This window comes from Xanthocytophaga agilis, from assembly GCF_030068605.1.
Classification (GTDB): Bacteria; Bacteroidota; Bacteroidia; order Cytophagales; family 172606-1; genus Xanthocytophaga; species Xanthocytophaga agilis.
Genome location: NZ_JASJOU010000003.1, coordinates 1 through 57,671, shown reverse-complemented (window position 1 = coordinate 57,671; position 57,671 = coordinate 1). Strand labels below are relative to the sequence as shown.

54 protein-coding genes and 1 riboswitch (1 of these 55 running past the window's edge) are annotated in these 57,671 nt (G+C 39.8%); of the genes, 32 read left to right on the top strand and 22 right to left on the bottom strand.

Going from position 1 to position 57,671, the window contains the following annotated elements; translation table 11 throughout:
- Positions 1-212, top strand: partial view of an outer membrane beta-barrel protein gene (locus tag QNI22_RS10705; protein WP_314510629.1) — the 3' portion only. Its footprint begins 382 nt before the window's first position; 212 of the gene's 594 nt are visible here — the last part of the coding sequence; its start codon lies beyond the left edge, outside the window; it ends in the stop codon at positions 210-212.
- A gap of 109 nt (positions 213-321) precedes the next feature.
- The gene (locus tag QNI22_RS10700; RefSeq protein ID WP_314510628.1) at positions 322-879 is read left to right on the top strand and encodes an outer membrane beta-barrel protein; all 558 of its coding nucleotides are present in this window, start codon (positions 322-324) and stop codon (positions 877-879) included.
- Between the two features lie 58 nt (positions 880-937).
- On the opposite strand, the gene xerD is transcribed toward QNI22_RS10700, so the two are convergent.
- The gene (xerD, locus tag QNI22_RS10695; protein WP_314510627.1) at positions 938-1,834 is read right to left on the bottom strand and encodes a site-specific tyrosine recombinase XerD; all 897 of its coding nucleotides are present in this window, start codon (positions 1,832-1,834) and stop codon (positions 938-940) included.
- 169 nt (positions 1,835-2,003) lie between these two features.
- On the opposite strand from xerD, the gene aroQ reads away from it, so the two are divergent.
- From aroQ to QNI22_RS10660, 7 genes are all read left to right on the top strand, one after another.
- A complete protein-coding gene (aroQ, locus tag QNI22_RS10690; protein WP_313989410.1) occupies positions 2,004-2,435 on the top strand; it encodes a type II 3-dehydroquinate dehydratase in 432 nt (143 codons plus the stop codon).
- Between the two features lie 140 nt (positions 2,436-2,575).
- The gene (locus QNI22_RS10685) at positions 2,576-3,631 is read left to right on the top strand and encodes an aminotransferase class V-fold PLP-dependent enzyme (protein ID WP_314510626.1); all 1,056 of its coding nucleotides are present in this window, start codon (positions 2,576-2,578) and stop codon (positions 3,629-3,631) included.
- Between the two features lie 44 nt (positions 3,632-3,675).
- The gene (locus QNI22_RS10680; protein WP_313989406.1) at positions 3,676-4,242 is read left to right on the top strand and encodes a MarC family protein; all 567 of its coding nucleotides are present in this window, start codon (positions 3,676-3,678) and stop codon (positions 4,240-4,242) included.
- Positions 4,243-4,277: 35 nt separating this feature from the next.
- Positions 4,278-4,850, top strand: a complete 573-nt coding sequence (locus QNI22_RS10675; RefSeq protein ID WP_314510625.1) for a cysteine hydrolase family protein — start codon at positions 4,278-4,280, stop codon at positions 4,848-4,850.
- Between the two features lie 74 nt (positions 4,851-4,924).
- Positions 4,925-6,274, top strand: coding sequence for a M28 family metallopeptidase (locus QNI22_RS10670; protein WP_314510624.1), 1,350 nt, complete (start codon positions 4,925-4,927; stop codon positions 6,272-6,274).
- 155 nt (positions 6,275-6,429) lie between these two features.
- On the top strand, positions 6,430-8,985 hold the full coding sequence (locus QNI22_RS10665; RefSeq protein WP_314510623.1) for a phosphocholine-specific phospholipase C: 2,556 nt from the start codon (positions 6,430-6,432) through the stop codon (positions 8,983-8,985).
- Positions 8,986-9,306: 321 nt separating this feature from the next.
- The gene (locus tag QNI22_RS10660) at positions 9,307-10,206 is read left to right on the top strand and encodes an alpha/beta fold hydrolase (RefSeq protein ID WP_314510622.1); all 900 of its coding nucleotides are present in this window, start codon (positions 9,307-9,309) and stop codon (positions 10,204-10,206) included.
- 130 nt (positions 10,207-10,336) lie between these two features.
- On the opposite strand, the gene QNI22_RS10655 is transcribed toward QNI22_RS10660, so the two are convergent.
- The 3 genes from QNI22_RS10655 to QNI22_RS10645 all read right to left on the bottom strand — a co-directional run bounded on the left by QNI22_RS10655 (position 10,337) and on the right by QNI22_RS10645 (position 11,891).
- The gene (locus tag QNI22_RS10655) at positions 10,337-10,801 is read right to left on the bottom strand and encodes a gamma-glutamylcyclotransferase family protein (RefSeq protein WP_314510621.1); all 465 of its coding nucleotides are present in this window, start codon (positions 10,799-10,801) and stop codon (positions 10,337-10,339) included.
- A gap of 85 nt (positions 10,802-10,886) precedes the next feature.
- Positions 10,887-11,459, bottom strand: a complete 573-nt coding sequence (locus QNI22_RS10650; protein ID WP_314510620.1) for a Crp/Fnr family transcriptional regulator — start codon at positions 11,457-11,459, stop codon at positions 10,887-10,889.
- A 207-nt stretch (positions 11,460-11,666) separates the two neighbouring features.
- Positions 11,667-11,891 carry a DUF2798 domain-containing protein gene (locus tag QNI22_RS10645; protein ID WP_313989637.1) on the bottom strand — a complete coding sequence of 75 codons (225 nt, stop codon included), beginning with the start codon at positions 11,889-11,891 and terminating at the stop codon, positions 11,667-11,669.
- Positions 11,892-12,191: 300 nt separating this feature from the next.
- Between QNI22_RS10645 and QNI22_RS10640 the strand changes: the two genes are divergently transcribed.
- Together QNI22_RS10640 and QNI22_RS10635 are read left to right on the top strand one after the other, a co-directional pair.
- Positions 12,192-13,034: a hypothetical protein gene (locus QNI22_RS10640; RefSeq protein ID WP_314510619.1), complete on the top strand. Its 843-nt coding sequence runs from the start codon at positions 12,192-12,194 to the stop codon at positions 13,032-13,034.
- A 225-nt stretch (positions 13,035-13,259) separates the two neighbouring features.
- Positions 13,260-13,955: a hypothetical protein gene (locus tag QNI22_RS10635; RefSeq protein WP_314510618.1), complete on the top strand. Its 696-nt coding sequence runs from the start codon at positions 13,260-13,262 to the stop codon at positions 13,953-13,955.
- Positions 13,956-14,138: 183 nt separating this feature from the next.
- Here QNI22_RS10635 and QNI22_RS10630 read toward each other — a convergent pair whose 3' ends face one another.
- The 8 genes from QNI22_RS10630 to thiS all read right to left on the bottom strand — a co-directional run bounded on the left by QNI22_RS10630 (position 14,139) and on the right by thiS (position 21,329).
- Positions 14,139-14,549 carry a hypothetical protein gene (locus QNI22_RS10630; RefSeq protein WP_314510617.1) on the bottom strand — a complete coding sequence of 137 codons (411 nt, stop codon included), beginning with the start codon at positions 14,547-14,549 and terminating at the stop codon, positions 14,139-14,141.
- 149 nt (positions 14,550-14,698) lie between these two features.
- Positions 14,699-15,418 carry a HesA/MoeB/ThiF family protein gene (locus QNI22_RS10625; RefSeq protein WP_314510616.1) on the bottom strand — a complete coding sequence of 240 codons (720 nt, stop codon included), beginning with the start codon at positions 15,416-15,418 and terminating at the stop codon, positions 14,699-14,701.
- 21 nt (positions 15,419-15,439) lie between these two features.
- Positions 15,440-16,555 carry a 2-iminoacetate synthase ThiH gene (thiH, locus tag QNI22_RS10620; RefSeq protein WP_314510615.1) on the bottom strand — a complete coding sequence of 372 codons (1,116 nt, stop codon included), beginning with the start codon at positions 16,553-16,555 and terminating at the stop codon, positions 15,440-15,442.
- Complete coding sequence (locus tag QNI22_RS10615) at positions 16,548-17,321, bottom strand: thiazole synthase (RefSeq protein WP_314510614.1); 774 nt, start codon at positions 17,319-17,321, stop codon at positions 16,548-16,550. Before QNI22_RS10615 ends, thiH begins: the two co-directional genes overlap by 8 nt.
- 633 nt (positions 17,322-17,954) lie before the next feature.
- Positions 17,955-18,671 carry a thiamine phosphate synthase gene (locus QNI22_RS10610; RefSeq protein ID WP_314510613.1) on the bottom strand — a complete coding sequence of 239 codons (717 nt, stop codon included), beginning with the start codon at positions 18,669-18,671 and terminating at the stop codon, positions 17,955-17,957.
- Positions 18,605-19,213: a thiamine phosphate synthase gene (locus QNI22_RS10605; protein ID WP_314510612.1), complete on the bottom strand. Its 609-nt coding sequence runs from the start codon at positions 19,211-19,213 to the stop codon at positions 18,605-18,607. The genes QNI22_RS10610 and QNI22_RS10605 overlap by 67 nt, the downstream gene beginning before the upstream one ends.
- A gap of 66 nt (positions 19,214-19,279) precedes the next feature.
- Positions 19,280-21,121: a phosphomethylpyrimidine synthase ThiC gene (gene thiC / locus QNI22_RS10600; protein WP_314510611.1), complete on the bottom strand. Its 1,842-nt coding sequence runs from the start codon at positions 21,119-21,121 to the stop codon at positions 19,280-19,282.
- 4 nt (positions 21,122-21,125) lie between these two features.
- Entirely contained in the window at positions 21,126-21,329 is a 204-nt protein-coding gene (gene thiS / locus QNI22_RS10595) for a sulfur carrier protein ThiS (RefSeq protein WP_313989617.1), read from the bottom strand.
- Positions 21,330-21,400: 71 nt separating this feature from the next.
- A riboswitch (TPP riboswitch) is annotated at positions 21,401-21,492 on the bottom strand.
- A gap of 89 nt (positions 21,493-21,581) precedes the next feature.
- Here thiS and QNI22_RS10590 point away from each other — a divergent pair.
- Positions 21,582-22,121: a hypothetical protein gene (locus QNI22_RS10590; protein ID WP_314510610.1), complete on the top strand. Its 540-nt coding sequence runs from the start codon at positions 21,582-21,584 to the stop codon at positions 22,119-22,121.
- Between the two features lie 191 nt (positions 22,122-22,312).
- Positions 22,313-23,266: a ClpXP adapter SpxH family protein gene (locus QNI22_RS10585; RefSeq protein ID WP_314510609.1), complete on the top strand. Its 954-nt coding sequence runs from the start codon at positions 22,313-22,315 to the stop codon at positions 23,264-23,266.
- Between the two features lie 90 nt (positions 23,267-23,356).
- Here QNI22_RS10585 and QNI22_RS10580 read toward each other — a convergent pair whose 3' ends face one another.
- Positions 23,357-24,964 (bottom strand): DUF4139 domain-containing protein, encoded by a 1,608-nt coding sequence (locus QNI22_RS10580; protein WP_314510608.1) that lies wholly within the window; start codon positions 24,962-24,964, stop codon positions 23,357-23,359.
- Between the two features lie 183 nt (positions 24,965-25,147).
- On the opposite strand from QNI22_RS10580, the gene QNI22_RS10575 reads away from it, so the two are divergent.
- Positions 25,148-25,714: a gamma carbonic anhydrase family protein gene (locus QNI22_RS10575; RefSeq protein ID WP_314510607.1), complete on the top strand. Its 567-nt coding sequence runs from the start codon at positions 25,148-25,150 to the stop codon at positions 25,712-25,714.
- A gap of 513 nt (positions 25,715-26,227) precedes the next feature.
- On the opposite strand, the gene QNI22_RS10570 is transcribed toward QNI22_RS10575, so the two are convergent.
- Positions 26,228-27,310, bottom strand: a complete 1,083-nt coding sequence (locus QNI22_RS10570; RefSeq protein ID WP_314003465.1) for a Gfo/Idh/MocA family protein — start codon at positions 27,308-27,310, stop codon at positions 26,228-26,230.
- A 431-nt stretch (positions 27,311-27,741) separates the two neighbouring features.
- Between QNI22_RS10570 and QNI22_RS10565 the strand changes: the two genes are divergently transcribed.
- The 5 genes from QNI22_RS10565 to QNI22_RS10545 all read left to right on the top strand — a co-directional run bounded on the left by QNI22_RS10565 (position 27,742) and on the right by QNI22_RS10545 (position 35,044).
- A complete protein-coding gene (locus QNI22_RS10565) occupies positions 27,742-28,260 on the top strand; it encodes a gluconate 2-dehydrogenase subunit 3 family protein (protein ID WP_314510606.1) in 519 nt (172 codons plus the stop codon).
- Between the two features lie 31 nt (positions 28,261-28,291).
- Entirely contained in the window at positions 28,292-30,010 is a 1,719-nt protein-coding gene (locus tag QNI22_RS10560; RefSeq protein WP_314510605.1) for a GMC oxidoreductase, read from the top strand.
- 38 nt (positions 30,011-30,048) lie between these two features.
- Positions 30,049-30,666, top strand: a complete 618-nt coding sequence (locus QNI22_RS10555; protein ID WP_314510604.1) for a 3-keto-disaccharide hydrolase — start codon at positions 30,049-30,051, stop codon at positions 30,664-30,666.
- Between the two features lie 374 nt (positions 30,667-31,040).
- A complete protein-coding gene (locus tag QNI22_RS10550) occupies positions 31,041-34,244 on the top strand; it encodes a TonB-dependent receptor (RefSeq protein ID WP_314510603.1) in 3,204 nt (1,067 codons plus the stop codon).
- Positions 34,245-34,393: 149 nt separating this feature from the next.
- Complete coding sequence (locus tag QNI22_RS10545; RefSeq protein ID WP_314510602.1) at positions 34,394-35,044, top strand: hypothetical protein; 651 nt, start codon at positions 34,394-34,396, stop codon at positions 35,042-35,044.
- A gap of 70 nt (positions 35,045-35,114) precedes the next feature.
- On the opposite strand, the gene QNI22_RS10540 is transcribed toward QNI22_RS10545, so the two are convergent.
- From QNI22_RS10540 to QNI22_RS10530, 3 genes are all read right to left on the bottom strand, one after another.
- Entirely contained in the window at positions 35,115-36,086 is a 972-nt protein-coding gene (locus tag QNI22_RS10540; RefSeq protein WP_314510601.1) for a deoxyhypusine synthase family protein, read from the bottom strand.
- 279 nt (positions 36,087-36,365) lie between these two features.
- Positions 36,366-36,821, bottom strand: a complete 456-nt coding sequence (locus QNI22_RS10535) for a hypothetical protein (protein ID WP_313989594.1) — start codon at positions 36,819-36,821, stop codon at positions 36,366-36,368.
- A 197-nt stretch (positions 36,822-37,018) separates the two neighbouring features.
- Entirely contained in the window at positions 37,019-39,388 is a 2,370-nt protein-coding gene (locus QNI22_RS10530; RefSeq protein WP_314510600.1) for a hybrid sensor histidine kinase/response regulator, read from the bottom strand.
- 430 nt (positions 39,389-39,818) lie between these two features.
- On the opposite strand from QNI22_RS10530, the gene ligA reads away from it, so the two are divergent.
- The 3 genes from ligA to dapA all read left to right on the top strand — a co-directional run bounded on the left by ligA (position 39,819) and on the right by dapA (position 43,365).
- Entirely contained in the window at positions 39,819-41,879 is a 2,061-nt protein-coding gene (gene ligA, locus QNI22_RS10525; RefSeq protein WP_314510599.1) for an NAD-dependent DNA ligase LigA, read from the top strand.
- A 63-nt stretch (positions 41,880-41,942) separates the two neighbouring features.
- Positions 41,943-42,482, top strand: a complete 540-nt coding sequence (locus QNI22_RS10520) for a DUF6913 domain-containing protein (protein WP_314510598.1) — start codon at positions 41,943-41,945, stop codon at positions 42,480-42,482.
- The gene (dapA, locus tag QNI22_RS10515; protein WP_314510597.1) at positions 42,472-43,365 is read left to right on the top strand and encodes a 4-hydroxy-tetrahydrodipicolinate synthase; all 894 of its coding nucleotides are present in this window, start codon (positions 42,472-42,474) and stop codon (positions 43,363-43,365) included. The genes QNI22_RS10520 and dapA overlap by 11 nt, the downstream gene beginning before the upstream one ends.
- A 137-nt stretch (positions 43,366-43,502) precedes the next feature.
- Here dapA and QNI22_RS10510 read toward each other — a convergent pair whose 3' ends face one another.
- Positions 43,503-43,682 (bottom strand): histone H1, encoded by a 180-nt coding sequence (locus tag QNI22_RS10510; protein ID WP_313989584.1) that lies wholly within the window; start codon positions 43,680-43,682, stop codon positions 43,503-43,505.
- 216 nt (positions 43,683-43,898) lie between these two features.
- Positions 43,899-45,155: an aminotransferase class I/II-fold pyridoxal phosphate-dependent enzyme gene (locus tag QNI22_RS10505; RefSeq protein WP_314510596.1), complete on the bottom strand. Its 1,257-nt coding sequence runs from the start codon at positions 45,153-45,155 to the stop codon at positions 43,899-43,901.
- Between the two features lie 820 nt (positions 45,156-45,975).
- Between QNI22_RS10505 and QNI22_RS10500 the strand changes: the two genes are divergently transcribed.
- Positions 45,976-46,380: a hypothetical protein gene (locus QNI22_RS10500; RefSeq protein WP_314510595.1), complete on the top strand. Its 405-nt coding sequence runs from the start codon at positions 45,976-45,978 to the stop codon at positions 46,378-46,380.
- A 62-nt stretch (positions 46,381-46,442) separates the two neighbouring features.
- On the top strand, positions 46,443-48,410 hold the full coding sequence (gene thrS / locus QNI22_RS10495) for a threonine--tRNA ligase (protein ID WP_314510594.1): 1,968 nt from the start codon (positions 46,443-46,445) through the stop codon (positions 48,408-48,410).
- 67 nt (positions 48,411-48,477) lie between these two features.
- Here the strand turns inward: thrS and QNI22_RS10490 are convergent, their stop codons facing one another.
- The gene (locus QNI22_RS10490; RefSeq protein WP_314510593.1) at positions 48,478-49,851 is read right to left on the bottom strand and encodes a pyridoxal phosphate-dependent decarboxylase family protein; all 1,374 of its coding nucleotides are present in this window, start codon (positions 49,849-49,851) and stop codon (positions 48,478-48,480) included.
- Between the two features lie 120 nt (positions 49,852-49,971).
- Positions 49,972-50,361: a rhodanese-like domain-containing protein gene (locus tag QNI22_RS10485; RefSeq protein WP_314510592.1), complete on the bottom strand. Its 390-nt coding sequence runs from the start codon at positions 50,359-50,361 to the stop codon at positions 49,972-49,974.
- Between the two features lie 172 nt (positions 50,362-50,533).
- Here QNI22_RS10485 and QNI22_RS10480 point away from each other — a divergent pair, with 172 nt between their 5' ends.
- The 7 genes from QNI22_RS10480 (at position 50,534) to QNI22_RS10450 (ending at position 55,576) form a co-directional block, all read left to right on the top strand.
- Complete coding sequence (locus QNI22_RS10480; protein WP_314510591.1) at positions 50,534-51,424, top strand: LysR family transcriptional regulator; 891 nt, start codon at positions 50,534-50,536, stop codon at positions 51,422-51,424.
- Positions 51,421-51,870, top strand: a complete 450-nt coding sequence (locus tag QNI22_RS10475) for a GNAT family N-acetyltransferase (protein ID WP_314510590.1) — start codon at positions 51,421-51,423, stop codon at positions 51,868-51,870. Before QNI22_RS10480 ends, QNI22_RS10475 begins: the two co-directional genes overlap by 4 nt.
- A 207-nt stretch (positions 51,871-52,077) precedes the next feature.
- Entirely contained in the window at positions 52,078-52,821 is a 744-nt protein-coding gene (locus tag QNI22_RS10470) for a DUF2071 domain-containing protein (protein ID WP_314510589.1), read from the top strand.
- Positions 52,822-52,852: 31 nt separating this feature from the next.
- The gene (locus tag QNI22_RS10465; RefSeq protein ID WP_314510588.1) at positions 52,853-53,614 is read left to right on the top strand and encodes a class I SAM-dependent methyltransferase; all 762 of its coding nucleotides are present in this window, start codon (positions 52,853-52,855) and stop codon (positions 53,612-53,614) included.
- A 14-nt stretch (positions 53,615-53,628) separates the two neighbouring features.
- Positions 53,629-54,048, top strand: a complete 420-nt coding sequence (locus QNI22_RS10460; RefSeq protein WP_314510587.1) for a hypothetical protein — start codon at positions 53,629-53,631, stop codon at positions 54,046-54,048.
- Complete coding sequence (locus QNI22_RS10455) at positions 54,045-54,422, top strand: DoxX-like family protein (protein ID WP_314510586.1); 378 nt, start codon at positions 54,045-54,047, stop codon at positions 54,420-54,422. The genes QNI22_RS10460 and QNI22_RS10455 overlap by 4 nt, the downstream gene beginning before the upstream one ends.
- 11 nt (positions 54,423-54,433) lie before the next feature.
- Positions 54,434-55,576: a DUF3419 family protein gene (locus QNI22_RS10450; protein ID WP_314510585.1), complete on the top strand. Its 1,143-nt coding sequence runs from the start codon at positions 54,434-54,436 to the stop codon at positions 55,574-55,576.
- Between the two features lie 55 nt (positions 55,577-55,631).
- On the opposite strand, the gene QNI22_RS10445 is transcribed toward QNI22_RS10450, so the two are convergent.
- Complete coding sequence (locus tag QNI22_RS10445; protein ID WP_314510584.1) at positions 55,632-56,924, bottom strand: hemolysin family protein; 1,293 nt, start codon at positions 56,922-56,924, stop codon at positions 55,632-55,634.
- A 552-nt stretch (positions 56,925-57,476) separates the two neighbouring features.
- On the opposite strand from QNI22_RS10445, the gene QNI22_RS10440 reads away from it, so the two are divergent.
- Positions 57,477-57,671 (top strand): hypothetical protein (locus tag QNI22_RS10440; RefSeq protein WP_314510583.1); only part of this gene is annotated, 195 nt, incomplete at its 3' end.

Below are 57,671 nucleotides of genomic sequence, written 5' to 3'. Positions count from 1 at the left end.
CCAATGACCCGGTTTTAGAGAAAGATCACATAATAAAACAAAGCTATAAGTTTATCCAGGCTGGAGGAGGTGTTGCTTACTTTCTGAGTAAATCTATTGCTGTGGAAGGGATTGTGAATTATGGACATTATATGGATTATAATATATTAGGTAGTGATAAAAGTAATGAAGTGAATATAAGCTTGGGGTTCCAGATTTTTCTGGGAAAGTAGATTATGAACTGATTGCAGTTTAGGAAAAATAATTGTACCTGTTTTTCTTTCTGGTACTAATCAGTTTTAACTGGCATAAGCATTTTTTTATACTTCACTCATCTTAAAAATGAAAAAAATCTTTATTTTAAGCATCGCTGTTTTTAGCTTTTTCGTATTTATAACAGAAAAATCTGTTGCACAAACTGATAAAGGTAATTTTATGGTAGGAAGTTCTATTGCAAATTTGAACTTCGATGAAGATTATAGCAGTATTGCACTAAGTCCTACAGTCGGTTATTTTGTAATTGATAATTTAGTAGTAGGTTTAACACCATCCATTGGCTACACATCTAGTAAAGCTGTTATTCCTGGAGATACATATAAGACAACTACATTGGGCATTGGACCTTTTGCCAGATATTATTTTGGTAGTGGATCGGTGAAACCACTTGTACATGCTGACTATTCTTATTTACATATGAAAAACAGAAATAATATATCTGGTAATGAGTGGCAATCAACAAGTAGCTACAGTAATGTTAAGTTAGGCGCTGGTGTTGCTTATTTTATCAATAATTACGTATCTGTAGATGGGATTGTAAGCTATAACCGTATATTTCTTGGAAGTGGTAATGATGTTGGAAGTGTAAAAATTAGTTTTGGATTTCAGATCTTTCTTGACTAAAAATACCAGTCTTTGGTGTATATAAAAAATCCTCTGCAATACTGCAGAGGATTTTTTGTTAACTACGAGGATGAAAATCGTGCATGATTTGCTTGAGATAATCCCGGTCCAGGTGGGTGTATATTTCTGTAGTGGTAATAGATTCATGTCCCAGCATTTCCTGTACGGCCCGTAAGTCTGCACCTCCTTCTATCAGATGGGTGGCAAACGAATGGCGGAATGTATGTGGACTGATATTTTTTTGAAGGTTAATGATCTGAGCCAGTTCCTTGATAACCAGAAACACCCACACTCGTGACAATCCTTTGCCTCGAGCATTCAGAAATACATAGTTTTCGTGATCTTTCTGAGGTGTAACATGGCATCGTACCTGCTCAAGATAGATATTCAGGTATTTAGTAGCCTCGCTGCCCATCGGAACCAGTCTTTCTTTATTTCCTTTGCCTACAATCCGTAAAAAACCCAGTTCTGTATACACATTGGACAAAGTCAGTTCGATTAGTTCGCTTACACGTAATCCTGATCCATACAGTATTTCGAGCATAGCCCGATTGCGGGTTCCTTCCGGAGTAGAATGATCGATGGCGGCCAGCAACTGGTCAATCTCCTGTACAGAAAGTGTATCGGGAAGTTTGCGGGACAGTCGGGGTGCTTCGACTAGCTGGGTAGGATCGTCTTTGATCAAATCTTCGGCAAACATGTATTTGAAAAAGCCCTTGAGCCCTGACAAAAAACGGGATTGAGAAGAAGGCGTCATACCTAACTCTCCCAGATATTGCAGAAATTCTCGGATGTGTCGGTCGGTAACCTCGGTAGGGCCAACCTTCATTTCTTTAATCTCCAGAAACTGGTGTAGTTTCTCTATATCATGTATATATGCCTCAATTGAGTTTTCAGAGAGACCTCGTTCCAGATGGAGATAGTTTTTATATTCTTTTATTGCCGATGACCACATAGGATTGTAGGGGAATTGTGCTTGCAAATGGAATGTTAAACAGCTTCTGTATTCAAAACACGAAAGTACAATCTTTTTCTGAGGCAAAATCTCCCTGTTTTCAAAATCTCTTTTATATTGCCAGCCTGATTAGTAAAGTTATTTTTTCAATTCTATTTATGTATTAATTATGGAAATTCTGATTCTGAATGGGCCCAATATGAATCTTCTGGGGCGTCGTGAACGTAGCATTTATGGAAACATGTCTTTTGAGACTTTCTATGAAATTTTGCAAAGCCAATATCCGGATATAAAGCTTACTTACTTTCAATCTAATACGGAAGGTGCACTGATTGATAAATTACATGAGGTTGGATTCTCTATAGATGGTATTTTATTTAACCCGGGTGGATATGCGCATACTTCTATTGCACTTTCTGATGCTGTAGCTGCTATTACTACTCCTGTTATAGAAGTGCATATCTCCAATGTGTTTGCGAGGGAAGAGTTTCGTCATCATAGTTATATCAGCCGTAATTGTGCGGGCGTTATCTGTGGATTCGGCCTGGAAGGGTATCGATTGGGACTGGAAAACTTTCTGCGAAGAAGAGATTCTAAGTAATACTTGGTTAGACAGTAATTTTTTAAGAATACAGGATTGTGAAAAAACGCAAATCTTGTATTCTTTGTTTTTTTTATGGATTTTGAAGTAGATTGAGACAAGAGAATATATACAGTTTATTTATTTTAAAATTTGACGATTTGATTACTTTTTACCCCGGCCCTTCCAAAGTGTATCCACAAGTACGACAGTACATGCTGGATGCCTACGATTCTGGTATTCTGAGTGCCAATCACCGTAGCTCTGCTTTTATGCAGATCTGTGAGAAGACACTTGGCTTGTTACAGGCAAAACTCAACATTCCAGAAACCTATTCTGTGGTGTTTGTCTCTTCGGCTACGGAATCCTGGGAGATAATCTCCCAGTCCTTTACGCAAAATTCCAGCCACCATTACTATAATGGTGCATTTGGACAAAAATGGTATGAATATGCTCATAAGATTGTTTCGCAGGCTACTTCTCAGGCATTTGACAGCAATCAGAATCCTGTACTAACAGAGGTTCCGGAAGAATGTGATGTAATCTGCCTTACACAAAATGAGACTTCCAATGGCACACAGCTTCCTGCTGCATTTATTGAATCTGTAAAAACAAACTATCCTGATAAATTACTAGCGGTAGATGCTACATCTTCTCTGGGAGGAGTGGCACTCAGAATCGAACAGGCAGACATATGGTTTGCTTCTGTTCAGAAATGCCTGGGGCTGCCTGCTGGAATGGGTTTACTGATTGTGTCACCCAAAGCATTGGAACATGCCAGAAAGATCAGCGATAAACGGTTCTATAATAGCTTCTTGTTTATGTATGATAACATACAGAAGTACCAGACCCATTATACTCCCAATGTATTGAATATTTACTTGTTGATGCGGGTGTTGGAGTCAGTAGAACCGCTGGATAGCATTGCCGACAAAATCCGGCAACAGGCAGCAAACTGGTATACCTTCTTTGATAATCATCCAAGTCTAAAACCTTTGATACATAATCAGGAAGTTCGTTCGGATACCGTGATTACGATTGGGGCTACAGAGGATAAAATTGCCTTCATAAAACAAGCTGCACAGAAGGAAGGTATTGTACTGGGTAATGGATATGGTGACTGGAAATCCAGTACCTTTCGTATTGCTAACTTTCCGGCTATTACAGAGCAGGAAATTCGTCAGTTGCAAGCTTTGCTAAAAAATATTGACAAGTAAGTATCTGCATTGTTGTTCCAACTTTTTCAACAAACTATCTCTTTATGTTCAATCTAAAAGAAATTTTTTCAGTTACACTCATTCTTTTCTCTGTAATTGATATTGTAGGTTCCATTCCTATTGTCATAGATCTGCGAAAGAAGAACGGCAAAATCGAATCTGAGAAAGCTACCCTGGTAGCGGGTTTGCTGATGGTAGTTTTTCTGTATCTGGGTGAGTCTATTCTCAGACTTTTTGGTGTAGATGTACAATCTTTTGCTGTTGCCGGAGCTATTATTGTCTTTCTGATTGGGATGGAAATGATTCTTGGACGGCATATTTTTCGTCCGGATACAGACAATAATACCTCTTCTATTGTTCCTCTGGCATTTCCATTGATTGCCGGAGCCGGAACTATGACTACGATCATCTCTTTGAAATCAGAATACCAGACTCCCAATATTTTAACCGGAATACTGCTTAACCTGATCATAGTCTATCTGGTCTTGCGTAGCTCAGAGTGGATCGGCCGTAAACTCGGAACTGCCGGAACAGAAATGTTACGGAAGGTTTTCGGAATTATCCTGATTGCCATTGCCATCAAGCTTTTCAGAGGAAATTTGGGAATCTGACAGATTACAAAGTTACTTACCCTACAAACCATACCATGAATCAACCTGTTTTACTGATTATTGATGCGCAGAAAGGAATAGATGAGGCAGCCCATTGGGGAGGAAACCGGAATAACCCCGAAGCAGAAAGCCGGATTTTGCAACTATTAGAGCATTGGCGGAAACAAAACTGGCCTGTTTGTCATGTATACCATGACTCAGTACATCCTCAATCACCATTTTATCCTGGTAAAGTAGGCAATGAGCATAAGCCCGGATTTGAACCTTTGCCACACGAAGTTGTATTACGAAAGTCTACTACCAATGCGTTTATAGATACTAACCTTGAATTATACCTATCCCGCAATCGGTTTTCTACCTTGGTGGTGACTGGTTTTGTTACCAATAATTCCGTAGAAGCTACTGTACGTATGGCAGGTGATTCCGGATACGCCGTTTGGGTAATTTCTGATGGAGTGGCTACTTTTAATAAAAAAGGGCTGGATGGTCAGGTGTATGATTCTGAGTTGGTGCACACCATCAGTCTGGCCAATATGCAGGGAGAATATGCGACAATTGTAAGTACAGAAGAATTATTATCAAAACTACCTGAACTCTACCAATCGTGAGATTAGATACTATATACCTCTAAAGCCCTGATACAAGTAATCATTACCTCATTACCTGAAACCTAACCATACTGATGAAAAAAAACGCATTACAGATTGTATTGCTTCTGAGCTTTTATTCCTCTTTTTCCCAGCAAATCATTACCCGAGATCCTGAAATTGCTGCATTGGTCAGCCAGGTATCCAGGGATTCCCTTCAGGCCTATGTAAACAAGCTGGTTAGCTTTGGCACACGGCATACGATGAGTGTCACAAACGATAAAAAGAAAGGCATTGGTGCTTCCAGACAATGGGTGCTTAGCAAGTTTCAGCAATTTGCCAGCCAGTCAGAAGGGCGGATGACGGCTATGATTGATACTTGGACACTCAAAGCCGATGGCAAACGGGTAGACAAAGACCAGGAGATTGGTAATGTGATGGCAACTCTTAAGGGAACAGACCCATCCGATAACCGGATCTTTATTGTGAGCGGGCATATTGACAGTCGGGTTACTGATGTAATGAACCGTACAGCTGATGCTCCTGGAGCCAACGATGATGGCAGTGGTACTGCAACTGTGATTGAGTTGGCCCGTATAATGGCTAAGTCTAAATTTTCAACTACAATTATTTTTGTGGCAGTGAGTGGGGAAGAACAGGGATTATTGGGTGCAGAGCATCTGGCAGAAAAAGCTGTGACTGAAAAATGGAATATAGAAGCAGTATTGAACAATGATATTATGGGTTCCAATAACAGCAATGAGACAAATATTATTGATAACACCCGTTTACGTGTATTTAGTGAAGGGCTACCTGCCTTTGAGATAGACAAAAAAGCCGCAAACATTCGCCAGTATGGATTGGAAAATGATGGCAAAGCCCGTCAGTTAGCCCGGTATGTAAAGGAAGTAGGAGAGCGGTATGTAGAAAATCTGGAGGTAGTGATGGTCTATCGTAACGACCGGTTTCTGCGTGGAGGTGACCATACCCCTTTTGTAACAAAAGGCTTTGCTGCAGTTCGATTCTCTGAGATGAACGAAAACTTTCTGCATCAGCACCAGGATTTGCGTACAGAAAAGGGGGTCGAATATGGGGACTTTAGCAAGTTTATGGATTTTGAATACCTGCGAAAGAATACCTGTATCAATCTGGCTAATCTTGCCAATCTGGCCAAGTCACCCGGAATGCCACGGGAGGTACTAATTGAGGTAAGTGGTTTGTCTAATTCTACTACGTTAACATGGCAAGCTCCGGAAGCGGGTAAACCCAAAGGCTATTACATATTGATGCGGGAAACATATCAGCCATTCTGGCAAAAAAAATTTTTTACTACTGAACTGAAGCTAACATTGCCCTATTCAAAAGACAATTACTTCTTTGCTGTACAGGCCGTCAGTGAAAGTGGAAATGAAAGTTTGCCGGTAATTCCTTTACCCAAACGTTAATAAAACCGATGTCTCTGCTGTGAGAAACTCTCAGAAGTATTAACTTTCTGTTAAATTCCGATATAGTAATGTATGAGAGCCGGATGTTGCTCTATCTTTGAGTAAGACTTTACATACCATCATCTATACAGACAACCTATTTTAGAATCAAGAAAATGGATACCCGCCGAGAGTTTCTCAAGAAAGCCGCTTTGTTGTCCGGAGGTGCCGGACTTTGGAGTGCCTTACCTGCCTCGATTCAGAAAGCTTTTGCGATTGACCCCAAAGCAGGAAGCACTTACCTGGATGCCGAACATATTGTCATTCTGATGCAGGAAAACCGTTCGTTTGATCATGCCTATGGAACTCTGCAGGGAGTACGGGGCTTTAACGATCCCAGAGCTATCCGGTTGCCCAACAAAAATCTGGTATGGTTGCAAACCAATGTTGCCGGACAAACTTTTGCTCCGTTCCGCCTGAATATAAAAGATACCAAAGCTACCTGGATGAGTTCATTGCCACATTCATGGACAGATCAGGTAGATGCCCGCAATGGAGGTAAATATGACAAATGGCTTACTGCTAAGCCATCGGGAAATAAAGAATATGCTCAGATGCCTCTTACTATGGGGCACTATACCCGTGAAGATATTCCTTTCTATTATTCGCTGGCAGATGCCTTTACGGTTTGTGATCAGAATTTTTGTTCTTCGCTGACAGGAACAACTCCCAATCGTTTGTATTTATGGACAGGGACAATCCGCGAAAAGCCGGACATGGCTGTGAAAGCGAATGTACGCAATGAAGATGTAGATTATGGGGTGCCTGCCAACTGGACTACCTTTCCGGAACGTTTGGAAAACAATGGCATTTCCTGGAAGATCTATCAGAATGAGATCAGCCTGCCAACAGGTTTTACGGGTGAAGAAGATGCCTGGCTGGCTAATTTTACAGATAACCCAATTGAATGGTTTACCCAATACCATGTAAAGTACTCTCCGGAATTTTACCGTTACCTGCAACAACAGGAGAAAGCCCTACCGGAAGAAATCAAGGCATTGGAAGCAAAACTTCAGTCACTTCCTGCTACGGGTAAGGAAACCGAAGAAGTACAAAAGAAGCTGGAGGAAAAAAAGCATTGGTTGCCCATTGTAAAAGAAGAGCTGAAACAATGGACACCGGAAGGATATGCCAAATTAAGTCAGCGGGAAAAGAATCTGCATGAAAAGGCTTTTATCACTAATCGCAAAGATCCTCATTACCGTGAATTGACCACACTGAAATACAAAGATGGAGATGTGGATCGGGAAGTGCATATGCCGAAAGGGGATACATTGTATCAGTTTCGGGAAGACGTAAAGAACAAACAGTTACCAACCGTTTCGTGGATTGTAGCACCTGAAAATTTTTCGGATCATCCTGGCGCGCCGTGGTATGGAGCCTGGTATGTATCAGAGGTGATGGACATTCTGACCAACGATCCTGATGTGTGGAAGAAAACCATTTTCATTCTGGCATACGATGAAAATGATGGATATTTCGACCACGTGCCTCCTTTTGTACCACCACATCCTGAGAAGCAACAAACAGGATTGGTTTCCAATGGCATTGATACACGGGTAGAGCATGTAACTATGGAGCAGGAGTTACAACGTAAAAGCAAAAACGCCAAACGGGATGGCCGTGACGGACCTATTGGCTTAGGTTTTAGAGTACCACTGGTTATTGCTTCTCCCTGGAGTCGGGGAGGGTGGGTAAACTCTCAGGTATTTGATCATACGTCTGTGTTACAATTTCTTGAGAAGTTCCTGAGCCATAAGACAGGAAAGAAAATTGAAGAAACCAATATCAGTGCCTGGAGACGCACTGTGTGTGGAGATCTGACCTCCGTATTCCGGCCATACAACGGAGAAAAAATGACAATGCCTGCTTTCCTGGAAAAAGATGCTGTCATTGAAGGAATACACAAAGCCCGATTCAAAAAGCTACCTTCTGATTTTAAACAACTCACACCAGAAGAGATCCAACAGATTAATCAAAATCCTGCTGGTTCGGATTGGATGATTAAGCAGGAGAAAGGTATCCGTCCATCTTGTGCCTTACCGTATCAGATATATAGTGATAGCCAGTTAGTAGCCGAAAAGAAATCTGTACAGATAACGTTTGACGCCCGGAAGGAGATTTTTGGGACTGCATCCGCAGGTGTTCCTTTTTATGTGTATGCCTCTGGTCTTACTAACCCAGATGCTTTGCCCAGAAATTATGCTGTTAAAGCAGGAGATAAGCTTACGGATACCTGGTCATTGACAGACTTTGACAATCAGAAATACCAGCTTCAGGTATATGGACCAAATGGCTTTTTCCGGCAATTTTCTGGTAACGCCAATGATCCCTTACTGGATATACAGTGTGCCTATCAGCGTCAGGGAGCTAACCTGTTGACTGGTAATGTGGAGATTGTGTTGAGCAATCTGGATAAGAGTCATTCTTATCTGGTAGAGATAAAAGATAATTCCTACTCGGGTACAACAAAAACACAGGCACTGGAAGTAAGTAGCTCCAAAAAAGGAAAGGCAGTCGTTGTATTGGATTTGAGCAAAAGTTTTGGCTGGTATGACTTCAGTGTTCGTATTGCTGGTAATGGCGTATTTGAGAAACGGTATGCCGGAAGAGTTGAAACTGGAAAGCCTTCACAAACTGACCCATTGATGGGACGGGTAGTCGTATCGTAAGCTTAAACAGTCTTATACATAGTAAAGCTCTTTGCAGGAATCAACTGATCCCCAAAGAGCTTTTTTATCGTTTATCTACTCTTAAAGAAACTTCGTATTGGGTTCTAAGAGATCTCTCTTATAAGTCTACGTAAGACAAAAGTGGAGCTGTTTTGATCCGGAAAATAGTGGCTTAATTCTCTTGTTCTCCTTCTTGGAAAACGCGATGTTTAACGGGTTATTGCTCTTCTTGGAAAATAAATTAATTTGCTGATTTTCAGTTGATTAATTAGGTGTTATTCTCATATATTCGCTTTTGAATATATCGTTATATTAGCTTTTATGAAAGAAGAAACAGCTCAGAACATTGGTCCCTCAAGGATTGAAATGGTGTATCAGCGCTTAGGTGATCCTACCTCTCCTCCGGTTTTTCTAATCATGGGAGGTGGTGCACAAATGATTGCCTGGCCTGATGGTTTTTGTGCTGAACTGGTTAATCAGGGTTTACAACTGATTCGGTTCGACAACCGGGATACAGGACTGTCTACGCACTTTTCCAATGCACCTATGCCCAATCTACCAGCTGCAAAAGCAGGCGATTTTTCCTCGGTGGCCTATACACTATCTGACATGGCCGCCGATACGGTTGGATTAATGGATGCCTTAGGCTTTGAAAGTGTACATCTGGTAGGTGCTTCAATGGGTGGTATGATTGCCCAGACTATTGCCATTGAATACCCAACACGTGTTCGTTCATTAACATCTATGATGTCTACTACAGGAAATCCTACAGTAGGACAGCCCGACTATGGAGTGTTAGCCTCTTTGGGCGCACCTCCCAGTGACGATCGTCAGGGAGCTATTGACTGGCAGGTGAAAGCCCTTCGGGTAATCGGATCAACAAAGTATCCTTTTGATGCAATTGCAGCGGCAGAGACTGCTGGCCGTGCCTGGGATCGTGACCATGATCCACTGGGAATGTTGCGACAGGCTGTTGCTGTACTTAAATCAGGTGATCGTACAGAACTTCTACATACTTTACATGTACCAACATTGGTAATACATGGAACGGATGACAAAATGATGGATGTTAGTGGTGGAAAAGCAACTGCAAAGGCTATCCCTGGTGCTGAACTTGTGCTTTTTGAAGGAATGGGACATAACTTCCCCAAGCCCTTGTGGACGGAGTTTGCATCCCGGATTGCCGGTCTCATTCATCGGGTGGAAGTATCCGTTATGTGAGTATGATTATAGGTATGCCAGTTTTGATAGTAAGATTTGATAGTAAGATGTAAATAAAGTTATCTGTATTAAGGCTCTTCGATAGTTATTGAAGAGCTTTGATTTTTTACCTTAGGTAGATAAAACAGCTCTACTTTTCTTCATTGATGGCATAAATAAAACCTACTCCTGTCTCTCCGGTTTCCAATTCGAATTGGGCTAATAGTCGTCTGTATTCTTCACCTTCAAATTCATCCAACACTGCCCAGTTTGTAACTAATTCATCTGATGAAAGAACATATACGTTTATCTCTTGTTGCTCTTCTATCCCTACATGTTTAAAGCCCGGATACCCTTGCACTGCTCCCCAGCCTTCATTGTATAATTTTCCTCGGATAGTTCCTTTCTGCCATCTTCCCTGAATATGTTGTACTACATGGTGATTGGGTTTATCCGGAGCCAGTGTACCATAAACAATCAATGATTTTTCAGGTCTATAAGTCTTTATAAAGTTTCTTTCAACTTCAGTGAGATCCAGACTATCAAGTGTCTCTGTGCTTACAGTCTGGATGTTCTTTTTCTTATTCAGTTCGTTAATTAGTTTGTCTGATTTCATAGGCTGTATTCTGTCATCTGGTAGTAAACAGTATGTTCTGCTAACAAGTTATATTACAAGATCTATTCCTGAAATAATATCATATTTATACTTTGGATTTGAGTCGACTTAGCGTTTCCTGAGAGAGATTAAGATACGAGGCTACTACTTTATTGGGTAAACGCTGTACAATAATGGGATTTTCTTCCAGAAGTTGTTTATAGCGTTCTGCCGCAGTCATAGTGACAAAGCTCATTAGTCTTTGAGTATTGTGTACATAGGCTCTCTCCAGGTAACTACGATAGAATTTCTCCCAGGTTGGGATATGTTCCAGCAAATGATAAAAATCGGTACGACTGATATACAAAACTTCAGTATGTTCCAGAGCCTGAATAGATTCCAAAGAAGGTTCTTTGGTAATGAAACTGCTGAGTGCTGTGGCAAACTTATTTTCAAATGCAAGATACCGGGTAGCTTCCTGTCCGTCAGGCTGAATGAAAAAGATACGCAAACAACCTTTGTTAATAAAAAACATACGTTGGTTCACTTGTCCTGATGGAATCAGAATCTCATTTTTGACAGGTTTCAAGGGATGGAAGTAAGAGAGAATATAATCTAACTCTTCTTCTGAAACCGAAATGATTGTACAAATATAATGGGCAAGCTGGGTTTTACTCATAGCATCAGGTATAATGCAAAAGTAAGCCATTACCTTTTAATCAGCACAAAGTTATACAAAGGTTTCTTTGGTGAAAGGGATTGACGAGGGATAACCATTTGGCGAATACAGAGAAAAGACTGTCTTAAAATAGGTAAGACAGTCGGCAGATCTATCGTTGGAATCTGTTCTCTTTTGATAAGTATCCTGTACAGGATTGATTACCGACTATTCTCTTATCGCAATTTTTTCAGCCAGTTTTCGGGCATTAGGAATAATCAGAAAGGCGGAGATATAGGCAACAGGAGCCATAATAATCCAGGTATTAAAAAACCGGATGTGCCAGTTTTCGCCAAATCCGTAGGTACGCATCAGACCTACAAATGCCATGATCAATGTCATAGGCACTACAACCAAAAGTGTGTTAATGTACTTGAAATGCTTCTTTTTCATTGTAATTGTATTTATTTAACGGGACAAAGTTGAGGAGAAGAAAAATGCAAAACTTTGACACAGATCAATAAATCACAGATAGTGGCTGTAATGGATACAATTTCTGGAGAGACGATACTTTGTCGGGAAACGTAACTATCTCTTACCATTAAAAATCTTTCGTCTTTACACAGTTTACTTTAAAGTCTAAGTAATTCGGTAGTCTGATTCATTGAAAGAAGTGCTTTTACAATCTATTGTATGGAATTCTCTGTTATGTTGCATCCTTGCTATGTACCTGCATAAATAACCCTAAAATCCATGCGTCTTTCAATACAACTTTCCATTTGCTTTCTGGCTATCTCTTGCTGGGTCCAGGCAAGGTCTGTTAAACCTATACCTTTTACAGTAAAGATTCATTCCGCTCACAAGATTTCCATATGCCGTTTTCTGAAAAGAACAGGTGAAAGTTCACAGTTCTATATTGTGAAAATGGCAAAAGGAAAGGCTAATGCTGATAGCATAGTGGTTCTGCCTGATTATGAATATATAGACAACAACTATACAACAGATTGTTACTATGCCATTGGCGAGCTTGAAAATGGAAATTATGTTCTGTCACGGTTTAAGATGACAAACAGAGACATTACACTCTATGAAGCGACTGTTAGAAAAGTAGAGTGTATCTATGTAGAAAAAGATGTCGCATCTAAACGGAAACAGTATTTAAAGCTTGTATTTGGGCTAATTAGAAAGGACTTCCTAAAATCTGAGGTTTTATATGAACTGAGCCAGGAAGGCAGATTTCTTTATGAGAAAGCCAGCATACAAAATCCGAACAATGAAGTTAGTGAATGGCGTTTAATGCTCACCTATACTGAGAAGCGTAAGATTTTCCATATATTCCTCGATCTAAAACCACCTTCCTACTATGAATGGAATTTGTCTCAGTACTTTTTGGGAATTAATGACCAAAAGCTAAAACGGCATCTCTATCAATTAATAGATGAGTGGATCATCGAATTGGAAAAAGATCCATATTTTATCTGTGATACAGATGCTTTGTTTCGTATACTGGAGAAAATTGAGACAAATCCTGGAATGTTAAATGTGATTGATGCCTATGATAAAGATATACATGCAGAATATACAAAGATTGACTAGCTGAAAAAGATACGGAATAAAAATTAACAGATGATAATATATTTCATTCTCCTTAGGAAAATGGCCCCTTCCCTCCATATTAAGCATTGTTTTTCATCTTAACGAATAACCTAGTTACAGCCAGTAGCACATACCTGAAGAAATAAACATAGTGATAGGTTACATATCATGGTGGATTACTTACTAAGAATCATAACCATTTATAACTCTATCATTCAAACAATTATGAAAACGTCAAAGAAATTGTTTTTGTTTATTTTAACAGTAAGTAGTTTCACTTTTAGTTGTAAGAAGGATGACCCTAATGGGGGATTCTCTGAAGAAATTAATAATATAGTACCTGCTGAGGTCATCTCAACCATTCGTAAACAAGGAATGACTATTTACGAAGGCAAAACCCCACCCCAAATCGAAGGTATTTATTTGTTTAGCGACAACGTATTGTCAGGAAGTACCATTGAAGATGATGAAATTGGTGAGATATATGCGGATTATCGTTATCAGTTTTATGAACAAGACCAAACTACACTGGCCGTAAAGACAAGTTTTCGTGGGTATAATAGCAAAGGACAGCTCCTAAGCGAAGGAATTGGAAAAGGTTCTTTCATCTCTGGAAACAAAAACGTTTTCTCTGTTTTTTCGGAAGAACATACTACTTCCAGCACAGGTGCAACTTCGGTGATTCTGACCATTTATTCTGGTGAATATACGGATACAGGTATCAAAAACTTTCAATATGCGTTTTATATGAAAGATAAAAACGATCCCAATAATGATTTGATTGACATCGGATCGACCCGGGTTTTTAAAGACGGCGATGGATTATCAGAACCCATGAGCAATCTAAGGGTAAGTTTTGAAGAGGGTCTAAAGAGAAATTCGGCACAGACAGTAATGAAAGAAAACTCAGGCCGTTACTAGTGTAGCCTTGTTTGGCAGGTAATTCATACTTGTAGATAATGGTTTGACATATTCATTGTTGAACAAACTTCCCAAGTTGTAGGAGTTTGATTTAGGGAAGGTTTAGAAAAATCTTCCCTAAATCTGTAGATGCGCATCTGACAATGCTTAGTTAGAAAGACTACCTTGCTATTGTAGATAGTTTCAAACGCCAAAATGTGTTAAATGAGTATCCAGATACTGATAGGCTAATGCCTCACATTCCATTTGGTGTGAGGTGGATCTGGCAGGGGCATCCATTACAAAATGGCGAATAAGCCGCATTAATCGCAGCTTCTCCTGATGAAAGTCTTTAGGAATGTTAGAGTGTAAAGATTGCTCAGATTTAAAAAAACGTCCCATCGAAAGTTGGGAAAAGGGACGAGGGGGAATCGTTTTTCCGAATGCCAGTTCCAGCTTTTCAGCACAGTCTGACAACATTTGAGTTGCATTTTTTGTACCTGCTTGGGTTGGAGTATAGGGAAACAACTGATCAAGTCGTTTCAGGAGTAATTCAGCATGGGTTTCGCTAAACAAAACAGGCACAAGCTGGCTATTGATACGTTGGGTTTCCATACGATTCAGGTGTATTAAAGAGTTTGATGACTCAAAAATAGTCCTCCTGTTGACAGCCCTATGTCAGTAGATTTGGAAAAGTTTTCTAGCTCAATCCCTCTTTGATGTTGAAATAGCTTACAAGTCTCGTAAGAAATGTAAAGCCATTATTAAACTAACGCTAACTTGGTAAACGTATCCTGTAACAGATTGAAAATGGTCAGGTCATCGGATACTTTACCAGATCCTGTAATAAGCCGTATTACCTGATTGGCCATAAGCGTACCTATCACACCTGGTAAAACACCTATGACACCTACTTCACTGCAATTAGGTACATCTTCGGGATTGGGTGGTTCCGGATAAATGTCACGCAGATTTTTACCACCTCGGTAATTAAACACAGCCAGTTGACCTTCAAATTTGAAGATACTTCCGTATATCAGTGGTTTGTTATATTTTACACAGGTATCATTGACCAGATAGCGGGTGTGGAAGTTGTCAGAACCATCAATTACCAGATCATAGACGGAGATAAGTTCATCTGCATTTTCTTCATGGATCATAACTGGATGAACATCAAAGCGAACGTATGGGTTTTGCGTCTGCAGTTTTTGGGCTGCCACCTCCGCTTTGAGTTTGCCTATATCTTCCGTGTGATACAGAATCTGGCGATGGAGATTGTGTAGTTCTACTTTATCAAAGTCGACAATGCCAATAGTACCTACACCTGCTGCTGTCAGATATTGCAGAATAGGACAGCCTAACCCTCCGGCACCTATGACCAGTACCCGGGCTGTCTTAAGTTTTTCCTGTCCTTCGATGCCTACCTCTGGCAACATTAGCTGGCGACTATAGCGAATAAGTTCGTCGCGTTCAAAGTTTTTCATATGTATGAGTTAATCTATCCATTATCCCCAGTAACTTCTATCCCAGTCTTTCCACACCGGTTCATAGCCCTGGTCTGTAATGACCTGTGCCATTTCCTGAGGACTACGTTCGTCTGATATTTCAAATTGTTCCAGTGTGTCGGGTTCTACTGCATACCCACCCGGATTGGTTTTGGAGCCTGCACTGATGGTTGTAATCCCCAATGAAAGTATGTGATTCCGAAACTTTTCTGATTCTCGTGTAGACATAGAGAGTTCTACCTCTTCACTAAAAAGACGATAAGCACAGATCAACTGAACCAGTTCGCGGTCTGTAATAATATATTCGGGGGCAGTAATTCCTTCAGCCGGACGGATGCGTGGAAACGAGACAGAGTACTTTGTTTGCCAGTAGGTTTTTTGCAGGTAGTCCAGATGCAAGGCACAAAAAAACGAGTCTGTACGCCAGTCTTCCAGGCCTAGTAAAGCCCCCAGTCCAATTTTATGAATCTGTGCTTTGCCCAATCTGTCTGGTGTCTCTAAGCGATAGTAAAAATTTGCCTTCTTGCCTTTTGGATGATACATTTTATATCGCTCTTTGTGATAGGTTTCCTGATAGACAAGTACCGAATACAATCCTTCCGGAATCAATGCTTCGTATTCATGTTGCTCCAAGGGTTGTACCTCAATGGAGATATTGGCAAAGTGGGGACGAAGCAGACGAATGGCATTTTTGAAATAGTCCACATGTACGGTATGATTGGCTTCCCCTGTTACCAGCAGAATATGATCAAACCCCATCTGTTTTAGTACAGATGCTTCCTGAAGAATTTCTTCATCCGTAAGGGTACGTCGTTTTACTTTGTTGTCAAAGCTAAAGCCACAATAGGTACAGATATTCTGGCACTCATTGCTCAAATACATAGGGACAAAGAGTTGAATTGTCTTACCAAACCGTTTCAGGGTGGTTTGACGACTTAACCGTGCCATCGATTCCAGATAGGGGAGAGCAGCAGGCGAAATCAATGCTTTAAAGTCTTCTACTGTACGCTTTGAGGAGGACAATGCTTTTTCTACATCTGTCTCTGTCTTGGCATAGATAGATGATTTTACCTGTTCCCAGTCCTGTCTGTCAAAAAGAGCCTGAAAGTTAATCATCTAAAAAAGCAGTTAAAGGACTGGAAGCTATAGCATGAGTCACCGATTTGGCCAGACAGGCGTCATGGGCTATACGGCCACATTCGGTAGCGATTTTGAAGGCTGTTGCCATCTGAACCGGATTTTCAGAAGCTGCAATGGCTGTATTAACCAGTACCGCATCTACACCCAGTTCCATAGCTTTGGCTGCATCGGAGGGAGCTCCAATACCTGCATCAACAATGACAGGAACATTGCTTTGTTCGATAATGATTTCCAGAAAGTCCAGGGTTTTTAGCCCCTTGTTGCTGCCAATGGGCGAACCGAGAGGCATCACGGCTGCAGTACCTGCCTCTTCGAGCCGTTTGCATAAGACCGGATCTGCATGAATGTATGGCAATACAATAAAACCTAGTTTGGCCAGTTCTTCAGTGGCTTTAAGGGTTTCTATTGGGTCAGGCATCAGGTACCGGGGATCTGGATGTATTTCCAACTTTACCCAATTGGTTTCCAAGGCTTCCCGTGCCAGTTGGGCTGCAAATACGGCTTCCCGTGCATTGCGTACACCGGAGGTATTGGGTAGCAGATTGATTCTGGGATGTTTCAGGTGATCCAGTAATCGATCCTGAGGATTGTGAACATCGACACGTTTCAACGCTACAGTGACGAGTTCTGTGCCTGATGCAAGTATGGCATCCTGCATTTGTTGGGCAGAGGCAAATTTTCCGGTGCCTAGAAAGAGGCGGGAGGAAAAGGTTTTTCCTGCTATAATGAGTGGTTTTGTCATTGATTTTGAAATTATTATAGTAATGTGATACTACGTTCTTTGAGTAAATTTCTATATTCTACTTGCAGCTTTTATTTATCCAAAAGAGCTTAGTATTCCTAAGTTGCTTTATTGTCTCTTGCATTGTTCTTCCACAAGCTTCTTCATTTTTTGCTTGCCCAAAAAACAGGGCACCAAATGAGAATTTGGTGAGCCAGATTTGTGTGTGAGCAAAAAAGGGCACTTTTCTCCGATCCTTCTGCCCGCAAGGCCAAAGGCCAACCTCGCGGAGAAAAGATTGCCAACGCACCTACACTACCACACACGATTGAAGTGATCATAACTCTCTTTGTAACTTCTTTGTATTAAATATTAACTCTGCTTTTTCCTTCTGAAAAGTTTATCCCTTCTCTGTCTTCCTGAAATAGTCACTACCTCTTTTTTTGTCCTCCTGAAAGGACCTTCCCGCCCTTGTCGGGACAGGCGTGGCAAGACCGGCGACCTTTACGATTGGAGTGTATTTCTTCTCTCAGAGAGTAAACATGGCTCTATTTGTCACAATTTTCTTTCAGAAGGACAACAAGGTATAGATCCTTTCAGGAGAACAGCAGAAGGAGGTTTTATATGCATATCTGCTTTAGTTGATAAGTAGGACTATACCTGAATCTGTTCTTCATCCAGTAATGCTTTGAGGTTTGTGACTAGGGTTTCTTTTTCTGCACTTTGTGTGATTAAGCCTGAGACGGCTATTCCGTGTACTCCTGTTTTGAGTAAAGCGGGAAGATCTTCCTGTTGTAATCCACCAATGGCAATAATCGGGATAGAAATGGCTCTGGAACGCAGTTGGTGCATAATGGCATGGTATCCTTCCAGGCCTAATATTGGGCTGAGTTTTTCTTTGGTGGTAGTAAACCGGAAGGGTCCGAGGCCTACATAGGTACATTGTTCATCTACGCGCTGGAGTATATCTTCCAGGGTATTGGCTGTTCCTCCAATAATTTTATCCGGACCAACAATCTGACGGGCAACTGCTACCGACATATCTGTGAGGCCAAGATGTACACCATGTGCATCTACTGCATGGGCAACATCCGGGAAGTCGTTGATAATCAGTTTCGCCCTATAGGGTTCGCACAAGGCTCTGATGGCAATAGCTACCTGTTCTACTTCCTGGGCTGGCACATTTTTCCAGCGCAGCTGTATCCAGTCACAACCAGCATCCAGGGCACGTTGAATGTTGCGTAATTGTTCGGCTGGACTATGTCCCTGAGAGATATAATGAAGTTTACTTACCATATGTTTTATTAGTAGGTGTCTGTAATGCGCTTTAAACTTCTGAATCGTTGTACCGCTTTCTGTGGTTGTGTCCATAGCGTACCTAATACTGCTACACCCTCGAAACCGTAGGCTGCTGCCTGGTGTATATTGGTTTCATCTATACCCCCTAATCCAATGCGTTTTGCTTGAGTGGATTGGCGTGGCGGTAACTGAAAGTCACCTGATACAACAGCCGTATACCCTTGTTTGGAAATGCTGTTGAAGACAGGTCCATAAAACACATAATCAAACTGCTGAGCTGTAGTATTATAGTCACTAAGTTGATGCAGGGAAGTTGAAAGCGTAATATCCTTCTGCCGATGTAAAGACAACTCGGTTTGTGAAACTGTTTTTCTATTTGCCTCAGTGTAATGCAGGCGTTGTAATCCTAATTCTTCTGCCAGTTTATGATGTTGATGAATAGTAATCTGGCTTCGGTAGGGAAGCGCAATACCCTGTATAAGCTCAGCTACCTGATCAGCAGACCATTGAGGTTTACGACAGTGAAATACAGACAATCCTTCCTCAAAAAGAACATTGACTATCTGTGCTTCTTTCTCAATAGCTTCCGGACTGGATAGTACAATAAGATCCATAGCTGGTATCATTTTAAACCTGTTGTGGTTGATTTACAGGAACCACAACAGGCCATAGTGAATAACTTACAAGTACAGTTCGCTTCCCTGTTGTTTAAATTCCTCCGATTTCTCTACCATATTCTTTTCTGCAAAGTCACGGATTTCCTGAGTAATATGCATAGAGCAGAATTTAGGTCCGCACATAGAGCAGAAGTGGGCGACCTTGGCCCCGTCAGCAGGAAGCGTTTCATCATGAAATTCGCGTGCAGTATCTGGGTCCAGTGAAAGGTTAAACTGATCTTCCCAGCGAAACTCAAAGCGGGCTTTGCTCAGGGCGTTGTCCCGGTATTGTGCTCCCGGATGTCCTTTTGCCAGGTCGGCTGCATGAGCGGCAATTTTATAGGCAATTACTCCATCTTTTACATCTTTCTTATTTGGTAGACCCAGGTGTTCTTTGGGCGTAACATAACAAAGCATAGCTGTACCAAACCAACCAATCATGGCTGCACCAATAGCAGATGTAATATGATCATAACCAGGAGCAATGTCTGTTGTTAATGGCCCTAATGTATAGAAAGGTGCCTCATGGCATTCTTTCAGTTGTTTGTCCATATTCTCTTTGATCAGATGCATAGGCACATGACCAGGGCCTTCGATAATAACCTGTACGTCGTGTTTCCAAGCTATTTTGGTGAGTTCTCCTAAGGTCTCCAGTTCAGCAAACTGAGCTGCATCATTGGCATCGGCAATCGAACCCGGACGCAAACCATCACCTAGAGAGAAAGAAACATCATACTGTTTCATGATTTCACAAAGTTCCTCAAAGTGAGTATACAGGAAGTTCTCCTTATGATGCGCCAGACACCATTTGGCCATAATAGAACCGCCTCTGGAAACAATACCTGTGACTCGCTTGGCTGTAAGTGGAATATAACGTAACAACACCCCTGCGTGAATGGTAAAATAATCCACTCCCTGCTCAGCCTGTTCAATGATCGTATCCCGAAATATTTCCCATGTCAGTGCTTCCGGACGTCCACCTACTTTTTCCAGCGCCTGATAGATAGGAACTGTTCCGATGGGTACAGGGGAATTGCGTATAATCCACTCACGGGTTTCATGTATATTTTTGCCTGTAGACAAATCCATGATGGTATCTGCTCCCCAGCGACAGGCCCATACAGCTTTTTCTACTTCTTCTTCAATGCTGGATGAGACTGCACTGTTGCCCAGATTGGCATTGATCTTTACTAGAAAGTTGCGTCCAATAATCATGGATTCACTTTCTGGATGGTTGATATTGGATGGGATTACAGCTCTTCCTGCTGCTACTTCCTGTCGTACAAACTCTGGTGTAATGAGTCCTTTGGGTGTGTTGGCTCCAAAAGAATGGCCTGCGTGTTGTTGAGCTAGGGTTTCGTATTGTCCATTTAATAGGTCTTTCAAGTAATCGATGCGCTGATTTTCCCGAATGGCTATGTATTCCATTTCAGGTGTAATAATCCCTTTTTTGGCATAATGAAGCTGAGTGACATTGTTTCCTGCTTTGGCTCGTAATGGTTTCTGAATGTGTTCAAACCGAAGATGATCCAGCGAGGTGTCATACAGTCGTTTTTTGCCATAGTCAGATGTAATCTCAGGAAGTTGTTCTACATCTCCCCGTTTCGTAATCCAGCTTTGGCGTAAGCGAGGCAATCCTTTGCGCACATCAATAGCAATGGCCGGATCTGTATAGGGTCCACTGGTGTCATATACTGTAACCGGAGCATTCGTTTCTTTGTTGCCGGATGACAGTTTGGTATCTGTTAGAGAGATTTCACGCATGGCTACTTCAATGTCATGCAGATTACCTTTGACATAGATCTTTTGTGAGCCAGGAAAGGGATCACAGGAAATGGTGTGTGTGGATGGTTGTTCGGTTGTCATAGAATTATCCTCCTTGAGTGGCTTTGATGAGTAATACGTTGTCGTTGGGATGTAGCGTATGGGTGCCCCAGTTGGGTCTGGGTATGACAGCCTGGTTGATTGCAACTGCAACGCCTTTCTGTTTGTCAGGCAAAACAATATCCATCAATTGCTGCACAGTGCAATTATCCGGAAAGGTCTTTGATTCTTGGTTAAGTATGATGTCCATTCCTGAAAATAGGTTATGACTTCAGGAGTGGCTACACAGGAGGAGAATGCTATGGATATAGCACTACTATAGTGTGTTGCGGTACTTTTCCCTTCGCCGGTACTAACCGGATCAGGTTCCAAGGGTATCATCTCAGCCAGTTAAGGCACCCCTAAAGCTTAGGACAAAGGTATAAAAACTTGTTTGAACTTTCCTAGAAAAAAGTTTAGCTCTTTAGTTTTGTAGCAAGTACATGAAAAATGTACAATAAATATGGAATTCCAATGTGTGTCGCATCCTATTGGAAAAAAACAAATGAGACCTGGAAGCAGACACTACCCAAACTTAGTCCCTGATGTCAGTCTGCTGGCTGTGATAGGATTTATGATTGCTACTTTTTATATGATTAGTTCTTCTTTTCGAGGTCTCGGAGATTTTAATGAAATGCATGTCAGATTACCGGATACAGTAAGTTGGAATACATGTTCGGTAATTGATGGAAAGATCACAGAAATATATCTGGACAAAACACAATGGCTGTGTGTATTGGTAGATAATAAAAAACGGAATTCTCATTTGATTCCTATGCCTTTATTTAATGCATTTCAGCAAACCATTCATTCTATTCTTTCTTCTTCAGATGATAAAGATATAGAACGGTTTGTAATTCTTGCAGACAAGAATACCAAAATGCATGTTATTCAGCGTTTATTTGATTGTTTTCAGGCAGAGGGAATTAACAAGTTTATACTGAGAGTTGATGCGAACTCTCCTAAGCTCAATGAGTATTTAAAGTTTTTGAAGGCTCACTAGTTTGACAAAAAATAGTCAGCAGTATTCTATTTTAGTAAAAAGCGTTTCATGAATCATTATGGAATATAGTCATATTTTTCTGACTAATTGACTGATGGATGAATAGTAACCAACTTTGCTGTCGAGTTACAAATTAATCCTACACAAAGAGTTATACATCATGTCGGAATCATTCTGGAAAACAGGCGGTTTTGAGTAAGGATGTCAATGATAAACAGAAAAAGATAATGAACCAGGAAATCAAAAATCCACTTTTATGTGATCCCGCAAGTGGTGTATGTGAAATACCAGCAGGAGATGAGAAGACCGAATCTGTAAAAGCGGTAGCGGGCCAAAAGCCTGTAAAGATACTCTATTATACTGATCCGATCTGTTCAACCTGCTGGGGTATTGAACCTCAATTACGGAAGCTGAAACTGGAGTACGGAAAGTACATTGATATCGAGTATCGTATGGGAGGACTACTGCCCGACTGGAGTTATAATAGTGGAGGAATAAGTAAACCCAGTGATGTGTCATATCATTGGGACGAAGTGAGTTTGCACTATGATATGCCTATTGATGGCGATGTATGGCTGGAAGATCCATTGGATTCTTCGTATCCTCCTTCTATTGCAGTAAAGGCTGCAGAGTTACAGGATAAAGAAAAGGCTGTAGCCTTCCTGCGTAAGCTGCGTGAATTTGTCTTTTTGGAGAAAAAGAACATTACCCGATGGGAGCATATACAAAAAGCTGCAGCAGCCGTAGGACTAGATACTTTTCAGTTAAAAGAAGATGTTAAGGAGAAAGGGAAACAACTTTTTGAAGAAGATTTATCTTATGGTCGGTCACTGGGTGTAAGAGGTTTTCCAACTATGTTCTTTTCAGATGCAGACAATAATCAATGTATGGTGTATGGGTTTAAACCCTATGAGATCTTTGAAGGTGCTGTCCAGAAAGTATTTCCTACTGCCAAAAAACAACAGATTGTTATTGACTCGCCTTTTTCTCTTTTTACACATTATCCAACATTGACCCCTAAAGAATACGCCGTTTTGGCAGAGGTCTCTGTAGAAGAGTCGACTCTTCAGCTGGAAAAGTTAGTTCAGGAAGGAAAGCTGGAGAAGCATGCTATCAAAACCGGGTCTCTCTACAAAGTAAAATAAGTTTCTGAGAATACCTATCAAAACGCCTGTCTCTTCTTACTGGACAGGCGTTTGTTATATAAACCAGATCTTCTGGCATGTATGTTGGGGTTACTTGAATCTCGGAGTGCGTACAACCCTGCTTTTTCGCAGCGAAAGAGTTTTGTTTTTTGGATATTTGACTGTAAAAGCAATTTTGTATTTGACAATTTCCCCTGGTGATATCTGGCGTTTCCATTGTAATCGTCCGGATGGTGTATCCAGTTCTGCTCCGGAAATTTCGTCTGTTTCTACACTAATATCACTTTCCTGAGATATAGGTACCTGATCTTGAATTTTGATTTGAACAGGGGTTGGTCGGTTGTTTCGAATTGAAATTTCGTAAACCAGTGCTTCGCTTTTCTTTCCTCCAATGGATTTGTTTGCTGCAAAATCTTCGACTTTGGTCCGTTTCACGATTACCTGATTATCACGCCCGAGAGATAAGTCCAGTGTATCTCCCAATAGCTGTGTATTAATGTTGGATTCACCTATGTATGTATTTCCAAAATACACATTGGCTTTGCCATCGATAAGATTTAGTTGTTTCCAGCCTGTAACTTTTGCTAGCAGAAAAGCACTCATATCCACTTTAGGAATGGTAAGATACTCGTATAGCGCATTCAGATTGTGATCGGAAATATGAATCTGATACGAATCTTTGTTGGTTGGAATTGTATGGATCTTGTCTATTTTAAATGTCGCAGCTAATTCAGAAACTGTTATTCCTTCATCTCCTGACGATCCCTCTTCCTTGGCAGACCAGTTTTGCTGATTAAAAAGTTGATTTTGTACCAATCCTTCATTGGCTCCAGAGTTATAATTTAAAATCCAGGTGCTAAGATAAGGGCGTGATGCTTCCAACGAAGGATCAGCCGTTGACAACGTAAGTTTAACATCTTTCCAGTCTATCCCTGTACCATTATAAATACGTGCATTATATTTAAGTGATACAGGCTTACTGATATCAGTTGCAATCAAATCATAGGTAGCTTCCCAACTGGCATTATGAACAATGTACCGGATTTCAAATTCTACACGTTGCTCGGTAGCTGAGGATACAACAAGATTAATTTCTTTTCGTCTGGTATCTATTTGTGTCTTTAAATGTTCGGATTGCTTGGAAACAGAATCCAGGCTAACAGACAGACTTTTTAATTGTATATTGAGTGTAGTAAGTGAATTATTGATTTTGAGGGTTCGGTCACGATAAAAATCAGCAGCTTTCATTAACTCAGTTATGGTAGTTCCACTCTCTTTTCCACCTAGTTTCTGATTTTCGCTTAGGAGTTTCTTTTCTGTATTGTATGCATCTATCTGATTGGTCACCAGTTCAATCTGTTGTTGAAGTATTTTTATACTATCTGTTTGCCTTTTGATTCTTAAATCCACTTCTTCAGGAGTTATTGTTCTTGTTCCTGTAGATATGGATAATATTTCTACCTCTCCTTTGGGAGTTATCTGTATACTCCTTTCTTCCAGGAATGGAGACAGACCTTTAAAGTTTATGGTATTTTTCCCTTTGATAAGGCGTATTGCCTGGCTATTTTTGATTTCAGCCCCATCCAGATAGACAGTTACCTCCTCTATTCTGGATTCTGTTTGAATACTTTGAGGCTGTTGAGCTTGGGTAAGGTAGTAAGTAGATAACAGAAAAAGGAGAAAGACTATTTTTTTCATAGACGGATTCGGCTAAAAAGTGTATAAAGTTTATAACTTCCCAAAAATACGGTCTTTTTGGTCAATGAATAATGTATTATAGACGTAAAACATACGTTATTTTTTATCAACATATGATGAAACTTATATTTGCATTCTTTTGAGAAATAAGGTCTTGATTACAATCTAACCACCAACAATTCTATGTCGAATCTACAACCTACTATTCATCCTTCAGCCCGTATCATGCAGGGAGTTATCATTGAAGGAGATGTAACTATTGGCGAAAATACCTATATCGGATCCGGATCTATTATTACAGCCAATGGTGGCTCTATTCATATTGGTAACAACACCGTGATTATGGAAAATGCCATTATTCGTAGCAATAAGAAGTTTCCCTGTTTGATAGGTGATAATGTATTGGTAGGACCTAAAGCCTGCATTACGGGAGCTATCATTCATAAAGCCTGTTTTATTGCTACCAATGCTACTATCTTTCATGGAGCCGAGTTATCCAATGGAACCGTGCTGGCTGTAAATGGAATCATCCATGTAGGGACATTCTGTCCAGAGAATACATTTATACCTATTAATCACATTGGCTTTGGAAATCCTGTCAAAGTGTACGGGCCAGGAGAGATACAGGAATTTCATGCAGAGCTACGAAAAGTAGGATTTGTCAAGTATGTATATGACATTGACACCACAGGGCTATCCAATACTGATTTGTATACCAAACTGACCGAAACCTTTCTGGCTAATCTCTGAAACAGCTAAACATGATCATCTCAAATTTTGAATGAGAGTTTGTTAAAAGAGAAAGCTGCCTTTAAATGTGTGTGGAAGTACAGATGCAAGGAATCTTCTTTTTATGAAGTTGGTGTCTTCGTATATTCTATGTATAAAGAGAAAACACTCATCTTTAGTATCTCAATCCCTCCCTATCCTCCTGAAAGGATCTCTTGACAAATAGAGTTGCGTTTGTGCTATTATAGAAAGAATATACTCCAATCGGAAAGGCCACCGGTCTTGTCACAAGATCCTTACAGGAGGACAACGGAGGAAGGATAGGAAGAGAAAGAGAAATATTTCCATGAGGACAAGCAAAAAATGAAGAGGACGGCGGAAGGGTGAAGAAAGGGATAATAAACAAACTCAGGAAGAGAAACTTTAGAAAAAATAGAACAACAATGTCGGAAAGCAAGCAAAAGAAAACCAGAGTCTATACTTTAAAAAAAGTGTGGACTCTGGCTTCATGATGAGACTGTATAATTAAGACAATTATAACATCACAGGCTGACCTGTCCGTACCGATTCATCACAGGCAAACGCGATACGAAGACTATTCACTGCATCTTCTACATGATCTGTAAGATCAACATTTTCTGTAATAGCTTTCAGAAAGAAACGTTGCTCCCGATTACACAACTCCTGATGATCTGGTTCATCAGTCAGGTTAATCCACTCATCAGGTTTAGTGAATTCATTATTGCCATTAATAGCCGCATGGTGTAGTCGTAGTGATTCGGTTTTTGTGTGAGAATCCACATTGTCTGATTTACCTGCTCCACCTGCATCTTTGGCTACAATAGAGACACAACCTTTAGGACCGATTACATCTTTGACGAAGAAGGCTGTTTCACTCATCATCGGTCCCCAGCCGGCTTCATACCAACCTACTGAACCATCCTCAAAGCGAATCTGTAACTGTCCATAATTATAGTTTCCAGCAGGAATGTCTTCTGTCAATCGTGCTCCAATGGCATTGACCTGAACTGGTTTAGAGCGTGTCATCTGACACATGACATCAATATAGTGTACACCACAGTCAACAATCGGACTCAGGCTTTTCATCAGGTTACGGTGTACATCCCACATATACCCATGACTTTGCTGATTCAGATTCATTCGCATTACCAGCGGTTTACCTATCTGTTGGGCAATCTCTACAAACTTCTCCCAGGAAGGATGATGGCGTAGTATATAACCTACTACTACTTTCTTCCCTGTTTTCTTTGCCACCTCTGCTACTCGCTGCGCACCCTCAACCGTATCAGCCAGAGGCTTCTCAATAAATACATGACAACCAGCTTCCAGCGCCATGATGGCAAACTGTTCATGTGTATCCGGATAGGTCGAGATACATACTGCATCAGGTTGTGTATCTTTCAATGCTACAGCATAATCGCTAAACAACGGATAGCCACCACCTAACCGTTCATTCAATACTTCTTTGCTTTTTCCCGTAGAAACAATTCCGCAGATTTCAAATCCGTCGATAGACTTATAGGCTAAGGCATGGGAGGCTCCCATGTTGCCACAGCCTACTACTAATACACGTAAAGGTTGATTTTGCAGTGACATTCGAATTGAGCTATAAATGAATTAAATAAGATACGACTTCGCTTTAATGGCTTAAAACTATAGATTTCCTGTTATATTTATATTATACATTAAAATATTTCTCTAAAAAAGAGGTAGAATTAATTTTTTTAGTTTTATTTACAACATTGTGAAAATATTTTTTTAATCCAAGTACTTCGATACCCCTATAACAGGAGGCTATTAGCTGATAAAGAAATAGCCTCCATTTTATAATAAATAATACTAACAGTGCATTTGACTAGTTAACAAATAAATAGTATCAGTTAGTTTGATAAAAACGTACATTCGGATATATACACCCGTAAGCGTAAAAGTGAGACAATTGCCGGAGGATTGAATCCGGAGATCAGGTAAAAGATTTTGTTGAAACAGTACTTTAATTATAACCCATCCAATACATTTATTTTATCATGCAACGACGTTCTGCACTCAAAAATGTGGTAGCAGCTCTGGGCGGTATGGTCGCATTACCTGCCTGGGCTACTGGTTGGACGCCTGAGTCTCTTGGACCCGTTTCCGGCTTAGCCTCAACAGAAGAAGCATTACTGGCTGAAATCGTAGAAACCATCATTCCGGAAACTAGTACACCAGGAGCCAAATCGCTGAAAGTACATCAATATGCTATGCGTATGATTACTGACTGCTATGGTGAAACGGCACAAGTCAATTTGAAACAAGGACTTGTACTGGTAGATCAGAATGCCAGACAAGGGTACAACAAACCATTCGCTGAATGTGATGCCAGACAACGCCTGGATACCTTATCCAAAATGAAAGACTCTGCTGATCCTGGAGCAAAGCAATTTATCAGCATGGTTAAAAGTCTGACTATTCAAGGTTATATGAATTCCGAATACGTGCAGATGAATCTTAGGGGATATAATATGGCCCCTGGTTTTTTTCATGGATGTGTACCACTGAAGAAGTAAATCTTTTCATTTTCTATTCCAGAATTTTGTCATGGCTTTCTTAACTATAGATTCAATCAAAGAACGTACCTTCGACGCCATTGTGATTGGCTCAGGTATCAGTGGTGGCTGGGCTGCCAAAGAGCTTTGTGAAAAAGGATTAAAGACATTGGTGTTAGAGCGGGGGCGGGATGTAAAACATATTACAGACTATCCAACCACGATGATGAATCCGTGGGAGTTTGAGCATGGAGGACGTTTACCCAAATCCGTCACAGATGCCAATCCCATTGTGAGCCGTTGTTATGCGTTTAATGAAGATGCTGCTCACTTTTTTGTAAAAGATGCCGAACATCCGTATGTACAGGAAAAACCATTTGACTGGATACGTGGCTATCAGGTAGGAGGGAAGTCCTTGATGTGGGCACGTGGTACGCAGCGTTGGTCACAATATGACTTTGATGGCCCTGCCCGTGATGGATTTGCTGTAGAATGGCCTATCAGCTATGCAGAACTGGCTCCGTGGTACAGCCATGTCGAACTGTTTGCGGGTATTAGCGGAAATAAAGATGGACTGGCTCAATTACCAGATGGCGAATTTCTTCCACCTCATGAGCAGTCCTGTGTGGAGAAGCATTTTACTGACCAGATGGCCAAACACTACAAAGGAACCCGCCCTATTATTATCGGACGTTGTGCACACCTGACCAAACCTAAACCCATCCATTTTCAGCAGGGGAGAGCTCAGTGCCAGAACCGGTCTCTTTGTCAGCGGGGGTGTCCATATGGTGGGTATTTCAGCAGCAATGCATCTACATTGCCCTGGGCTGCCAAAACCGGAAAGATGACCTTACAGCCCGATTCTGTGGTACACTCCATTATTTTTGACGAAAAGAAAAATAAGGCTACCGGAGTACGGGTTATTGATGCTCATACCAAACAAATGACTGAGTATTATGCCCGTGTAATTTTTGTGAATGCGGCATGTTTGAATAGTAATCTGATTTTATTAAACTCAACCTCACATCGTTTTCCGAATGGCCTGGGTAATGACAATGGATTATTGGGCAAGTATATGGCATTCCATAATTTCCGAACTACTATCTCTGCAGAATATGAAGGATATCTGGATACAATCACAGAAGGTATTCGCCCCAATGGCAGTTATATTCCACGATTCCGGAATGTATTTAAACAGGAAACGGATTTTCTGAGAGGATATGCTGCTGGTTTTAGTGCTTTCCGGATGATGGATACAGACACTTCCGGTATGGGGGAAGAGCTGAAGACAAACCTGACTGCTAAAAAATATGGTAACTGGAGGGCAGGTTCGCATATGATGGGCGAAACCATTCCGAAAGAGACGAATTATGTAGCATTAGATCCAAACCTGAAAGATCCCTGGGGTATACCACAACTGCGTGTTTCTGTTGCTTATGATGACAATGATGAAAAGATGATTCAGGATTTTCATACACAAATGACAGAGATGTTGACCTTAGCTGGATTTAAAAATATCAAAACCCATGATAATCCGAATAAAGCGCCAGGTCTGGATATACACGAAATGGGTGGGGTACGTATGGGCAAAGATCCTAAAACATCTTTGTTGAATAAGTGGAATCAATTGCACGCCTGTAAAAACGTTTTTGTAACAGACGGAGCCTGTATGACATCTACTTCTACACAAAACCCATCGCTTACCTTTATGGCTCTTACGGCTCGTGCAGCAAATTATGCTATAACAGAATTCAAAAAAGGAAATTTATAAGCAAACAATAATCACAACCTTACCCTTATTTTATTTCTATGCAGCGTTTAAAATTCGCTTTCCTTGTCGCCGGACTATTGATTGGTCTTGTCGCGTACTCACAACAATCCAAAAAAGAAAAATGGACATCCTTGTTTAATGGGAAAGATCTGAAGGGATGGAAAGTATATGGTACCGAAAAATGGTATGTCGAAAAAGGCGAGTTAATCTGTGAAAGTGGGCCAGACAAAGGATATGGCTATCTGGGCACAGATCAGTCCTATAAGGATTTTGAACTGACACTGGAGTTTAAACAGGAAGCCAATGGAAACAGTGGTGTGTTCTTTCATTCCAGTCTTGAAGGTACCAAAATTACTGGCTGGCAGGCTGAGGTAGCACCTCCCGGACACTGGACGGGTGGTATTTATGAGTCGTATGGCCGGGGCTGGTTAATTAAGCCGACAGACGACAAAGACAAGGCACTGAAAATGGGAGAGTGGAACACCATGAAAATAAAAGTGTCTGGTGGACAGGTAACTACCTGGGTGAATGGCCAGGAAATGATTACGTTCTCAGATGATAAAATTGGTGCTGCCAATGGAATCATTGCCCTTCAGATTCATGATGGGGGTGGTATCAAAGTAAAATGGCGCAATATCAAGATCCGAACACTGTAGTTTTACTCTGCTAACGAATACACAAAGACCTCTCGATCCGGGAGGTCTTTTTTTATGCCATTAACATTTCGATAATGAATAATTTACAGACGTAAAGTTAATGTTACCAAACTGTAGAATAAGGTAACTATTCCTACCTGTACTTTCTTTTCTTTTAAAGCATCCACACTAGTATCATCTGATACAATCAGCCTTGTTTTTAGTGTGCAAATCCTCTTTTTATCCCTGAAGTCCTGGTTGGAATCAGATCCTGTTTAAAGGCCTGAGGGATTGTAATTTTATAATACCTTATTAACAATCCGTTAATCCCTTGCTGGTTTGAATTTCTCAATTTTGTGGCTTCAAAAACAAACCCTTACAAACTATTTCATCAAATGAAAAACAATACAAGGTCTATTGTATTACTTCTTTTGTTTTTGTTGTCCTATGGCTTTACTACTTTTAGTGTAAATGCTCAAACGACACAAGCCTCTATTACAGGTATAATTCTGGACAATCAGAAAAGCCCACTTCCGGGTGCTACTGTTCAGGTTAGAAATGCATCTACCGGATTTACTACTGCCACCACTACTAGTGCACAAGGAGAATATGTATTCAAACAACTTCCATTGGGTGGACCTTATACTGTTACTGTAACCTTCGTAGGATATAGTCAACATCAGAAAAATAATTTATTTCTGAATCAGGGTGATGCTCTAAGGATTAATGTAAACATGCAGGAAGATGCTCAAATGCTGGATGCTATAGAAATCACAGATTCCGGATTGAAAAACAAAACGGAAGATCTGGGAGCCTCTACCGCTATCACTTCCAAAAACATCACCCGAATGCCTGTAAACGGACGTAGCTTTGCTTCATTAACAGATTTATCACCATTGAGCAGAGGCGGAAATATTTCCGGACAGTTGGGATCTTCTACAGGCTATACTATTGATGGGATGAACTCTAAGAACCCGACTTCTGCTGGTGCTACAACAAGTCGCAGCGGTTCTCCTTATTCTATTTCTATCGAAGCTGTCAGAGAATTTAAAGTAGTAACTAACCAGTATGATGTTACCTATGGCCGTAATGGAGGGGGTGTTGTAAGTGCGGTAACTAAATCGGGAACCAATACATTGAGTGGAAGTGTGTTCCTGTATACACGCGCCAACTGGCTGGCAAGCCGTTATGATATCCGGGGTAATGTGCGTAATAATAACTATTCAACCAATCAGTATGGTTTCTCACTGAGTGGTCCGATCATTAAGGATAAGTTGCATTTCTTTGTAGTATGGGACCATCAATTGGATCAGCGGTCACTGGTAATTGCAGATATTCAATCTCCTTCTGATGAAAGCCGGTTCAACATCCGAAAAGATACGCTAGACAGATTTATACAAATTGCCCGTGCCAAGTATGGTGTGGCTGATACACGCCAGTATGGATCATTTGATAAACAACGTAATTCAGATGCTGGCTTTCTTCGTTTGGATTGGCAGATCAATAACCGAAACCTGCTGACAATCCGAAATAACTTTACCAGTGATGTCAATAAATTGGGATTAGTAGATAACACAGCCATAAACCTGTATGAATCAACAGGTAATGATTATAACGTTGACAATAGTCTTTTGGCAACATTGCGTAGTTCTATAAGTCCTCGTTTGACAAATGAACTGAAAGTACAACATTTGTATACCCATCAGAATAGTTCTCCCGGTGATCAGTTGCCATCCAAAAACATTCCGAGAGCGATTGTCGAAAACGTAACATCTCCTATTGATGGTTCTACCAAATCTACTTCCATTCAGATTGGCGGTCACCGTTTTGCACAGGAACGTTTTACCAATAATGTAGTACAACTGATCGATAACCTGTATTATAATACCAATAAGGCTGAATATACTTTTGGTGTGGATGTAATGTATACCAGAGCCCGTTCATTGTATGGAAGTGAAGTAAATGGCCGTTTCCATTATACCAATGATGCCAATGGTACTGCCATGCAGAACTTTGAGAACCTAAGACCTTATCGTTATTTCCGTGAGGTTCCTCTGGTAGATGATCCTACTGTAGTTGGCAATACCTATAACGTGGGTCTTTACGGACAAATGAAAACACGATTAACCAAAGGTCTGGATGTAACAGCTGGTTTACGTATGGATTATGCGCATTATCCTTCGGCTCCATTGAATCAGGCTGTGCTGGAAGATCTGGGCTTGCGTACAGACAATAAACTAAAATCATTTATTGTACAGCCTCGTGTGCAGTTTAACTGGAATGTAAACGATCGTAACAGAGACTTTATCCGTTTAGGGGCAGGTGTTTTTGCTTCAGACATTAACAACTATATGGTTATTAACAACCTGACCTTTGACGGAAGACATTACGGTACGGTAGATGTACGAAATCCAAATGTTCCTACTCCGGATTTTATCGCTTACCGCAATAATTACAACAGCATTCCTACATTGAATAACCTTCAGATTCCAACCATCAACATGAATGGTTCGGATAGTAAAGTGCCTGTTGTATACAAAGGAAACATCTCCTATACCCGTTATGTAACGGATAAATTGAAAGTGAGTGTAACAGGATATGCTACACTGGGTCGGAATAACTACATGTATGTAGACAGAAACATGTCTAAGACACCTTTCTTCACACTGGCTAATGAAGATAACCGTGGTGTATTTGTACCATTAACCAGTATGCCTTCAAGTGGTAACGGAGACTGGACCAAAGGCCGTATTTCTGAAAGATTGGGACGTGTGCTGGAACTGACTAGCCAAGGTAAAGTAAATCAGTTTGCTGTAGTGCTTGATGGTACATATCAGTATTTTAGAGATGGTGAAATTTCAGTGAGCTATACATGGAATGATACCAAAGACAATACCTCTTACAACGGTAACGTAGCCAACACGGCAACTTTATCTCTGCCCGTAAAAGATGATCCACGTGATCTGAGCAAAATGACCTATTCTGATAACCAGTTCCGCAATAAGGTGGTAATTTACGGTTCTTCTCCAACCTTTTATGGATTTGTGGTAGGTATACGTTATTCAGGTATTGGTGGTACACGCTATAGCTTATTGTCTGGTGCTAATACCAATGCAGACTTTGTAGCTACAAATGATCTTGCCTATATCTTTGACAGAAATAGTACAGAGGTTCCCGAAAATGTGAGAAATGGCTTACAGGCCATCATTGATAATCCTAATGCAAGCCAGAGTATTAAAGATTACATCAATAAATACACTGGAAAGATTGCAGAAAGAAATGGTGGTATCAACGGTTTCTATGGAACAGTAGACTTACGGATTATGAAGCGAATAAACTTCGGTAAAGGCCACAACCTTCAGATATCTGGTGATATCTTTAACGTAATGAACATGCTGAATAGAAACAAAGGTACCAATAAGTCACTTGGTTCTCAAAGCTTATATGCATTAGGTATTCCTAAAACGGATACTGCACCTGCTGTACCAGGATTTGATCAAACGGCTAAGCGATATAACTATAGAGTAAACTCTCCAGGTGTGTTAACGCCTTCCGGAGATCCATTCCAGGTTCAGCTTGGTATCCGCTATGGTTTTTAATTTTTTGAGTCTCGATTTGTCTATACTATTAAATCCTCTTTTAGTAAAAGAGGATTTTTTTTGTTTTATAGTGTAACTATTTGATAATGAGTTCTGAGCGTAGTTTTGATATCTTTGGAGGAAGCTTGGGAATTTCGTATTTTTAAGGTATGAAAACTCATCGTCAAACTGCTATGAATACCACTACTCAGGAACATCGATATGCTTATTATGATTTGGTTGATTATGATATCCGTCTGGATAAAGAAATTCATTTGATGAAGAAGCGTATCGCTAAAATTGCTGTGGATGAAGTGAAATACCAGGCACGTCAGCAGTTTCTGGATAGCTATCTGGCTGAGTTGAAGGAACGGGAAGTAGTGTTTCAAGCAGAAGACAAACCCGAAAAGTACAAAAAACGTACACTGAAGCGACTACAGAAGGAAATAGATAAGGCTAGAGGACGCTGGCATGCCAATCGTTGGAGACTGAGTGTGGTTTCTAAACGCAAGAGGAAAGATAATCCTGCCAAATTGATCCTCAAAGAGATCAAACAGGCTGAAGTACAAGTGCGTATGCAGGCTATAAAACAAACTATCTTGAAATTGGAAGAGTTAGAACATGTAGTGAAAGAGAGTCTTGTTATAAACGAAGAACCTGCTACAATTACCACTCTTTCAGAAAATACAGTGGTGGCTATATCAATATATAAGCATACTGCATGTATCCACGTACAAAAAGAGGGTGTTTGCACCTTCAGTGCTACTATACCTTTGCCTTATGGTGAGACGATCACTTGTTTTAACCTACAAGCAGCCTGATTTCCTGCCTGCATAAACAAAAAAAGCCGATACAGGATGCATCGGCTTAGGTATGAGTATTGTCCAGATTTTACTGGCCTAATATATAGGCAAACATCAACGGTGCTACAATAGTCGCATCTGATTCTACAATAAACTTAGGTGTAGTAATATCCAGTTTACCCCAGGTAATTTTCTCATTAGGCACAGCGCCTGAGTAGGAGCCATAGGATGTAGTAGAGTCAGAAATCTGGCAGAAGTATGACCAGAAAGGAACATCATGCATTTCCATATCCTGATACAACATTGGTACTACACAGATAGGGAAGTCACCTGCAATACCTCCACCAATCTGGAAGAAACCAATGCCTTTTCCTTCACAATTTTTAGTATACCAGTCAGCCAGGAAAGTCATGTATTCGATACCTGACTTCATGGTTGAAGGCTTCAGTGTTCCCTTGATACAATAGGAAGCAAAGATGTTACCCATAGTAGAATCTTCCCAGCCTGGTACTACAATCGGTAGATTTTTCTCAGCAGCTGCCAGCATCCAGGAGTTTTTAGGATCAATTTCATAGTATTGTTCCAGTTCACCTGAATTCAGAATCTGATACATGTATTCGTGTGGGAAATAGCGTTCTCCACTTTGTTCCGCTTTACTCCAGATACCGATCAGGTGTTTCTGTAACTTACGGAATGCCTCTTCTTCCGGAATACACGTATCTGTTACACGGTTGTAATGATTTTCAAGCAGATCCCATTCATCCTGAGGGCTTAGGTCACGATAATGAGGTACCCGTTTGTATGAATTGTGTGCTACCAGGTTCATCAGATCCTCTTCCAGGTTGGCACCTGTACAGGAAATAATATGCACTTTATCCTGACGAATCATTTCAGCCAGCGAAATGCCCAGTTCTGCAGTACTCATGGCACCTGCCAGGGTAATCATCATCTTACCATTGTCCAGCAAATGCGTTTCGTATCCTTTTGCTGCATCTACCAGAGCTGCTGCATTAAAGTGCAGGTAATTCTTTTCTATAAACTGAGAAATAGGTCCTTTCATGGATTGATATTCTATTTTTTGAGATGAATAATGAAATTTTGCGCAAAGGTAAAAACTTTTACCCGGTAATTGGCTATTCTGTGCAGATCTTAATAAAAAGTTGATCCTGTGTAAACAGAGGATAAGACCAGTTTGTTCACTATTTTAGGGTATGCTCCCTGTTGTAATCATTTTTCAAATGGCCAGCCTGCATACCCTATCAATAAAAAAGCCACTATAGAGTGAATAGTGGCCAAAATCGTCGAAGCGAAGAGTAAAAGTTTGTTTGATACGTATCTATTAAAAAACGTCCTTAATCTCATATTTTCTGTCCCGGAAATGAAATGTATCCCCTTTTTTCATACCTACCATAGCTTGAAAAATCGGAGCAGAGATAGAGATAGGGAAAAAAGTTTCACCATCCAGCACCACTTTATTCATGCCGATTGCAATAAAAAAATGTTGAGCAGAGGTTTTGACAACAGATCCTTGTTCAATTACAGATTTGAGATCATAGGCTGGAACACTTTCAAGCAGTTCCAGATCATTTTGAGAATTACGCCATTTGATAGCATACATATCTCTGGTCTGGTGCATTTGTTCCCGATATGACTCTGTCATTTCCTCAGGGCTACCTTCTTCACTGTTTGCATTTTCCTGAGCTTCCAGCATGGCTTCCTTTGCCGTTTTTACTATTTCCTTCTGTGTATCAATGCAAGCTTCAAATAATTTTCTCTTCAGTTCTAAGTTGTCCATTCTAAGTATAATTTAGATAATTACAAGTTCAAAAAGTAAAAGATTGTTCCCTAAAAAATAATGCCATTAGGTTAATAAGTAATGCATAAAAATACATCAACTCGTCAATCTGTAGATGACTGACCAACCTTCCGTTTCCACTTTATATAAAGGAGCAATGTGTAGTTTGAAAAAACTTTTACTTTAACGCAAATACCCTACTTTTGGTTTGGTTCATTGCCTGGATTTTGCAAATTGGCGCGCAATTTAAAGATTTTTTTAAATAATACACCAGCCTCAAAGGGTTTTGTCACAATGTCATGCATGCCAGCTGCCAGTGCCTGTTCATGATCTCTATCATCCAGACTGGCTGTCATGGCAATGAGCGGTATGTGTTGTTTATCAGGGAGATGTGTACGAATATGACGGGCTACTTCATAGCCATCCATGTCAGGCATCTGGAGGTCTATCAATACGGCGTGATATTCCGTTTTTTGTAGTAATTCAATGCCTTCCTGACCACTGCCTGCGAGTTCTGCTTTGGCATTGGAGGAGGCGTTATGAACCGTACTTTGTGCAATTAGCCTGTTAAGCGGATTGTCGTCTATAATTAATAGTACAAGAGGTGTTTGAGGAAAGGATGCAGGTACTGTTTCATTTTTCTCTGCTACCGAATACACCCGGTAGAAAGGAAGAGCCACCGAAAATACAGAACCTACACCTAACTGGCTTTTTACAGCAATGTTTCCTCCCTGCATTTCAACCAGTTGTTTCACAATCGCTAAGCCCAGCCCTGTACCACCATACATTCGGGTGGTCTGGTCTGAAGCTTGTGTAAAGCCTTCAAAAATACTTGAAAGCCTGTTTGCCGGAATACCAATACCTGTATCTTCTACTTCGAAGAGCAAGGCTATCTGTTGCTTCTCGAGTTTCAATGTCCGAATTCGAAGTGTAACACTCCCCTTTGGGGTAAATTTGACTGCATTACTTAACAGGTTAAGTAGAATCTGATTAAGTCGTACAGGATCACCCAGAAACAGAGTTGGTACATCTTCCTGTATGTCTGCAATCATTTCCAGCTTTTTTTCTGTCACCTGAAACTGTAGGGTTTCAAACAGATGCCGGACACATTCCTGCAGATTGATCTCTACCTGTTCAAACGTAACTTTGCCTGCATTGATTTTAGACAGATCCAGTATATCATTTATAAGTACAAGCAGATTTTCTGCTGATTCATGAATATGTCGTATATAATCCGATTGAGTTTGGGTTGTATTTGTCTTTTCCAGAAGTTTAGCAAAACCTATCACTGCATTCAAAGGAGTACGTATTTCATGACTCATAGTAGCCAATATTTCCTCTTTTACTTTCTGATTGTGCTCTGCATTATTTTTTTCCTGCTCTATCTGAATCTTCTGCATCTGGATACTATGAATTCTGTCAACAAGTGCCAGTGATATCAGGATGACATCTGTAACCGAACCTATCTGCAAACTTTTCAGTGTAAATGTGTTGCTGGGTATGAGCCCAAATGCATTCAATACAGCAATCCCCACACTGATCAACATTACTGTCCAGGCTAGTAAAAGATAACCTGCTGAAAGGTTTCCATTTTGGTATGATTTGATCGAAATACTTAAAATAATGATAACAAAGATGGCTGCTGTGATTGTGAGTAAAAGCATGTTGAGAGACAGATCTAATAAGAATGCTCCCAGTATTACCTCAACTACAGTTACAATAATAAAATAACGGCCTATCTTATACCAGGCGGGCAAAGTTTTGCGTAAGTGGAGAAATTGCAGACAAAAGATAACAATCATGATGGCTGTTAAACTTCCCGTTATAAAAACAGCTCTGTCCGACCACCAACTGGGAGATGACCATAACCATTCGTTTCCATATCCACTGAGAGAAAGTAAAAAGAATGCAATCAGAATCAGATATAATACATAATAAAGATAACTAAGGTCTCTGAGGAAGACATACAAAATGAAGTTATAAACAGCCATCACAAACAGAATCCCATAAAAGATTCCCTGCCAAAACTGTTCAATATGATCTTTTTTCTGAAAAAAGGTTTCGGATTCAATGAGAACAGGCAGATCCAAAGGGCCATCTCCCCATACATACAGATAATAGGTTTGAGGAGTAGCCGATTGTGGCTTTATGCTAAATATAGGATACTTATAGGAGTAGAGTTTCGTGGTTTGTGATCCCCACTCTTGTACCTGAAATCCGGAATCTCTCTGAGGAATATACAATTTAGCATGAACCAGCAATGGATTGTGTATGGAAAGAATCCAGTTTTTATCAGGAGGAGACAGAATAGTAAACCGTAGCCAGTAACCTGCCTGGCTGAAACCCAGACTATAATTAGGATGAGCTATAAACCTGTTTTGGAAAACAGGAGATTGTATCTGAGTAATGCTGAGCGATCGGTTTTTGTCTTTCAGCATTTTCAGATAAGGGTTCAGGTTATAGGTTACTGAATCATTCTGAAGTTTTAGACTATTTTGGGCATTGCTTATCGGTAATAAAAAGAATTGAAATATCCAGACTACTATGCTATAAATGAAAATTCGCATAAAGGATTGACAAACAAATAATAAATTATGTACAATTTTCTGGAGAAAAGACTCATCAAGCAGAAGATTGGCTCATTGATCAGGGATAACTAAACTTCCCTTGTATAGTTGCTGGTTAATTATAACGCAAATATAGACTTTTGTTGAAAAAATTCAATTTAATGTTTGCTTGATATAGTAAACATATCTTAAAAGTGAGGTTTGTATCATGTGATTTTATATTAAAATGTGTTTTTTGACTTGTAAAATAGGTGTTAATAAATGTATGTATCTGTTGGATAGTGAGTTATATTGAAAGGTTTTATTCTTGTTTCTACCAGAAATAGCTGTTGTGTTGAGTACGGATAAATAAGGAAATAGTTACTATAAAACAGATTTGATTTTCTTTTCCTATCTTCCCACCTTTGCAGTTGAACAATCCGCTAGTATTATGACAGAATCACAGGCCCAGTCCCGCATAAATGAGCTTACTGAAAAGATAAATTATTACAACTACCGTTATTATCAGGATAGTATATCTGAAATTTCTGATTACGATTTTGATGTCTTGCTGGAAGAATTGACAGGTTTGGAAAAACAATTTCCTCAATTTCTTCAGCCTGATTCTCCTACGCAGCGGGTAGGAGGGACCATTACGAAAAACTTTGCCTCTGTCAAGCACAAGTATCCCATGTTATCACTGGGTAACAGCTATTCAGAAGAAGAAATTAAAGATTTTGATACCCGTATTCGTAGATTGATAGATCATGAATTTGAATATGTATGTGAACTGAAGTTTGATGGAGTGGCTTTGAGTCTGACGTATAAAAACGGGGTGTTGGAGCGTGCTGTTACGCGTGGTGATGGTGTACAGGGAGATGATATTACAGCCAATGCCCGAACCATCCGATCTATTCCATTGAAGATTTATGGTGACAATATTCCAGCTGAATTTGAGGTAAGAGGAGAAGTGTTTATGCCCTGGAAGGTTTTTGAACAACTGAATCAGATGCGGGAGGATATTGGAGAAGCTCTGATGGCAAATCCCCGCAATGCAGCTTCGGGTACATTAAAGCTTCAGGATTCAACAGAAGTGGCCAAACGGCAGCTGGATTGTTATATATACTACCTGCTTGGTGAGAATCTGCCTTATCAGACTCACTCTCAGTCAATGGAACAACTGACAAAGTGGGGATTTCAGGTATCGCCAACCTATCGGGTTTGTAAGACTATTGAAGAGGTAATGGATTATATTCATTACTGGGATACAGAAAGATTTAATCTGCCTTTAGGAACAGATGGAATCGTGCTAAAAGTTAATGCCTTTGAGGTACAGCAGGAACTGGGATTTACTGCAAAAAGTCCACGCTGGGCAATTGCTTATAAATACAAAGCACTGGCTGCTGCCACACCATTGGAATCTGTTAGTTATCAGGTTGGACGTACAGGAGCTGTTACACCTGTGGCTAATCTGAAGGCTGTATTACTAGCTGGTACAACAGTGCGAAGAGCTTCATTGCATAATGCCAACGAGATTGCCCGTCTGGACATTCATGAAGGGGATACACTGTTTATTGAGAAAGGGGGAGAGATTATTCCTAAAGTCACAGGTGTTGATCTGACTAAACGGAACGAGGGTTCTGCTCCCGTACAGTTTCCGACAACCTGTCCTGCCTGTAATACTGCACTGGTACGGATTCCAGGAGAGGCTGCCTATTACTGCCCTAATGAACTGGAGTGTCCTCCACAGATCAGAGGTCGTATTGAGCATTTTATCCAGCGTAAGGCAATGAATATGGATAGTCTGGGCGAAGGAAAAATTGAATTGCTGTATGATAAGGGTTTGGTACATAGTCCCGCTGATTTATATAAGTTGAGTTATAATCAGCTTTTTGGATTGGAAAAAGTGATAACCAATCCAGATACAGGTGAGGTACGTCGGGTTTCTTTTAAACAGAAGACAGTCGAGAATATGCTGACTTCTATTGAAAAATCCAAGGCTGTTCCTTTTGATCGGGTACTGTTTGCTTTAGGGATTCGTTATGTAGGAGCAACGGTTGCAGCAAAGCTGGCCGCCTATTTTGGAAATATAGATGCTATTTATCAGGCAACGGTTGAGCAACTGATGCAAGCGCCTGAGATTGGTGGTAAAATTGCTGAGAGCATTGCCCGTTTTTTTGCTGAGCCACGGAACGTTGAGTATATACAGCAACTAAAAGAGGCTGGTGTACAGATGCAGATGGAGATGCGCGAACTGGTTATGGAGAGCAATGCACTGGAAGGCAAGTCATTTGTAATTTCAGGAGTATTTGTGCACTTTGATCGGGATGTGTTAAAAGACAAGATTATTGCCAATGGAGGAAAGGTCTTAAGTGGTGTATCTGGAAAGCTGGATTATCTGCTGGCAGGTGAGAATATGGGGCCATCCAAACTGGAAAAGGCAGAGAAACTTGGTGTTAAGATCATTTCCGAGCAGGACTTTCTGACAATGATAGGAGAGACTGCCGGATAAAATATAGTATATCTATCATTATAAATGAAAATGATAGACGAGAACAACCACTGAAAACAAAAAATGAAAATTGCTGACTATTTTCTAAAGCGCAAGACAGATCAACTGATTCGGAAAGGTAGATCAGAGGATGCTGTCATGGTATCCTTACCAGAGGCAAAAGATATTGGTATCCTTTTTCTGGAGGAGGAGGGACAACAACAAGCTTTAAATAAGTTTGTGGATGAGTTGGTGAGAGATCATAAAAGAGTGCGTGCACTAACATTTTTTGAGAACTTTCATAGTAATCCATATCAGTTTAAGTTCGATTTTTTTACCAAAAAGGAGATCTCTCTGTTTGGTGACATACAGAATGAGAAAGTAAGTCAGTTCATTGATTTTCGTTTTGATTATTTATTTTGCGTAAGCAGGCAAGTTTTTTTACCTTTCGAATATATTCTGATGCGAAGTCATGCTAAATTCAGAGTAGGATTTCATGAGGAAGGCAAAGAGTATTTGTTTGATCTGATGGTTGAACCTCCACAGGATGCTTCTCTTCAGACCTTGCTGGCCCAGTTATATGAGTACACTCAAAAAATTAGTTTAAGCTTACATGAACACTAAATTTTATGGAACAGGCGTAGCGCTGGTAACGCCGTTTCAGGAGGATCTTTCCGTTGATTTTCCAGCCCTTGAGCGATTGCTTGAACATACCATCTCTGGTGGAGTAGATTACCTTGTTGTTATGGGTACTACTGGTGAGTCTGCTACTGTAACCAAGGCCGAACGAAAGGAAATTCTGAATTTTGTCAGAGACTATAATGCAGGACGTTTGCCTATTGTATATGGAATCGGAGGAAACAATACAGCTTCTTTACTGGATACTATTGAGGAAACAGATTTTAAAGATGTAGATGCTATCTTATCTGTGAGCCCTTATTACAACAAACCTACACAAAGAGGCATCATGGCTCATTATGAAACTGTAGCCAATGCTAGTCCGGTGCCTGTAATTCTGTACAATGTTCCAGGACGTACAGCGTCTAACCTGACGGCTGCCTCCACTCTGGTACTTGCTCAGCATAAAAATATCATTGGTGTAAAAGAAGCCTCAGGCGATATGTCTCAGGGTATTGAGATTGCACGTGATAAACCGGCTGATTTTCTGTTTCTGGCAGGAGATGATATGCTTACAGTGCCTATGACTACTTTTGGTGCAAAAGGGGTAATCTCTGTAATTGCCAATGCTTTGCCTCAGCTATTTACCCGTATGGTAAATGAAGCGCTTACTGGTAACTATACACAGGCTATACCTTATCTGTTTCAGCTTTCACGGATCAACGATCTGATGTATGAAGAAGGCAATCCTGTAGGAGTAAAAAGTGCGTTGAAATCATTAGGGATTTGTGAAGATCGGGTTCGATTACCATTGGTATCAGCCTCCGACTCATTAACGGCTCGTATCAAACAGACGCTGGCTAGCATGCAATTGCCTGAATTTGCCTAACAATAATAGATATCTATAAAAAGAAAAGCCTGTGTTCCCACAGGCTTTTCTTTTGAACTCTGATCATATATAGATCAGCCTTAAAAATAAAAGAAGTCTGAATCTACAATCCAGACTTCTTTTATTTTTAAGGCTGATTATTTTTCAGCGTTTTTCTTGTCTTGTACTTCAGTTCTTATTTCTTGAGCCAAAGTTTTTAGTTGTTGCATTCCTGCTCTTACACGTGTTCCTGCTGCTTGGTTTCCTTTGTCGTAGAACTTTTCAAAATCGCCTTCCAATGACAGTACTAGGTCTCTAATTTGCTCAAATCGTTTCATTCGATTGTGATTTTAGGTTATGGATGTATAATACTTTTGAACGCCCGAAATTACAGATTTAAATATTGCAGTCAAATATTTATAGGAAAAAAAGGCCTTTTTTTTGAAAAAAACGAAGGTTTTATAAAGATTCAAGGTTCGAAGGTGATATTTTCGGGGCAAAACGGAGAGGCTTATCCCTTAATTGGCCATCTTCGAACCTTGATCTGAAGTGAATTATACATTCACCATCATAGGTACTTCAGTACTAGCGTATACTCCGCTACGCAGCTTGTCTGATATTTTATCAAATGCAACCAGCGTTTTTTCTACATCTTCCAGCGTATGAGAAGCTGTAGGGATAAGACGTAGAAGAATCATATCTTTTGGTACAACCGGATAAACAACCACAGAGCAGAATACACCATGATTTTCACGAAGGTCAATAACCATATTCTGAGATTCCGGAATAGTTCCGTTTAACATAACAGGTGTTACAGGTGATTCGGTAGTACCAATGTTATAACCATGCTCACGCAAACCGTTCTGAAGTGCATTTACCACTTTCCAAAGATTTTCGCGTAACTCAGGTTGAGTACGCAGAAGTTCCATACGTTTCAGCGCGCCAATTACCATTGCCATAGGCAAAGACTTGGCATAGATTTGTGAACGCAGGTTATAACGCAGATACATCAGAATGTCTTTCTTTCCGGCCACAAATGCGCCGAATCCTGCCATAGACTTAGCAAATGTTGAGAAATATAGATCAATATCTGCTTGTACTCCTTGTGCTTCACCTACACCTGCACCTGTTGCTCCCATTGTTCCAAATCCATGTGCATCATCTACCAACAGACGGAAATCGTATTTTTTCTTCAGTTCAACGATTTCTTTTAGTTTACCCATAGCGCCTGTCATACCGAATACACCTTCCGTAATAACCAGAATACCACCCAGATTGCCTGATTCCTGCTGCTTCTTAACAGCACGCTGCAGGTTTTTCTCCAGATCCGCTATGTTGTTATGGAGGTACTTGTAAGTTTGTCCAATGTGCATACGAATGCCATCAATGATACATGCATGAGCTTCTGCATCGTATACAATAATATCGTGGCGATCTGTCAGTGCATCAATAACGGACATGATACCCTGATATCCATAATTTAATAAGATAGAATCATCTTTTTTTACAAACTCTGCCAGTTCACGTTCCAGTTGCTCATGGTAAACACTGTTTCCTGACATCATACGAGCTCCCATAGGTAAAGCCAAGCCATACTGTGCAGCAGCTTCTGCATCAGCTTTACGCACTTCCGGATGATTAGCCAGACCCAGGTAGTTATTTAAACTCCAGTTGAGCAACGTTTTTCCACGAAACTTCATATGCGGACCAATCTCTCCTTCTAATTTTGGGAAAGTAAAATACCCGTGCGAGTTATCAGAATGCTTTCCAATGTTTCCTGGATTCGCAATACGCTTTTCAAAAATATCCACGTGACAAAACGTTTATAAATGAACTAATAGAGAAAATTACAATTGGGATGTTAAGAAATTGTTATAAAAATCGGGCAAATATAGAGGAAAATTGGGAAAAGGCAACCTGTCTATGTCAAAAACCTGAGAGTAAGAGCTGATGAGCCCTGAATTTAGTGATTATCTGGTACTTTTTAGAGATAATATAGGAATGCAATTTTACCTTTGTTTTTCCCTTATTGCTTTTATATGAAGTACATTATCCGTTTTCTTTTTCTTGTTCTGGGTATTATTCTCCTGACAGGTAAAGTCTTTTTAGACAATAGATACGCTATCCGAGTATATAATACACCTGATAATAAATACTATTCATATCCTGATTATTTCCAATGCATAGGTGATCTGATTGTCATTGTCACTATAATCGTTGGGATTATATATTTTTTCGCTTCTATCAGAATGAGATTGAACTATTGGCTATTTTTTCTGCATCTGATAATGCAAGTTGTACTATTTTTTAAAATTCCATTATTCTCAATTATAGCTTTCATGGGATTTCATAGACGATACGTATCTCTAAATGATTTCAATGGAAATGTAATAGATGAGGAAGCTGTTAAGATATGGAGTGGTATGTTTTTGGCTGTACAGCTTATCCTTATTATAAATCTGGTTATATCCTCACAAGAAATAGGTATTTCTTCTATAAAGAAATCTGATTCTTAATAATTGAATTTCACTGAGTTTGTATAAAACTTTGGGAATTAGTAGTTCTTTACGAGCAAAAACTTCTACTTTTGTGTTTATCTGTATGAATCAGTGTTCTTGTACCAGTAGATTTATGAAATATCTATATTCTTTATTTATAGTATTTTTTATTACTCTATCATTTTCCTGCGTTTATGGGCAGTCTATAATTGGAAAGTGGAAATTCTATGATGCTCAGATTGATAAAACTGTTGTGGATCTTGATAAATCAGATAAGAACCAAGTAGAGATGTTCCGTACAGAAGCAACCAATACGAAGAATTCTCTGAAAAATTCTGTAATTGAATTTAAAAACGATGGTAGTTATATAAGTGAGCAGGGGAAAACAAAATATAAGAAGGTAGGCAATAAATTGCTTATTAATTCAGAACAGAAGGAGGAAACATATATTATTATAAAACTTACCACTGATATACTCACTATCACAGTTCCAGATATGGGCTTACCAATATTATTGCTATTTAAGAGAGTACAATAAATCCTTTTTTTCTATTTTATATTCGATTCACACTCGTACGTGAGTCGCTAAAACCCATTTTTATGTCAGATCAAATCAAAATTACCCTGCCTGACGGAAGCGTTCGTGAGTTTCCGAAAGGTTCCAGCAGCATGGACGTTGCTTTGTCCATCAGCGAAGGTTTAGCCCGTAATGTGCTATCCGCCAAAGTAAAAACAACTTCTATGACAGAAGGCCAGGTATGGGATGCTTCCCGACCTATTGATGAGGATGCAGAAGTAAAACTATTAACCTGGAATGATGAAGAAGGTAAAGCGACCTTCTGGCATTCTTCTGCCCACTTAATGGCTGAAGCCATCGAAGCTTTATATCCCGGGACAAAGTTTGGGATTGGACCTGCTATTGAGAAAGGTTTCTATTATGATATTGATTTAGGTGATAAATCATTGACCCAGGAAGATTTTAAGCGGATAGAAGATAAAATGCTTGAACTGGCCCGGCAAAAAGAAGAGTTTAAACGGGAGTCTATAAGCAAAGCAGATGCCATAGCTTATTTTAAACAGAAAGGCGATGAATACAAGCTGGAGTTGTTGGATCGTCTGGAAGATGGAAGTATCACTTTCTATACTCAGGGTAACTTTACTGATTTGTGTCGTGGACCGCATATCCCTAACACAGGTGTCATTAAAGCGGCTAAGTTAATGAACGTAGCTGGTGCCTACTGGTTAGGACAGACCGACCGCAAACAGTTGACTCGTGTGTATGCCGTTACTTTCCCAAAACAGAAAGAACTGGATGAATATGTGCATCTGTTGGAAGAGGCGAAGAAACGCGATCACCGTAAACTGGGTAAAGAACTGGAATTATTTACTTTCTCTGAGAAGGTAGGAGCTGGTTTGCCACTTTGGTTACCAAAAGGGGCGTTATTACGTGAACGTCTGGAAAACTTTATGCGTCGTGCCCAGGTAAAAGCAGGATACTCTCCTGTGGTTACTCCCCATATTGGAAGCAAAAAGTTGTATGTGACTTCAGGCCACTGGGATAAATATGGTAAAGATTCTTTTCAGCCTATTCATACACCGGAAGAGGATGAGGAGTTTTTGCTGAAACCTATGAACTGTCCGCACCACTGCGAAATTTATAAGTCCAAGCCACGTAGTTATAAGGAGTTACCTTTGCGCCTGGCTGAATTTGGTACTGTATATCGGTATGAGCAGAGTGGCGAGTTGCATGGCTTAACTCGTGTAAGAGGATTTACTCAGGATGATGCACACATTTTCTGTCGCCCGGATCAGGTAGAAGACGAGTTTAAGAAAGTAATTGATCTGGTACAGCATACCTTTAAGTCACTTGGCTTTGAAGATTATACTGCTCAGGTTTCTCTGAGAGATCCAGAGAACAAACAGAAATATATTGGAACAGACGAGCAATGGGAAAAAGCAGAAAATTCTATCCGTCGGGCTGCTGCTGAAAAAGGATTGACTACTGTAGAAGAACTAGGTGAAGCAGCTTTCTATGGTCCCAAACTGGACTTTATGGTAAAAGATGCATTGGGCCGGAAATGGCAGCTGGGAACTATCCAGGTAGATTATAACCTGCCTGAACGTTTTGAATTGGAATACATTGGTGCAGATAGCCAGAAACATCGTCCGGTTATGATTCACCGTGCACCATTTGGTTCACTGGAGCGTTTCATAGCTGTATTGACTGAGCACTGTGCAGGTAATTTCCCATTGTGGCTGGCTCCTGATCAGATTGCGGTATTGCCTATTTCTGAAAAGTATACAGAGTATGCTCAGGATGTATTTACTGCATTACAACAAGCTGACATTCGTGGGTTTATAGATAACCGGGATGAAAAGATCGGAAAGAAAATCCGGGATGCAGAAGTACAAAAAGTACCTTTTATGTTGATTGTAGGAGAGAAAGAGCAGGCAGATCTGAAAGTTTCTGTGCGTCGGCACGGTCATGGTGATCTGGGTAGCTTTACCTTGCATGAGTTTGTCGAAATCTTCCGTCAGGAAGCAGAGAAACATTTGCAAACTGTTTAATATACAATCTCGATTATATTGTCAAAACCCTCATGGTCACATGAGGGTTTTGTTTTATTTATGGCTATCATAAATTGACAAATTGATTCAATCGATCCATCAGCTGATCAATGTGTTCTTCTCGGGTATGAAGACTGGTAACGCCTGCACGCAATACCTTGCCATACTCTGCAATAGGAATAGTGGAGAGCCAGAAGTTTCCTTCCTGTTCTACCTGTTTCTGTATTTTATCCGTAGAAATACTCCCTGATAGAATAGAAGAATGTGTGAAATTAAGTACAGCTACCGGACTATCATTGATAATAAGCCAACCAGATGCCATTAGTTTTTCTTTCATATATTCCGCAAGATGACACTGGTATTCCATTTGTGTTGCGATGGCATTCTGACCTTTTTCTGCCAGTACCATAAATAGTTTCAATCCGATAAATCTTCTGGACCATTGCAGACTAGTGGCATAGGGTTCCGTTTGCAGATGAGATGGCATATAGGCTGCCGGAATATTGAATGCTGTTTGCACAGCTGTACTATGTTTAGTAAAGAACATACCCGCTCCCATAGAAGTGGATAGCCATTTGTGTGCATCAATGGTTATTGAATCAGCCTGTTCAATACCATTTAGATACGATTTAAGCTTCTCAGATAGTACGGCTGCTCCAGCCCATGCAGCATCTACATGAAACCAGAGATCATATTTCTCAGCTAATTTAACCAGTTGCGGTAGTGGGTCGATAGTTCCACTACCTGTTGTGCCTGCAGTACCTATCAAAACTGCAGGATGGTAACCAGCCAAAATATCTTTCTGAATTTGCTCTTCCAGATGGAACAGACTTATCTTTAGCGACTTGTCAAGAGGGATCTTTCGTAATGTATTAGACCCTAAGCCTGTATTTTTTACCACCTTATCAAACGAATTGTGTCCGGCTGCAGAGATGTATACAACAGGTCGTTTTTCCAATGCCCAAACTCCTTCTTCAACATACGCAGGATACCGATGTGCTAATGCTGCTAGTAATCCCATATGATTGGCTTCCGAACCGCCAGAGGTGAAACAGGAGTAGTAATCACCTGAGTAGCCAATATGTTGAGCCATAAAGTCAAGTACATGTTTTTCAATGGCATTAGCAGCAGGCGAATGAGATTGTACTGCCAGTTGGGGATTGTATAAGGCCACCAGTGCATCCGCAATAATAGAGGCCTGAGTGGTGGCAGGATTATACAAACCAAAATAACCAGGATGAGGCACATGGAGATTGCCTTCCTTGAGGAGTTTACTTACCTGGGTGGTAAGGGTAGCTAATTCTATAGGTTTCTGAAAATCATAGGGATGCAGCTGTTTTTCAAGCTGCTTTGTTGTGATATGAGGCGCAATAGGATGAGGAAAGATCTGATTCTGATAGCTTTCTATAATGTCTTGCAGGAGTGAAAGTGGAGTTTGCATAGCTCTTTGATAGTATAGTGTAAAGATACCAGAACCTGATGGTTTTTAAGTATTTGTTGAATAAAAGTAATCACAAGATTAAGACATGAATTTATCTTGTGATTACATAAAAGCCATCCACTAATCACAATTACAACTAATACCTGATTTGGCAAATGTACCTTCAGTAGCATAGCCATCTCGTTTCCACCAATCCAGCCCGCCAATAAGTTCTTTGACTGTTACTCCTAATTTGGCAAGTTTATAAGCTCCTTTGGTCGATCCATTACAGCCAATGCCATCACAATAGGTGACATAAGTATAGCTGAGATCAAGTTTTTTAACTGTTTCTTCTGTGATAGTTTTATGGTGAAAGTTCTGGGAAACTGGGATATGCTCATTCGCATAGGCTTCGGGTGAACGAACATCCAGAATAATAATCTTTTCATTGTTCAGAATAGCCTGGTGAGCGTCCCAGGAATCAATTTCATATGCTAACTTGTCTTCGTAATGTTTTACATGTGCATTCATGACAGTATAGGTTTTGGTTATGAATGCAAAGCTAGTGGGTACGAAAATGGCTCAAAAACGAAAAAATTTCATGTCCACTATCAGATTTTTTCATGAAAAACCCTGGAGCGCAAATAGTACTTTTGCAAATATTCTTTTTGTTAAAAACAAGTAGTAGGTATCAAGACTGTCAATGGAAATCCGTCATCTGAAATTAATAAAAGCTATTGTAGAGGAAGGGAGCATTACAAAAGCTATAGATAAGCTGCATCTGACTCAGTCCGCCTTAAGCCACCAGCTGAAAGAGGCTGAATACCAGTTAGGGACAAAGATATTTGTACGATTGAATAAGAAGTGGATTTTAACTAGTGCAGGGGAGAAGATATATGCTCTGGCTACTGATGTTCTAGCTAAACTTTCAGAAACGGAGCAGGAAATCAAACAGTTGGTGTATGGAGAGGTAGGGGAGATTCGTATTAGTACAGAATGTTATACCAGCTATCACTGGCTGCCTTCCCTAATGCGTCAGTTTCATGTACTGTATCCAAATGTAGAAATCAAAATTGTCATGGAAGCTACCCATGAGCCGTTACAAAGGCTAACAGAAGGTGTACTGGATATTGCTATTAGTAGTGATCCTATCAAAGATGATAATATCAAATACATTGAATTGTTTCAGGATGAGATGGTTGCGGTGGTACCAGATGAACATCTCTGGGTAAAGAAAAGATTTGTGGAAGCACCGGATTTCGCAGATCAGAATCTTATTATTCATTCACTTCCCTTAAAAACGGTGACTATCCATCAGCATGTATTGTCACCAGCTAATGTATCACCTAAGAAAATTATCATTTTACCTTTAACAGAAGCTTCACTGGAAATGGTAAAAGCTGATATGGGAGTAATGGTAATGGCTAAGTGGGCTCTGCAACCTTATTTACATACAGGTAATCTGAGAACTGTCAAGATTGGCAAAAATGGATTAAAGCGAAAACATTATATAGCTGTTTTGAAAAAGCGTCAGTACCCAGCATATTTCAATCATTTTATCGATTTTTTACAAAGAGAAATAAAAGTAGGATGAGCTATCATTTTCGTATATGTCAGATGGAAGATATAGATGCTTTACTGATATTATGTCAAGAACATGCAGAATATGAGCAGACTAATTATAAGTTGGAAGGGAAGAAAGAAGTTTTTCAAACGTTGCTTTCACTCAAGAGTCCTCCTTTGCATTGTTGGATAGTGGAGGATGGAAGAGAGATTATAGGGTACTTTACCTATACATTTGATTTCTCAACCTGGGATGCTGGCTATTTTTTACATCTGGATTGTTTGTACCTAAAACCAATCTGTCGTGGTAAAGGGATCGGATATTCTATCATGCAATGGCTGAAGAAAATAGCCGTTGAAAGATCTTGTGTAAATATACAATGGCAGACTCCAGTTTTTAATGAAAATGCTATTCAGTTTTATAAATGCATTGGTGGTAAAGGAAAAGAGAAAGTCCGTTTTTCTTTATCTATTTAACAGATAACCAATACGCTACTTTTTATTTACTACGATTAAATTCTGGAAAGTCCGATTTTTCTTATGATGAGATGGATCAGGCTTTGGGTATTTTTTATTGCTCCTTATGTATAAGAGGCGATTTTTCAAAATTAAACTTTCAATATATTTTGAAAATAAAATATATTATCACTAGCTTTGCATAGTTAAATCTAAGGCAAAGGTATCATGATAGATCAATTAAAAAGGCACCCATTTCCTGTTGTTGCTCACTTTAAATTTTCATTGGTACTATCTTATGCATTACCTCAGGAAGTATTGCGTCCCTTGTTACCTCCTCATCTGGAATTAGATACTTTTAATGATTTTGGTTTTGTAACAGTGGCAATGGTGCAAACAGAAAATCTGCGTCCGGCAGGATTTCCTGAGTGGATAGGACAAAATTTCTTTTTAATCGGTTATCGTTTGTTTGTTCGTTACCATACTATCAATGGGAAGAGGCTGCGTGGATTATACATTCTCCGATCAGAAACAGATAAGCTACTGATGAAGACACTGGGAAACATGTTAACACATTACCAGTATTCGTTGACAGATATTCAGTGGAACATAAAAGAGAAAAGTATATCTGTAGTCAGTAAAGTATCAGACTTACATGTAGATGTACAGTGGAATGACGAGCATAGCCAGCTGCCTGAAAATTCCGTATTTACTAACTGGAAAGAGGCACGTCGTTTTGCCGGACCGTTACCTTTTACCTTCGATTTTGAGCCAAAGACTAATCACATGACTATCATTGAAGGTGTTCGTGAAAACTGGGCTCCCTTGCCTGTAAATGTACAAACTGCCAAAATCGGTTTTCTGAACAACACTCCTTTTGATCATACTGAGTTACAATTATCCAATGCATTTGTGGTACAGAACATTCCGTATCGATGGGAGAAAGGAAGGATAGAAAACGTATTACAATAGGGTGATAGAAGTCAAGTTTGATCTGCATAATATGGAAACATTCTATCAAAGAAAACGTTGGGAAGGCGTATTAAACATAATACGATTCAACTGGCATTTTTATGTGCTGGCTTTTGGAATAGTGTTAGTTGTCTGTATACTGATTTACCTAGATGTGTTTACAGGATTAATACAGCCTATTGCGGGTATTGGCACAGGAATCGCATTCTTTTATCTGCTAGGTTCTTTAGTGGTGTCGCATTTTATCTACGACCGATCCGATTTATACAAGCTGACTTGGCTAAACCGCTTGCAACTATCTGAAATAGGAACATTTGTGAATATACATTCCGGCTTTGATGAGACTAGTTTGCTGTTACAGCGTTTTTTCCCAGGTGCAGACTGGAAGATCTTAGACTTTTATGATCCAACAAAAAATATAGAGATTTCAATTAAACGTGCCCGAAAATACAAGTCTGTAGTAGCAGGAACAAAAACTGTTGAAACTACAAATTGGGATTTGACATCAGGCTCTGTCACTACCATCTTTGGATTTCTAGCTATCCATGAGATTCGCACGCCAGAAGAGAAGGTTCTCTTTTTTCAGGAAGCTTATCGTGTGTTGGAGAAAGAAGGACATTTCATATTAATAGAACATTTAAGGGATAGAAATAACTTTCTAGCATATGGACCCGGTTTTTTTCACTTTTTCTCCGCAAGAGCATGGAAAGAAGCATTTAATGAAACCGAGTTTTTACTAATTGATCAGTTTCGTATAAATCCATTTATCAGTGTATTCGTATTGAAGAAATAAACTAACTCTTACCTATGGCAAATGGTTTAATTCTACATCTGCATATTATTGGAAGCCTATTACTCTTACTGGCAGTTGTTCACCTTGATTTTCCCAGACGCTTCAGCTGGAAGATCGAATTGTCTTCATTGTCATTAATGAACAGACAAATGATTCAGGTTCATACCTTCTTTATTGCCTTGTTTGTGGGATTGAATGGTGTATTATTCTTATCTATGACGGAAGAATTACTACAACCTTCCCCTTTAGCTCGTGCTATCACTATTGGCTTACTTGTTTTTTGGGGATGTCGGTTAGTGTTTCAATTTTTGGTATACGATTCTGCACTTTGGCGAGGCAAACGTTTTGAGACTATTATGCATATTGTATTTAGTCTATTCTGGTCTTATTGCCTGGTCATCTTTATTCTACTATTCACCATACAAATACAATGAACCCAGGATTACTATTCTTCTTGAGGTTAGTGTTATGCCTCAATTGGTTGTATCAGGGACTTTACCTCAAATTAATTAAAGTTGACAAACATCATCTGGATGTAGTAAAGGGGCTTGGAGAGGGTATATTATCTGCTCAGCAATTTTTGTGGATAATAGGCATTGGCGAAACTATACTTGCTCTAGGAATATTGAGTGGTTTATACTACAGGTTTGTTTCCTGGTTTCAAATAGGGTTAATTTTACTAATGAATATAATAGGTATTTTGTTTAGTGGCGCTATAGAAGCACCTATTGGCTTACTAATTACAAACTTACCTTTGCTTTGTTGCGCTTATATTATAGGAAAATATGGCCCTGGAAAACTTCTTTAAACTATACAATTGTGAATCAGAAACAAGTCTCATCTTTCTGGAAATGGGGACGATTGGGAAAGAAAAGGATTAGTCAACCTCGTTTGTTATTCGGACAAGTATGGGAAGATCCGGTGGTTGAAGTAGCGTTATTAAAGCAGATTCCTGATCCTCAGCATATTTGTGTGGTAGCTTCAGCGGGATGTACAGCGTTTAGCCTTGCTGGTCATACCTCAGCACAAATAACCGCAATTGATATCAATACTGCTCAGATTTATTTTTGCCAGCTTAAGTCTGTACTTCTGCGAGTACTTAGCTATAAAGATTTCTTATATGCTTTAGACAAGGATGCTGAGCCTTTTTACAAGAAAGTAGAGCGTCAATTACTTGGTGATGCGCAACACTATTGGTCTGATAATCTGCATTTACTCAGTAAAGGTATGAATCATGCCGGTTTTATAGATCGAAAGATGGCTTTGTTTTCTACCATTTTTTTGAAACTTGTTTCTTCTGCAAACTTGTTTCGTCAATTTTTGAATTTGACTAATATAGAACAGCAAAAGCAGCAATTTCCTATTGTTTTAAAGGAGAAAAGATTAAAGAGAATAGTGACTGTTCTACTAAACAAAACAATTCTCAAGTGGATTTTCGGAAAGGAGGTCATACATCGTCTACCTGAGAATTTTCCGCTACTTATTTTCAATAAATTAAAAACCTGGTTTACAGCTACACCCTTAAAGAGCAATCCCTATATATGGCAGACATTCCTGCAAAGCTATAATTACGAGTCAGAAAGTACACTGCCTCTATACTTGCAGCCTTCTGTCTATAAACAGATAAAAGAGAAACTATCCAATATTCATTGGATACAAAGTGATATGGTAAATTATCTGACAACACAACCCGATGCCAGTATCCATTTCTTTGCAATGTCTAATATTCTGGAAGCAATGGATGAGGTTTTTATAGAAAGAGTATTGACGGAGATCAGGAGAACCGCATGTCAGGATGCATTGATCGTATTTCGGTATATAGTTTTAGATCCAGATACATATATAAATCAACTTATTGGCTTCGAGTTAATTGGTGTGAATGAATATGTAATAAAAGAACAGGAAAGAAGTGGTATCTGCAACAATTTTAGAATATATAAAATCGTATCTGCCATTAAATAAAATTCCTCTTTAACAGTGACTTACAGAGGAATGACTGGTAATGTTTAAAACTCTTTTATTCTTTATCCAGTAATCTAACCAGTAGTTTGTCTATTCGATTACCATCCATATCTACAATTTCAAAGGATAAGTTATTCCACTCAAATTTTTCACCAGTCTTAGGAATCTCATGGGCTATATTAAATATTAACCCCCCTAGAGTATGAAAGCCTGCCCGTTCTTCCGGATCTACATCACCCATTTCAAAATATTGAAGAAATTCTTCAAAAGACATAAGGCCATCGACCAGAAATGTTCCATCTTCGCGTTCTACAATAGTATAACTTTCATCCGTTGCAGGTTCCAGTTCGCCTACCATGGCTTCAAACAAATCTTTAAGCGTAACAAGTCCTTGTATGGTTCCAAATTCATCAACTACCATAGCAATTCGGTTTTTGGATTTCTGGAATTGTTCCAAAACCCGAAATGCTTTCATGCTCTCAGGAATAAATAAAGGTTTTTCTGCTATATTTTGTAAGTCTACAGTACCATTCTGTAAAAGAGTTTGCAGGAATTGTTTAGTGGAAACAATTCCAATAACATCATCCAGCGAATCATTACATACAGGAAAATGGCTATAAGGAGCCTGCATTACAGTTTCTTTTATGTTATCAAACTCATCATTAATGTCAATCCATTCAATATCAAGTTTATTGGTCATGATAGATCCTACCCGTCTGTCACTTAATGTAAACACCCGATCTACTATCTCCTGTTCTACCTCTTCAAATATACCCATATTGGTTCCTTGAGCTACCAGTGACTTAATTTCCTCTTCTGTTACTGAAGGTTCATCGGAAGGCTTTATCTGAAAGAGTTTTAGTAACAAGTCCGTAGTTATACTCAAAATCCAGACAAATGGGAGAAAGAGCTTAGATATCAGATTCATTGGGATTGCCATAACCCGGGCAATTCCTTCCGGGAAGTTCATGCCGATTCGTTTTGGTACTAACTCTCCCAATACCAAAGAGAAAAATGTAATAGATACAACAATTACAGAAAGAGCAATACCATTACTGTATGGTTTGAGTTGTTCAAATTGCGCAATCCATACTGCCAGATTTTCTGATAGACTTGCTCCTCCAAATGCTCCAGTTATAACACCTATTGTTGTGATACCTACCTGAACGGTAGACAGAAATTTGTTGGGATCATTGGCAAGTGAAAGTGCTACCTCTGCATTACGATCTCCTTTTTGTGCATCGTTTTCGAGCCTGGATTTGCGAGAGGATACGATGGCAATTTCTGCCATTGAAAAAATACCATTGATTAAAATAAGTAAGAGGATGACAAAAACCTCTGATGCCATGTAAAGGGATAGGATGATTAAGTGCGCAATATAGGAAATTCTGCTATTATTTTCAGGAATGCTGCTTTAGTTTGATCCTATACAACTTACTTTCCTTCAATTAAGCCTCTTATGAGTAATATTGTTTTGGTCTGTATAGAGGTTACATTCTATACAATAAGATGCCTTAACTGGAGAGCTAACTTACTTCTTCTTTTTCCTCTGTCGACTAGTATTTCCTTTAAAAAAAGGAATAAAATTACTTTTCTCACAATGCAATAACCCGAATACATTAAGTCTAATACACATATACATATAAAGACGAATTGTATAGTTAGGAATAGATAACAGCACCATAACTTAAAAATACAGGATCAAAACTGACATGGTAAGAAACAGAACGAAAAGAACAAGAATTGCTGCGATTTCTCCTGGAACTTTGAGGTTGAATTATAAGAAGTGATTTAGGGTGACTTACCTGAGGTGAAAGAAGGGTATGAACAGGAAGATCTTTAGTCTCTTAATAGTAACCAAATCCATAATGCATCTGAAAACACAGCTATACCCATAAATATGTCAAAACAATTACTCTACAAACTTGCTATTACCAGCATCCTATGGATGGTTGCAATAGCTTATACAAACGCCCAGAGTTTATACTGGGTAGGCGATGGCGGATCGTGGAATGATGCCAGCCACTGGTCTGCTACTTCGGGTGGAAGTGGAGGAGCTGGGGTGCCTACCACTTCAAACGCAGCCATCTTTGAT

Bases quoted from the DNA above. Each gene is read 5' to 3' on its own strand.
- QNI22_RS10700 (WP_314510628.1), top strand. From the start codon at position 322: ATGAAAAAAATCTTTATTTTAAGCATCGCTGTTTTTAGCTTTTTCGTA.
- xerD (WP_314510627.1), bottom strand. From the start codon at position 1,834: ATGTGGTCATCGGCAATAAAAGAATATAAAAACTATCTCCATCTGGAA.
- aroQ (WP_313989410.1), top strand. From the start codon at position 2,004: ATGGAAATTCTGATTCTGAATGGGCCCAATATGAATCTTCTGGGGCGT.
- QNI22_RS10680 (WP_313989406.1), top strand. From the start codon at position 3,676: ATGTTCAATCTAAAAGAAATTTTTTCAGTTACACTCATTCTTTTCTCT.
- QNI22_RS10675 (WP_314510625.1), top strand. From the start codon at position 4,278: ATGAATCAACCTGTTTTACTGATTATTGATGCGCAGAAAGGAATAGAT.
- QNI22_RS10670 (WP_314510624.1), top strand. From the start codon at position 4,925: ATGAAAAAAAACGCATTACAGATTGTATTGCTTCTGAGCTTTTATTCC.
- QNI22_RS10665 (WP_314510623.1), top strand. From the start codon at position 6,430: ATGGATACCCGCCGAGAGTTTCTCAAGAAAGCCGCTTTGTTGTCCGGA.
- QNI22_RS10660 (WP_314510622.1), top strand. From the start codon at position 9,307: ATGAAAGAAGAAACAGCTCAGAACATTGGTCCCTCAAGGATTGAAATG.
- QNI22_RS10655 (WP_314510621.1), bottom strand. From the start codon at position 10,801: ATGAAATCAGACAAACTAATTAACGAACTGAATAAGAAAAAGAACATC.
- QNI22_RS10650 (WP_314510620.1), bottom strand. From the start codon at position 11,459: ATGAGTAAAACCCAGCTTGCCCATTATATTTGTACAATCATTTCGGTT.
- QNI22_RS10645 (WP_313989637.1), bottom strand. From the start codon at position 11,891: ATGAAAAAGAAGCATTTCAAGTACATTAACACACTTTTGGTTGTAGTG.
- QNI22_RS10640 (WP_314510619.1), top strand. From the start codon at position 12,192: ATGCGTCTTTCAATACAACTTTCCATTTGCTTTCTGGCTATCTCTTGC.
- QNI22_RS10635 (WP_314510618.1), top strand. From the start codon at position 13,260: ATGAAAACGTCAAAGAAATTGTTTTTGTTTATTTTAACAGTAAGTAGT.
- QNI22_RS10630 (WP_314510617.1), bottom strand. From the start codon at position 14,549: ATGGAAACCCAACGTATCAATAGCCAGCTTGTGCCTGTTTTGTTTAGC.
- QNI22_RS10625 (WP_314510616.1), bottom strand. From the start codon at position 15,418: ATGAAAAACTTTGAACGCGACGAACTTATTCGCTATAGTCGCCAGCTA.
- thiH (WP_314510615.1), bottom strand. From the start codon at position 16,555: ATGATTAACTTTCAGGCTCTTTTTGACAGACAGGACTGGGAACAGGTA.
- QNI22_RS10615 (WP_314510614.1), bottom strand. From the start codon at position 17,321: ATGACAAAACCACTCATTATAGCAGGAAAAACCTTTTCCTCCCGCCTC.
- QNI22_RS10610 (WP_314510613.1), bottom strand. From the start codon at position 18,671: ATGGACACAACCACAGAAAGCGGTACAACGATTCAGAAGTTTAAAGCG.
- QNI22_RS10605 (WP_314510612.1), bottom strand. From the start codon at position 19,213: ATGGATCTTATTGTACTATCCAGTCCGGAAGCTATTGAGAAAGAAGCA.
- thiC (WP_314510611.1), bottom strand. From the start codon at position 21,121: ATGACAACCGAACAACCATCCACACACACCATTTCCTGTGATCCCTTT.
- thiS (WP_313989617.1), bottom strand. From the start codon at position 21,329: ATGGACATCATACTTAACCAAGAATCAAAGACCTTTCCGGATAATTGC.
- QNI22_RS10590 (WP_314510610.1), top strand. From the start codon at position 21,582: ATGGAATTCCAATGTGTGTCGCATCCTATTGGAAAAAAACAAATGAGA.
- QNI22_RS10580 (WP_314510608.1), bottom strand. From the start codon at position 24,964: ATGAAAAAAATAGTCTTTCTCCTTTTTCTGTTATCTACTTACTACCTT.
- QNI22_RS10575 (WP_314510607.1), top strand. From the start codon at position 25,148: ATGTCGAATCTACAACCTACTATTCATCCTTCAGCCCGTATCATGCAG.
- QNI22_RS10570 (WP_314003465.1), bottom strand. From the start codon at position 27,310: ATGTCACTGCAAAATCAACCTTTACGTGTATTAGTAGTAGGCTGTGGC.
- QNI22_RS10565 (WP_314510606.1), top strand. From the start codon at position 27,742: ATGCAACGACGTTCTGCACTCAAAAATGTGGTAGCAGCTCTGGGCGGT.
- QNI22_RS10560 (WP_314510605.1), top strand. From the start codon at position 28,292: ATGGCTTTCTTAACTATAGATTCAATCAAAGAACGTACCTTCGACGCC.
- QNI22_RS10555 (WP_314510604.1), top strand. From the start codon at position 30,049: ATGCAGCGTTTAAAATTCGCTTTCCTTGTCGCCGGACTATTGATTGGT.
- QNI22_RS10550 (WP_314510603.1), top strand. From the start codon at position 31,041: ATGAAAAACAATACAAGGTCTATTGTATTACTTCTTTTGTTTTTGTTG.
- QNI22_RS10545 (WP_314510602.1), top strand. From the start codon at position 34,394: ATGAAAACTCATCGTCAAACTGCTATGAATACCACTACTCAGGAACAT.
- QNI22_RS10540 (WP_314510601.1), bottom strand. From the start codon at position 36,086: ATGAAAGGACCTATTTCTCAGTTTATAGAAAAGAATTACCTGCACTTT.
- QNI22_RS10535 (WP_313989594.1), bottom strand. From the start codon at position 36,821: ATGGACAACTTAGAACTGAAGAGAAAATTATTTGAAGCTTGCATTGAT.
- QNI22_RS10530 (WP_314510600.1), bottom strand. From the start codon at position 39,388: ATGCGAATTTTCATTTATAGCATAGTAGTCTGGATATTTCAATTCTTT.
- ligA (WP_314510599.1), top strand. From the start codon at position 39,819: ATGACAGAATCACAGGCCCAGTCCCGCATAAATGAGCTTACTGAAAAG.
- QNI22_RS10520 (WP_314510598.1), top strand. From the start codon at position 41,943: ATGAAAATTGCTGACTATTTTCTAAAGCGCAAGACAGATCAACTGATT.
- dapA (WP_314510597.1), top strand. From the start codon at position 42,472: ATGAACACTAAATTTTATGGAACAGGCGTAGCGCTGGTAACGCCGTTT.
- QNI22_RS10510 (WP_313989584.1), bottom strand. From the start codon at position 43,682: ATGAAACGATTTGAGCAAATTAGAGACCTAGTACTGTCATTGGAAGGC.
- QNI22_RS10500 (WP_314510595.1), top strand. From the start codon at position 45,976: ATGAAATATCTATATTCTTTATTTATAGTATTTTTTATTACTCTATCA.
- thrS (WP_314510594.1), top strand. From the start codon at position 46,443: ATGTCAGATCAAATCAAAATTACCCTGCCTGACGGAAGCGTTCGTGAG.
- QNI22_RS10490 (WP_314510593.1), bottom strand. From the start codon at position 49,851: ATGCAAACTCCACTTTCACTCCTGCAAGACATTATAGAAAGCTATCAG.
- QNI22_RS10485 (WP_314510592.1), bottom strand. From the start codon at position 50,361: ATGAATGCACATGTAAAACATTACGAAGACAAGTTAGCATATGAAATT.
- QNI22_RS10480 (WP_314510591.1), top strand. From the start codon at position 50,534: ATGGAAATCCGTCATCTGAAATTAATAAAAGCTATTGTAGAGGAAGGG.
- QNI22_RS10475 (WP_314510590.1), top strand. From the start codon at position 51,421: ATGAGCTATCATTTTCGTATATGTCAGATGGAAGATATAGATGCTTTA.
- QNI22_RS10470 (WP_314510589.1), top strand. From the start codon at position 52,078: ATGATAGATCAATTAAAAAGGCACCCATTTCCTGTTGTTGCTCACTTT.
- QNI22_RS10465 (WP_314510588.1), top strand. From the start codon at position 52,853: ATGGAAACATTCTATCAAAGAAAACGTTGGGAAGGCGTATTAAACATA.
- QNI22_RS10460 (WP_314510587.1), top strand. From the start codon at position 53,629: ATGGCAAATGGTTTAATTCTACATCTGCATATTATTGGAAGCCTATTA.
- QNI22_RS10455 (WP_314510586.1), top strand. From the start codon at position 54,045: ATGAACCCAGGATTACTATTCTTCTTGAGGTTAGTGTTATGCCTCAAT.
- QNI22_RS10445 (WP_314510584.1), bottom strand. From the start codon at position 56,924: ATGGCATCAGAGGTTTTTGTCATCCTCTTACTTATTTTAATCAATGGT.